This window comes from Fictibacillus sp. S7, assembly GCF_004127935.1.
In the GTDB taxonomy this organism is placed as follows: domain Bacteria; phylum Bacillota; class Bacilli; order Bacillales; family Fictibacillaceae; genus Fictibacillus_C; species Fictibacillus_C enclensis.
The window spans coordinates 57,672-115,342 of the sequence record NZ_QJKL01000001.1 but is presented as its reverse complement, the minus strand read 5'-3'; the positions used below and the strand labels follow the sequence as shown (position 1 = coordinate 115,342).

51 protein-coding genes, 2 tRNA genes and 1 other annotated feature (2 of these 54 cut by a window edge) are annotated in these 57,671 nt (G+C 45.2%); of the genes, 4 read left to right on the top strand and 49 right to left on the bottom strand.

The window, feature by feature from the left end:
* From minC to DMO16_RS00495, 9 genes are all read right to left on the bottom strand, one after another.
* Window positions 1-374, bottom strand: the 5' portion of a protein-coding gene (minC, locus tag DMO16_RS00535) for a septum site-determining protein MinC (protein WP_129474737.1). It extends 301 nt beyond the left edge of the window; the window shows 374 of its 675 coding nt (coding positions 1-374); it begins with the start codon at window positions 372-374; its stop codon lies off the left edge, out of view.
* Window positions 375-461: 87 nt separating this feature from the next.
* The gene (gene mreD / locus DMO16_RS00530) at window positions 462-965 is read right to left on the bottom strand and encodes a rod shape-determining protein MreD (RefSeq protein ID WP_129474735.1); all 504 of its coding nucleotides are present in this window, start codon (window positions 963-965) and stop codon (window positions 462-464) included.
* Window positions 965-1,840: a rod shape-determining protein MreC gene (mreC, locus tag DMO16_RS00525; protein WP_129474733.1), complete on the bottom strand. Its 876-nt coding sequence runs from the start codon at window positions 1,838-1,840 to the stop codon at window positions 965-967. The genes mreD and mreC overlap by 1 nt, the downstream gene beginning before the upstream one ends.
* Window positions 1,841-1,855: 15 nt before the next feature.
* Window positions 1,856-2,896 (bottom strand): rod shape-determining protein, encoded by a 1,041-nt coding sequence (locus DMO16_RS00520; RefSeq protein ID WP_061972607.1) that lies wholly within the window; start codon window positions 2,894-2,896, stop codon window positions 1,856-1,858.
* A 71-nt stretch (window positions 2,897-2,967) separates the two neighbouring features.
* Complete coding sequence (radC, locus tag DMO16_RS00515) at window positions 2,968-3,639, bottom strand: RadC family protein (RefSeq protein ID WP_074440576.1); 672 nt, start codon at window positions 3,637-3,639, stop codon at window positions 2,968-2,970.
* Between the two features lie 32 nt (window positions 3,640-3,671).
* Window positions 3,672-4,259, bottom strand: a complete 588-nt coding sequence (locus DMO16_RS00510; RefSeq protein WP_061972606.1) for a Maf family protein — start codon at window positions 4,257-4,259, stop codon at window positions 3,672-3,674.
* A gap of 229 nt (window positions 4,260-4,488) precedes the next feature.
* Window positions 4,489-5,508 (bottom strand): SPOR domain-containing protein, encoded by a 1,020-nt coding sequence (locus tag DMO16_RS00505; RefSeq protein ID WP_164988825.1) that lies wholly within the window; start codon window positions 5,506-5,508, stop codon window positions 4,489-4,491.
* 94 nt (window positions 5,509-5,602) lie between these two features.
* A complete protein-coding gene (locus tag DMO16_RS00500) occupies window positions 5,603-6,349 on the bottom strand; it encodes a prepilin peptidase (protein ID WP_129474729.1) in 747 nt (248 codons plus the stop codon).
* A gap of 83 nt (window positions 6,350-6,432) precedes the next feature.
* Window positions 6,433-7,728, bottom strand: coding sequence for a bifunctional folylpolyglutamate synthase/dihydrofolate synthase (locus tag DMO16_RS00495; RefSeq protein WP_129474727.1), 1,296 nt, complete (start codon window positions 7,726-7,728; stop codon window positions 6,433-6,435).
* Between the two features lie 101 nt (window positions 7,729-7,829).
* Between DMO16_RS00495 and DMO16_RS00490 the strand changes: the two genes are divergently transcribed.
* Together DMO16_RS00490 and DMO16_RS00485 are read left to right on the top strand one after the other, a co-directional pair.
* Complete coding sequence (locus DMO16_RS00490; protein WP_061972603.1) at window positions 7,830-8,723, top strand: ATP-grasp domain-containing protein; 894 nt, start codon at window positions 7,830-7,832, stop codon at window positions 8,721-8,723.
* Window positions 8,720-9,592 carry an ATP-grasp domain-containing protein gene (locus tag DMO16_RS00485; protein WP_061972602.1) on the top strand — a complete coding sequence of 291 codons (873 nt, stop codon included), beginning with the start codon at window positions 8,720-8,722 and terminating at the stop codon, window positions 9,590-9,592. The genes DMO16_RS00490 and DMO16_RS00485 overlap by 4 nt, the downstream gene beginning before the upstream one ends.
* 19 nt (window positions 9,593-9,611) lie before the next feature.
* Here DMO16_RS00485 and DMO16_RS00480 read toward each other — a convergent pair whose 3' ends face one another.
* A complete protein-coding gene (locus DMO16_RS00480; RefSeq protein ID WP_129474725.1) occupies window positions 9,612-12,260 on the bottom strand; it encodes a valine--tRNA ligase in 2,649 nt (882 codons plus the stop codon).
* A gap of 45 nt (window positions 12,261-12,305) precedes the next feature.
* Window positions 12,306-12,546, bottom strand: a binding site (T-box leader).
* 185 nt (window positions 12,547-12,731) lie between these two features.
* Between DMO16_RS00480 and DMO16_RS00475 the strand changes: the two genes are divergently transcribed.
* On the top strand, window positions 12,732-12,947 hold the full coding sequence (locus DMO16_RS00475) for a hypothetical protein (RefSeq protein ID WP_061972600.1): 216 nt from the start codon (window positions 12,732-12,734) through the stop codon (window positions 12,945-12,947).
* Between the two features lie 24 nt (window positions 12,948-12,971).
* Here DMO16_RS00475 and ysxE read toward each other — a convergent pair whose 3' ends face one another.
* From ysxE to hemA, 9 genes are all read right to left on the bottom strand, one after another.
* On the bottom strand, window positions 12,972-14,015 hold the full coding sequence (gene ysxE, locus DMO16_RS00470) for a spore coat protein YsxE (RefSeq protein WP_129474723.1): 1,044 nt from the start codon (window positions 14,013-14,015) through the stop codon (window positions 12,972-12,974).
* Entirely contained in the window at window positions 14,012-14,932 is a 921-nt protein-coding gene (locus tag DMO16_RS00465; protein WP_061972598.1) for a hypothetical protein, read from the bottom strand. The genes ysxE and DMO16_RS00465 overlap by 4 nt, the downstream gene beginning before the upstream one ends.
* 14 nt (window positions 14,933-14,946) lie before the next feature.
* On the bottom strand, window positions 14,947-16,368 hold the full coding sequence (locus DMO16_RS00460) for a LysM peptidoglycan-binding domain-containing protein (protein WP_129474721.1): 1,422 nt from the start codon (window positions 16,366-16,368) through the stop codon (window positions 14,947-14,949).
* A 376-nt stretch (window positions 16,369-16,744) separates the two neighbouring features.
* Window positions 16,745-18,034, bottom strand: coding sequence for a glutamate-1-semialdehyde 2,1-aminomutase (gene hemL / locus DMO16_RS00455; RefSeq protein WP_129474718.1), 1,290 nt, complete (start codon window positions 18,032-18,034; stop codon window positions 16,745-16,747).
* Window positions 18,035-18,052: 18 nt separating this feature from the next.
* Window positions 18,053-19,024: a porphobilinogen synthase gene (hemB, locus tag DMO16_RS00450; protein WP_129474716.1), complete on the bottom strand. Its 972-nt coding sequence runs from the start codon at window positions 19,022-19,024 to the stop codon at window positions 18,053-18,055.
* Window positions 19,021-19,782 carry a uroporphyrinogen-III synthase gene (locus DMO16_RS00445; RefSeq protein ID WP_129474714.1) on the bottom strand — a complete coding sequence of 254 codons (762 nt, stop codon included), beginning with the start codon at window positions 19,780-19,782 and terminating at the stop codon, window positions 19,021-19,023. Before DMO16_RS00445 ends, hemB begins: the two co-directional genes overlap by 4 nt.
* A complete protein-coding gene (gene hemC / locus DMO16_RS00440; protein WP_061972593.1) occupies window positions 19,779-20,711 on the bottom strand; it encodes a hydroxymethylbilane synthase in 933 nt (310 codons plus the stop codon). Before hemC ends, DMO16_RS00445 begins: the two co-directional genes overlap by 4 nt.
* Window positions 20,712-20,743: 32 nt before the next feature.
* The gene (locus DMO16_RS00435; RefSeq protein ID WP_061972592.1) at window positions 20,744-21,571 is read right to left on the bottom strand and encodes a cytochrome c biogenesis protein; all 828 of its coding nucleotides are present in this window, start codon (window positions 21,569-21,571) and stop codon (window positions 20,744-20,746) included.
* A gap of 38 nt (window positions 21,572-21,609) precedes the next feature.
* On the bottom strand, window positions 21,610-22,950 hold the full coding sequence (gene hemA, locus DMO16_RS00430; protein ID WP_129474712.1) for a glutamyl-tRNA reductase: 1,341 nt from the start codon (window positions 22,948-22,950) through the stop codon (window positions 21,610-21,612).
* 307 nt (window positions 22,951-23,257) lie between these two features.
* Between hemA and DMO16_RS00425 the strand changes: the two genes are divergently transcribed.
* A complete protein-coding gene (locus DMO16_RS00425) occupies window positions 23,258-23,734 on the top strand; it encodes a LiaF transmembrane domain-containing protein (RefSeq protein ID WP_082635825.1) in 477 nt (158 codons plus the stop codon).
* A 20-nt stretch (window positions 23,735-23,754) separates the two neighbouring features.
* Here DMO16_RS00425 and yihA read toward each other — a convergent pair whose 3' ends face one another.
* The 30 genes from yihA to DMO16_RS00275 all read right to left on the bottom strand — a co-directional run.
* Window positions 23,755-24,342, bottom strand: coding sequence for a ribosome biogenesis GTP-binding protein YihA/YsxC (gene yihA / locus DMO16_RS00420; RefSeq protein ID WP_061972589.1), 588 nt, complete (start codon window positions 24,340-24,342; stop codon window positions 23,755-23,757).
* Complete coding sequence (gene lon, locus DMO16_RS00415) at window positions 24,339-26,663, bottom strand: endopeptidase La (RefSeq protein ID WP_129474710.1); 2,325 nt, start codon at window positions 26,661-26,663, stop codon at window positions 24,339-24,341. The genes yihA and lon overlap by 4 nt, the downstream gene beginning before the upstream one ends.
* A 198-nt stretch (window positions 26,664-26,861) precedes the next feature.
* Window positions 26,862-28,535, bottom strand: a complete 1,674-nt coding sequence (gene lonB / locus DMO16_RS00410) for an ATP-dependent protease LonB (protein ID WP_061972587.1) — start codon at window positions 28,533-28,535, stop codon at window positions 26,862-26,864.
* Between the two features lie 164 nt (window positions 28,536-28,699).
* Window positions 28,700-29,974: an ATP-dependent protease ATP-binding subunit ClpX gene (gene clpX / locus DMO16_RS00405; protein WP_061972586.1), complete on the bottom strand. Its 1,275-nt coding sequence runs from the start codon at window positions 29,972-29,974 to the stop codon at window positions 28,700-28,702.
* A 390-nt stretch (window positions 29,975-30,364) separates the two neighbouring features.
* A complete protein-coding gene (gene tig, locus DMO16_RS00400) occupies window positions 30,365-31,660 on the bottom strand; it encodes a trigger factor (protein ID WP_129474708.1) in 1,296 nt (431 codons plus the stop codon).
* A 124-nt stretch (window positions 31,661-31,784) separates the two neighbouring features.
* Window positions 31,785-32,828, bottom strand: a complete 1,044-nt coding sequence (locus DMO16_RS00395) for a hypothetical protein (protein ID WP_061972584.1) — start codon at window positions 32,826-32,828, stop codon at window positions 31,785-31,787.
* 242 nt (window positions 32,829-33,070) lie between these two features.
* Window positions 33,071-33,676, bottom strand: coding sequence for a 3-isopropylmalate dehydratase small subunit (gene leuD, locus DMO16_RS00390; protein ID WP_061972583.1), 606 nt, complete (start codon window positions 33,674-33,676; stop codon window positions 33,071-33,073).
* Window positions 33,663-35,096: a 3-isopropylmalate dehydratase large subunit gene (gene leuC / locus DMO16_RS00385; protein WP_129474706.1), complete on the bottom strand. Its 1,434-nt coding sequence runs from the start codon at window positions 35,094-35,096 to the stop codon at window positions 33,663-33,665. Before leuC ends, leuD begins: the two co-directional genes overlap by 14 nt.
* Window positions 35,097-35,109: 13 nt before the next feature.
* The gene (gene leuB, locus DMO16_RS00380; RefSeq protein ID WP_061972581.1) at window positions 35,110-36,207 is read right to left on the bottom strand and encodes a 3-isopropylmalate dehydrogenase; all 1,098 of its coding nucleotides are present in this window, start codon (window positions 36,205-36,207) and stop codon (window positions 35,110-35,112) included.
* Between the two features lie 21 nt (window positions 36,208-36,228).
* A complete protein-coding gene (locus tag DMO16_RS00375; RefSeq protein WP_129474704.1) occupies window positions 36,229-37,770 on the bottom strand; it encodes a 2-isopropylmalate synthase in 1,542 nt (513 codons plus the stop codon).
* On the bottom strand, window positions 37,757-38,788 hold the full coding sequence (gene ilvC, locus DMO16_RS00370) for a ketol-acid reductoisomerase (protein ID WP_061972579.1): 1,032 nt from the start codon (window positions 38,786-38,788) through the stop codon (window positions 37,757-37,759). Before ilvC ends, DMO16_RS00375 begins: the two co-directional genes overlap by 14 nt.
* 53 nt (window positions 38,789-38,841) lie before the next feature.
* Complete coding sequence (gene ilvN, locus DMO16_RS00365) at window positions 38,842-39,360, bottom strand: acetolactate synthase small subunit (RefSeq protein ID WP_061972578.1); 519 nt, start codon at window positions 39,358-39,360, stop codon at window positions 38,842-38,844.
* Window positions 39,357-41,075, bottom strand: a complete 1,719-nt coding sequence (gene ilvB / locus DMO16_RS00360; RefSeq protein WP_061972577.1) for an acetolactate synthase large subunit — start codon at window positions 41,073-41,075, stop codon at window positions 39,357-39,359. Before ilvB ends, ilvN begins: the two co-directional genes overlap by 4 nt.
* 354 nt (window positions 41,076-41,429) lie before the next feature.
* Window positions 41,430-43,097 (bottom strand): dihydroxy-acid dehydratase, encoded by a 1,668-nt coding sequence (gene ilvD / locus DMO16_RS00355; RefSeq protein ID WP_129474702.1) that lies wholly within the window; start codon window positions 43,095-43,097, stop codon window positions 41,430-41,432.
* A gap of 26 nt (window positions 43,098-43,123) precedes the next feature.
* Window positions 43,124-44,029, bottom strand: coding sequence for a branched-chain-amino-acid transaminase (gene ilvE / locus DMO16_RS00350; RefSeq protein WP_129474700.1), 906 nt, complete (start codon window positions 44,027-44,029; stop codon window positions 43,124-43,126).
* Between the two features lie 298 nt (window positions 44,030-44,327).
* Window positions 44,328-44,404: transfer RNA gene (locus DMO16_RS00345), tRNA-Arg, on the bottom strand.
* A 178-nt stretch (window positions 44,405-44,582) separates the two neighbouring features.
* Window positions 44,583-44,656, bottom strand: a tRNA-Gly gene (locus DMO16_RS00340).
* Window positions 44,657-45,082: 426 nt separating this feature from the next.
* Window positions 45,083-45,598, bottom strand: coding sequence for a metallophosphoesterase family protein (locus tag DMO16_RS00335; protein ID WP_061972574.1), 516 nt, complete (start codon window positions 45,596-45,598; stop codon window positions 45,083-45,085).
* A 13-nt stretch (window positions 45,599-45,611) separates the two neighbouring features.
* On the bottom strand, window positions 45,612-46,202 hold the full coding sequence (locus tag DMO16_RS00330) for an XTP/dITP diphosphatase (RefSeq protein ID WP_129474698.1): 591 nt from the start codon (window positions 46,200-46,202) through the stop codon (window positions 45,612-45,614).
* Window positions 46,199-46,954: a ribonuclease PH gene (rph, locus tag DMO16_RS00325; protein WP_129474696.1), complete on the bottom strand. Its 756-nt coding sequence runs from the start codon at window positions 46,952-46,954 to the stop codon at window positions 46,199-46,201. The genes DMO16_RS00330 and rph overlap by 4 nt, the downstream gene beginning before the upstream one ends.
* A gap of 122 nt (window positions 46,955-47,076) precedes the next feature.
* Window positions 47,077-48,126: a GerMN domain-containing protein gene (locus DMO16_RS00320; protein ID WP_061972571.1), complete on the bottom strand. Its 1,050-nt coding sequence runs from the start codon at window positions 48,124-48,126 to the stop codon at window positions 47,077-47,079.
* Window positions 48,127-48,215: 89 nt separating this feature from the next.
* A complete protein-coding gene (racE, locus tag DMO16_RS00315) occupies window positions 48,216-49,022 on the bottom strand; it encodes a glutamate racemase (RefSeq protein WP_061973039.1) in 807 nt (268 codons plus the stop codon).
* A gap of 208 nt (window positions 49,023-49,230) precedes the next feature.
* Window positions 49,231-50,943: a phosphoenolpyruvate--protein phosphotransferase gene (gene ptsP, locus DMO16_RS00310; protein WP_061972570.1), complete on the bottom strand. Its 1,713-nt coding sequence runs from the start codon at window positions 50,941-50,943 to the stop codon at window positions 49,231-49,233.
* Window positions 50,943-51,209: a phosphocarrier protein HPr gene (locus DMO16_RS00305; protein WP_061972569.1), complete on the bottom strand. Its 267-nt coding sequence runs from the start codon at window positions 51,207-51,209 to the stop codon at window positions 50,943-50,945. Before DMO16_RS00305 ends, ptsP begins: the two co-directional genes overlap by 1 nt.
* A gap of 24 nt (window positions 51,210-51,233) precedes the next feature.
* Window positions 51,234-53,270, bottom strand: a complete 2,037-nt coding sequence (ptsG, locus tag DMO16_RS00300; protein WP_061972568.1) for a glucose-specific PTS transporter subunit IIBC — start codon at window positions 53,268-53,270, stop codon at window positions 51,234-51,236.
* Window positions 53,271-53,467: 197 nt separating this feature from the next.
* Window positions 53,468-54,301, bottom strand: a complete 834-nt coding sequence (glcT, locus tag DMO16_RS00295; RefSeq protein ID WP_129474694.1) for a glucose PTS transporter transcription antiterminator GlcT — start codon at window positions 54,299-54,301, stop codon at window positions 53,468-53,470.
* A gap of 142 nt (window positions 54,302-54,443) precedes the next feature.
* Window positions 54,444-54,668 carry a helix-turn-helix domain-containing protein gene (locus DMO16_RS00290; RefSeq protein ID WP_007202417.1) on the bottom strand — a complete coding sequence of 75 codons (225 nt, stop codon included), beginning with the start codon at window positions 54,666-54,668 and terminating at the stop codon, window positions 54,444-54,446.
* Window positions 54,669-54,882: 214 nt separating this feature from the next.
* Window positions 54,883-55,644, bottom strand: coding sequence for a succinate dehydrogenase iron-sulfur subunit (gene sdhB, locus DMO16_RS00285; RefSeq protein WP_129474692.1), 762 nt, complete (start codon window positions 55,642-55,644; stop codon window positions 54,883-54,885).
* Window positions 55,645-57,408: a succinate dehydrogenase flavoprotein subunit gene (gene sdhA / locus DMO16_RS00280; RefSeq protein ID WP_129474690.1), complete on the bottom strand. Its 1,764-nt coding sequence runs from the start codon at window positions 57,406-57,408 to the stop codon at window positions 55,645-55,647.
* A 16-nt stretch (window positions 57,409-57,424) separates the two neighbouring features.
* On the bottom strand, window positions 57,425-57,671 hold the 3' portion of the coding sequence (locus tag DMO16_RS00275) for a succinate dehydrogenase cytochrome b558 subunit (protein WP_061972564.1). Its footprint extends 362 nt past the window's final position; the window shows 247 of its 609 coding nt (coding positions 363-609); its start codon lies off the right edge, out of view — the gene reads right to left on this strand; it ends in the stop codon at window positions 57,425-57,427.

Genomic DNA, 57,671 nt, shown 5'->3' with positions numbered 1-57,671 from the left:
AAAAGATCCCCCTGCACACTAAGGACCTGACCCGAGCGAACCACCTTTGAAACACGCATGATTTGTGCTTCTTTTTTCATTTCTTCCGCTTCGGCAACCGTAATGACATTGGTTTCAAACCGCTTGATTTCGAGATTTTTCTTTTGCCCGATAATTTCGCGGATGAGCCCTGATTGCTGATCGGTCAGATATCTGTTACCTGTTTTGACAATGACTGAAATAAGCGGTCCATTCAGCAACTGCCCATGATCGTCGGATAATTTATCATTCAGCTCTTCGAGAAGGTGCTCAAAAGAACACAAGTCATCCAATAGCAGAACGAGACCGTCTTTTGTACCTTTAATGGTTACATTATGTTGGAGTTTTTGTGCCATTGCCATCGTTCACCTCAACATACTTTCATTCGACAACTTATTGTGGAATCCTTTTTTTCATTCCATCAGTTTTCAGAAAGCGTTTTTTTATCCTTCTATCTTTCTAAGAAGCTTAGCAAAGGGATAAAAAACGATAATCGTAAATACAGCATTTAATATCAACGTCGGCAAAAGCCGGTCGTAGAAAAAGTCAGCCATTTTCATATCGGCTATCCCGATCAGAGAGTTTAAACCGTATACCAGAAATTCCAAGCCGGCAACTCCCAAAACGCTCAATAAAATCGTAACAAAAAAGTTACTGAAAAGATAGCGGGACAGTACAGCTATGAAATAGGCAACCAACGCGGTTGAAAACATGTATACCCCAATGAGGTCGGTATAAATCAAATCCGCGAACAGCCCGAAAATCAAACCATACACAATACCAAACGATGGTTTCAAATAGCAGGACATCAAAATGATCAGCACCATCGCAAAATGGGGGATCATTAAAAAATCCCAGCCATAATGTTCCGGCGCCAGCACCTGCATCACTGTGCTTTCCGCTAAAAATGCAATATAGGTGATAAAAGGAAGAAGAATTCTGCTCATTATTCTTCCTCCTTTGCTTTAAATTCGTTTTTATCCAACTGCTGCATGGATCGTTCAAGAATTGTCACATGGCTGAGATCATACAAATCGGCAGCGGGTTTAACATAGGCGATTTTCGTATGATCGGTTTCATCCGCCTTAATATCAGTAACCGTTCCAATCAGCAAACCTCTTGGAAAAGCTTCACCCAGCCCGGATGAGATCACCTTCTGCCCCTTTTTAATGGCCGCGTTGATAGGTATCTCTTTAAACAACAAGGATTGTTTTTTGGAATCATAGCCCTCAATCGTACCAAAAATGCGTTTGTTTCCTTCTACGATTGCAGATATTTGGTTGTTCTGATCATTGTCGCTGATCAACTGAACCGTAGAATGGAAGGCAGCGACTCTGGTCACTTTTCCAATAAAGCCTTGCGGTGAAACGACAGCCATATCCGTTTTCACCCCATCTTTATAGCCTTGATTCACAAAAATAAATTTGTTCCAGCGGTCGGGGGATCTCCCAATCACGGTCGCTTCCTTCACTTGATATTCAGTAAGGTCCGCTTCCTTTTCCAACTGGCCTTTTAAGCTTCGATTCTTTTGTTTTAAATCTTGAACGCTGACAGAAAGCTCCGCATACTCGTCGAGCTTTGATTTCAGCTTCTTATTTTCGGAATACATATTTTTCATTTCAGATAAGTTCTCAAAGAAACCCGCTATAGAGTTAGCGGGTTTATAAAACAGCGACTGGCTTACGCCAACCGTATCTTTTAAAAATTGTTCCGGCCAGCTTAATTCCTTGCGATCTTTCATAGAAAAGCCGATCATTGCCACCAAAACTATGATACTCGCAAGAAGAATGATAAGCCGCTTGTTCGAGAAAAATTGTGGCACGATCCAAACACCTTCTTAAACCTTTGTTTTCGAACGGGAAGTAATTCCTGCCTTTGAACGGAAAAGGTGCAGATTTTCAAGCGCACGTCCGGTTCCAACAGCAACACAATCCAAAGCGTTTTCAGCAACGATTACAGGCATCTTAGTTTCTTCACTGATCACCTTGTCCAGGTTGCGAAGCAACGCTCCTCCTCCAGTCAACACGATTCCACGGTCCATAATATCGGCAGCCAGTTCAGGAGGGGTTTTTTCAAGTGTAACTTTAACAGCCTCCATGATGCTGTTTACCGTATCTCTCAGTGCGCTGGAAACTTCTTCAGCAGTAATCGTGATGGTTTTTGGTAAACCGGTCAAAAGGTCACGGCCACGGATATCCATGTTTTCAATACCATCAGCTGTGCCTGCAGAGCCAATTTCAAGCTTAAGGGTTTCAGCTGTACGCTCACCAATCATAAGATTATAGGTTTTCTTAATGTACTGAATGATCGCGTCATCCATTTCATCTCCGGCAATTCGGATGGATTGGCTTGTGACAATTCCGCCAAGGGAAATGATCGCCACTTCAGTTGTACCTCCACCAATATCCACTACCATGCTTCCTGTTGGTTCCCATACCGGAAGATCGGCACCAATTGCAGCCGCAAAAGGCTCTTCAATGGTGTAGGCTTCGCGGGCTCCTGCTTGCTTGGTCGCATCTTCTACTGCGCGTTTTTCAACGGCTGTGATCCCCGAAGGAACACATACCATGACATTCGGTTTTCTCGCAAAAACAGAACGGTTTTTCTGTGCCTGCTGGATAAAGTACTTCATCATGGTTGCAGTTGTTTCAAAATCAGCGATAACCCCATCCTTCATTGGACGAACCGCCACAATATTTCCTGGTGTACGGCCGATCATGTTCTTTGCAGCGTTACCTACCGCTTCAATTGACCCTGTATCTGTTCTCAATGCTACTACGGAAGGTTCACGCACAACAACACCCTTACCCTTCACGTAAACAAGAGTGTTTGCAGTCCCTAAATCAATCCCTAAATCTCTTGAAAATCCACCAAACATTTATGTAACTCCTTTCATCAAGCAAAACTCATAAATATGATTATACGCTAACAAAAGCGCAAATGACAATGTTAAACATAACCTTTTTCTTTTAAACTTACGTATTTTAAATCGCCAATAATAATATGGTCCAAAAGCTCTATACCAAGCATTTTGCCGCATTCTACTAATCTTTTGGTTACTTCGATGTCTTCCCTGCTTGGAGCAGGATCACCACTTGGATGATTGTGAAAACAAATAATGGAAGCCGCCGAACGTTTGAATCCTTCTTTAAATACTTCCCTTGGATGGACAATCGATGAATTCAGGCTTCCAATGAATATCGTTTTTTTGTAAATCACTTGGTTTTTCGTATTTAAATAAAGACAGACAAAATGCTCCTGCTGCAAAAAGCGGAGTTCATCCATCAAATATTGTGCGCCATCGTCAGGCGAACGGATCGCAAACCGTTCATCAAACGGCAGTCTGCTGATACGCCTTCCAAGTTCGATGGCTGCGAGAAGCTCCACGGCTTTCGCATCTCCAATGCCATGAATTTCTTTCAGTTCACTTATTGTTGCATCTTTTAACAAGCGCAGTCCTTCAAAATGCTGAATGATGCGGTTTGCCAGCTGAAGAACGGACTCCCTTCTGGATCCGGTCCTCAGTAAAATCGCCAAAAGTTCATGGTTCGCCAGGGTTCCCGGCCCGCTGGTCAGCATTCGCTCACGCGGGCGTTCTTCAACAGGATAATCACGAATCATAAGCGGTATTTCTGCCACTTACGTATTCCTCCTTATTTTTCGTCTTCCTGACTGACTGCGCTGATTCCAAAGCTTTCAAGCTCTCTTACCACTCTGGATACGGGCAATCCCACCACGCTGTAAAAATCTCCGGCGATCGACTGGACGAGCCTTGCGCCCAGCCCCTGAATCCCATAGCTGCCGGCTTTATCAAACGGTTCACCGCTGTTCACATAATTTTCAATCTCTGCATCTGACAGCTCCCAAAACGTAACGTCAGTAGAGACAAAAAATATCTGTTCCCTTTCTTTTGCAAGAATTGAAACCCCAGTATAGACAGTGTGTGTACGGCCCGACAGCGAACGAAGAACATCAATGGCTTCTTTTCTTCCCGCTGGTTTTCCCAAAACGGTACCATTGTTCACGACAATCGTATCTGCGCCGAGCACGACATGATCCGGGTACAGCCTGAATACATCTTCCGCTTTTTGCCTGGCAAGCGAACAAACAAGCTCTTCAGGTGAAAATGAGGGATCCATGACCTCTTGAATAGTACTTGGAATAACTTCGTACGAGAGAAGGTTCATTGAAAGAAGTTCTTTTCTTCGAGGTGAAGAAGAGGCTAATATGAGGCGTTTCATTTAATCACCCTTTTACATGAACGGCTATGTACCGTCTGTTGACAGGAGATTGAATTAAGCATATCAAAATCTCCACAGTTAGACAATAACCAATCCGTTTCATATTCGTTCCTTTAGTTTTTCGCCAATACTTTCCTGTTTATGTCTTCATTTTACAATATCTTTAAAAAAATGTCGGATTTATCCTCACAAAAAAAGCCCGAGAAATCATCTCTGGCTTTCCAGTGTTCTATTTAAGGGTATCGAGGAGCTTCGTATAGGAAATGAAACTGTCGAGCACTGCTTGCTGAAGCGGCCAGTCAACTTCCTTTGAATGCGTACCGGTCAGCTTACCCAGAGCTGTGGAGATTTGTATTTCATAAGCCTTTGCCGCTTTTCTCTGCTTCGACGGCCATTTTTCATCCTGCTTATCACCATACTGCTTCCAACCTTCATAATCCTGCTTAATGGATGCTTTTGCCTTTTTACTCAGTTCAGGCACCTGGGAAAGTGTGATCACATTTTGCAGCAGAATCTTGCCGTTAACGATAAAAGGCTCATCCATTTTTTGCGTGATTTTCAAGTTGGAATACGAGGCATCCAGTTTTTTCTGCCACACATCAACACCCAGTAATTGATACGCATCTGCAAGAGATTTTGCCTGTTCCTTCTTATTGCCGAGCCCGATCAGAACCGAATAATTTGCTCCTTGTTTATAAACAGCAGCAGCATATCCCTGTTCTTTAAGCTTTGAACTGACCTCCTCGGCTTTTTTTTCAGTGGAAAACAGTCCGTTCTGAACCGCATGAAAGTCCAAAGGAACGCTGGCAATGGTCGCCGGTGAGCTCACTGTGGAATTGAGTTTGGTCTGCCGGGCAGACACGATCTGAGCTTCAGTGGACGCCGACTCTCCCGTAAAAAGCATGAGAATAATCGCTCCGAACGTGCAGCCGGTTATGATCGCCGCTATGGCGGCTGTCATCCAGGGTTTCGAAAACGGGGTTGTGTTTCTTTTTCTTCTGAGCAGAAACATTCGTCGTTTATTTCCAAGCTTCTTCAGGGCAGAAGGACGGGGCACAGGTTTTAATACTTTTTTAAAATCCAGTACTTTTCCGGACTCTTCACCTTCAATGATCTCCCAGGCAGCCCTTTCCTCTGTATAAACAGCGGCTGCAATTTCCTTTGTGGTGGCTTCCTGTTCACTCTTCCCTTCTTTGCGGGAAGTGGCTTTGCCGTTTATCAGTACTGTAACCGGCTTTTGCTCCTTCATGTCTATCCGCTCCTTTGTTCTATCATCTAGTAAACAGGATATGCCCTGTGCCGATTTCATAGAACAAAAAGAAGGGTTAATAGAATAATCTTCTTTAATGCATCTGACTGAAATAAAAGCCTGCGATCTCTTCATAAAAAAAGTAGGAAAAAAGGATTCCTGCTGCCAGAAAAGGACCAAACGGGATACGCTGTTTCCTGTTCAGGCGTTTTAAAGCTATACCCGCAGTACCAAAGACCGCACCAAAAAAGAGAGCGAGCATAAAAGCAAGCAGGACGGCCTTCCATCCGAGAACAATACCGGCAACGCCCATCAGCTTTACATCTCCTCCTCCCATGCCTCCTCCTGATGCGGCGGCAATGAAATAGAGGAGCCCGAATCCGAGCAAAAAACCCAAAACGGGGTTCCATGCAGAGCCGATCTGCACCCATAAACGAAGAGTGATAAAGAAACTGCCGAAAACAAACAGAATACGATCAGGGATAATCATATACACCAAGTCGGAAACCGTGATGATGGCCAGCATGGCAATGAGTGACCATGAAATGCACAATTCAAAAGACCAGCCCAACAATAGCGGTGAAAGCATAAAAAGCAAACCCGTAAGCAGCTCCGTTACCGGGTAAAGAATCAAAATTTCCCCTTTGCACCCTCTGCACCTCCCCCGTTGAATCACCCAGGATACAACCGGAATCAGCTCACACCAGCCAAGCTTCCGGTCACAGGCGGAACAGCTGGAACCAGGATATACGATCGATTTCTTTAGCGGAACCCGGAGCCCCGCCACATTACAAAACGACCCGATAACCAGTCCAATAAAGAATAGAAAGGCATATTCCAATTGATCACTCCATCTCCAATCATCATTTGCAACCCATGTTTACTTTACTATCGGATGATTGTCGAGAGAGTTTATATTCACCTTTAACGGCTATTAAAAAAAGCTTTCACCTTTCCAATAAAATACAGAGAACCGGTAATGAGAAGCACTTCTTCCTCCTTTGTGGATTGCAGGAGGTGTTTCAATGCTTCCTGCCAATTTTCCGTATATGTTTTTTTAACCATTGCACTTTTCTCAAAAAGTGCTTTTCCGCAGTCTGCACGTGGGTGTTCAAAACCTGTAAAGGTAATGGAAGAACTGATTTTCTCCAACGGCTTCAGCATCTCTCCAGTATCTTTGTCCTTCAAAGCTGCAAAAAGAACATGAACGCTTCTGACGCCAAAGTGTCTTTTTAGTGTCTTACCCAACGCGCGAATGCCTTCAGGGTTATGTGCTCCATCGAGAATAATGGTAGGCACGCCCTCCATCACCTCGAATCTTCCCGGCCATCTCGCCTTTTTAATTCCGGAAATGACAGAATCCTCATCAATAACCCAGTTCATTTCATGTTTTAAAAGATCAACCGCCATTAACGCAAGGCCGGCATTTCTTACTTGATGCTCACCCGCCATCCCTATTTTGACTTCTCTTCTTTTGGAATAAAAAGAGCTGAATGAAAAAACTTCTTTCCCACCTCCACTTCTTTCAGAATGAACACTGAACTCATGGTCAAGCCGGAAGCATGGGGAGGAACATTGTGTGGCACGCCGTTTAATGACAGCTGCCGCCTCTGCCTGTCCAACGGCCGTGATGACAGGAACGCGCGTTTTAATGATCCCTGCCTTGTGGGACGCAATCTCTGAAAGGGTCGAACCGAGCAGATTCATATGATCATAACCGATACTGGTGATCACCGAAAGAATCGGCGTGATAACATTGGTTGCATCCGTTGTTCCCCCGAGCCCCGTCTCTATTAAACAAAGATCGGTGGAGCATTTATGAAAATACATAAATGCCGCCACTGTTACTGCTTCAAACTCGGACAGGCTGCCAAGACCTCCCCTTTCAAGTTCAGAAATCAACGGTTTCATCTGGTCAAGGATTTCTTTCAGTTCCCGGTCTGTAATCATAGTTCCATTGATTTGAACATGTTCCCTGACATTCACAAGGAACGGAGAAGTAAACGTACCGACCCTGTATCCCTGCTCTCTGAGGATGGAAGCCATCATTTGGATGGTGGATCCCTTGCCGTTTGTACCTGCAACATGAATGCAGGTAAACTTCCTTTCCGGATGGTCCAGTTTTTGAAGGATGGACCTCATTCGTTCAAGACCCATCTTCATTTCCCCGGCATTTTTGAGCTTCAGGTATTCATTGATATCCTTATAGGATGTAAACACATCTGATTCCTCCTTTTTATTGTGATATCTCTGCGAGAAGGATAAAATAAGATAGACTTTTACTTAGCTTTAGAATGGCTATGTATATACGGAGGAATACCATGTCACAAACTTCCTGCTGGATTATTTATAACGGCAACCTGCCGCAAAAGAAATTTATGGATTTTGCTCAATGGACGGCATCTGCTGCCCAGAAGAAAGGAATCAAACCTACTATTATCAAAAACAATGATTTGCTTGTTTCGTTTAAAAACGGAACATCTTTTCTTGCCGGGCGTTTAAAAGACGAACGGCCGGACTTTGTTCTTTTTGGCGATAAAGATATTTTTCTTGCAAGACAGCTCGAAAACATGGGAATACCAGTCTTTAACTCTGCAGACGCGATTGAAACCTGCGACAACAAGTCTAGGATGTATCAGACGCTTGCCCACCAAGGCATCCTGTTTCCCAAAACCATTATAGCACCTAAAGTATTCGGTGAACTTCACGATGACAGCCATTGCGACATGGTGATCAAAGAAATTGGATTTCCGATGGTGGTCAAGGAAGCATATGGATCATTTGGCATGCAGGTTCACCTTGTCCAAAATGAAGCGGAACTGCTTTCTTTGATGAAGACATTAAAAAATACAGAATACGTTTTTCAGGAAATGGTTGCCTCGAGCTACGGCCGCGATGTCCGGATTAATATTGTAGGCGGGAAAGCGGTGGCTTCCATGCTCAGAAAATCGGAAACGGATTTTCGCGCCAATGTCAGTTTCGGCGGAAAAACAGAGCCTTATACTCCGACGAAAGAGCAGGAAGACCTGGCTGCCGCCTGTGCCGAGGCTGCAGGCACAGCATTCGCTGGAGTGGACCTTCTTTTTGGTGAAGACGGCACCCCAATTGTCTGTGAAATCAATTCCAACGCACATATTCGAAGCATTTATGATTGTACTGGGATTGATGTTGCCGACCATATGATGGATCACATTTTAAGGACGATTCAATCATGAAAGCAGGCTGGTTAATATACAGTGAACCGGACGCTGTAAAAAACGCTTCCTTCATCGACTGGCTCAAAGCGGAAGCAGCCTTGGCCGGTCTTTCGCTTGAATTGATGTTTGCGGAGAGGTTTGCCTTTGGAGTTACGGATAACAAACTCTCGTTGTACTATGACTTAAAAGAAATGAGATTGCCGCACTTTGCCGTCGTCCGTACCATTCAGCCCCTTCTCTCCCGACAGCTCGAAAAAATGGGACTCAAGCTCTTTAATTCATCATCGGTCTCTGCTGTGGCCAATGACAAAGCACGGACACACCAGCTCCTTGCTGAAGCGGGCATCCCGATGATGGACACCCTTTTCATACGTCCCTCTTTTTTTCAGACGCAATCCATGCCTTTTGATTTTCCTCTGGTGGCTAAGCTTGCATCTGGAAGAGGGGGCCAACAGGTTTACCTTGTGAAAACAGAAAAAGAACTTCAAAATGCCTTGTCTACACATCCCGAGCAGGATTGGGTCCTCCAAAAAATGGCGCCAGATGCTGGGAAGGACGTCAGGGTATTCGTCGTCGGAAACAAAATTGCAGGTGCCGTACTTCGAAGTTCATCCAATGATTTCAGGGCAAATTATTCGCTCGGTGGCCATGCAGAACTTTATCATCTGCAGCACGAACAAACCGCCCTCGTTGAACGGATCATTTTTCATTTTGATATTGGAATGGCCGGCATCGATTTTCTTCTGAATGAAAAAGGAGCTTTTATCTTTAATGAGATGGAAGATGTGGTCGGGAGCAGGACACTCAGTGCTACCTCTGACATTAATATCGCTAGACTTTATATGGAGCATATCGCCGCGAAATTAAAAAAGCCTGAAAGTGACTAACCACCTTCAGGCTTTTTTCTTACGCTTTTAATTCCTGAATACGCTGAAGAACTTTCTCGCGTTTCTCGCTGTAGTCTTTTTCTTTCGCTCGTTCTTCTTCAATCACTTTCTCAGGCGCTTTTTTCATAAAGCCTTCGTTGCCCAATTTCTTTTGAACACGCTCGACTTCTTTGTTGTATTTTTCAACTTCTTTTTCAAGGCGCTGAATCTCTTCTTCAAGATTGATCAGTCCTTCAAGCGGAAGATACATTTCTACTCCGGTAAGAACCGCACTCATGGATTTATCCGGTGCTGAAAGTCCAGTTCCCAGCTTCAATGAACTTGGGTTACAGAACTTTTCAATGTACGCACGGTTGACTTCTAAAGCTTGCAGTACCTCTTCACTCTTCGCGTTGATCTGAAGTTCGATCGGTTTGCTTGGTGCGACGTTCATTTCAGAACGAATGTTGCGTACCGTTCGGATCATCTCTGTCACCAGGTTCATGTCCTGAGCGGCTTCAGGGAAGTGGAGATCTTCACGTTTCTTCGGCCATTGGGCAACTGTAATGGACTCGCCTTTGTGAGGAAGGTGCTGCCAAATTTCCTCGGTAATAAATGGCATAATCGGATGGAGGAGGCGCAGCGTGCGATCCAGAACATACGCCAGTACTGAACGGGTCGTCTGCTTAGCAGCCTCGTCCTCGCCGTACAGCGGCAATTTCGCCATTTCGATGTACCAGTCACACAAGTCATCCCAGATAAAGTTGTACAGGAGACGTCCAACTTCTCCGAATTCGTACGTATCAATCAGCCTTGTCACATTTTCTGCCGTTTCATTGAAACGTGTTAAAATCCATTTGTCCGCCAGGTTAAGGTCACCAGTCAAATCAATTTCTTCTTCTTTTAAACCGTTCATATTCATGAGGGCAAAACGGGAAGCGTTCCAGATTTTATTGGCAAAGTTCCAAGTGGATTCAACCTTTTCCCAATAGAACCGAAGATCGTTCCCCGGTGAGCTTCCGGTAGAAAGGAAGAAGCGAAGTGCATCTGCACCATACTTTTCAATAACATCCATCGGATCGACACCGTTTCCGAGTGACTTACTCATTTTGCGTCCTTCTGAGTCACGGATCAGGCCGTGGATAAGAACATCATTAAACGGACGTTTGCCAGTGAACTCCATACCTTGGAAAATCATGCGGGCAACCCAGAAATAGATGATATCATAGCCCGTTACAAGCGCATTGGTCGGGTAGTACCGTTTGAAATCAATTGCATCCTCATCCGGCCAGCCCATTGTGGAGAATGGCCAAAGTGCGGAAGAAAACCAGGTATCAAGAACATCGTTATCCTGCTCCCAGTTCTCCGCGTCTTGGGGTTCCTCATGACCAACGTACACTTCACCTGTTTCCTTATGATACCAGGCCGGGATTCGGTGCCCCCACCACAGCTGTCTTGAGATACACCAGTCGCGGATATTCTCAATCCAATGCAGGTAAGTTTTTTCAAAACGCTCCGGCACGAAGTTCACTTTTTCTTCTGTTTTTTGAAGCTCGATCGCTTTCTCCGCCAAAGGTTTCATTTTTACAAACCATTGTGTGGAAAGGTAAGGCTCAACAACGGCTCCGCTTCGTTCGGAATGCCCGACAGAATGCAAATGCTCTTCAATCTTGAACAATACACCTGCATCCTGAAGATCTTTCACGATTTGTTTTCGGCATTCGAACCGGTCCATTCCTTGATATACGCCTGCATTGTCGTTCATTTTTCCGGATTCATCCATAACGAGAACTCGTTCAAGGTTGTGGCGGTTTCCTATCTCAAAGTCATTCGGATCATGAGCCGGTGTTATTTTCACCGCACCTGAGCCAAATTCCATATCGACATAATCGTCGCCTACAATCTCAATCTCGCGGCCTACAATTGGCAAAATCGCTTTCTTGCCGATGAGGTGTTTGTAACGGTCATCTTCCGGGTGAACGGCGATTGCTGTATCTCCCAGCATGGTTTCCGGGCGTGTGGTTGCCACTTCGATATGGCCGGACCCATCCGCCAAAGGATATTTCATATGGTAGAACGCACCTTGAACATCCTTGTAGATAACTTCGATGTCAGAGAGCGCTGTTTTCGTCTCTGGATCCCAGTTAATGATATATTCCCCGCGATAAATTAAACCTTTTTTGTAAAGGGTGACAAATACTTCACGGACAGCATCGGACAATCCCTCGTCAAGTGTAAAGCGCTCGCGGGAGTAATCGAGGCCAAGACCCAGCTTTGCCCATTGATTTCGGATAAAGTCTGCGTACTCGCCCTTCCACTCCCACGCTTTCTCCAAGAACTTTTCCCGTCCCAAGTCATAACGGGAAGTACCCTGTTCGCGAAGCTTTGCCTCGACTTTCGCCTGAGTCGCAATTCCTGCATGGTCCATTCCGGGCAACCATAATACATCATAGCCCTGCATCCGTTTGGCACGGCTTAGGATATCCTGCAGGGTAGTGTCCCACGCATGCCCAAGGTGCAGCTTGCCGGTAACGTTTGGCGGCGGGATCACGATGGAGTATGGCGTTTTCTCCACATCGCCTGTTGCTTCAAAAAATTTGCCGTCCACCCAGTACTTGTACCAGGTTTCTTCGGTTGCCTTCGGATCATATTTCGTCGGCATAGAAAGTTCTTGTTTTTCAGTCGACATGAATGTCTCCTCCTTTATCTTTCCAATAAAAAAAGCCCCTCCGTCTCAAAGGACGAAAGAAGCATGTTCGCGGTACCACCTTTGTTTGCAAAAAGCAAAAGCATGGCTTTTTGCACACTCATTGACGGATAACGGTTTTTGCCGTCTTCTTCTAAAAAGAACAAACTTTTTTCAAAGAAGCTGCTCCAGGGCGACCTTCCAGCGCTGTTTCCTTAGAAAATCTCTCAGCTTTGATTTTCCTCTCTTTAAGGACAGTCGGTGTACTCTTCCCTTTCAACGCAATTCATATCATTTTATTGATCATATTCTATTTTAACTAGTGAATTGGGAAAACGTCAATAGCTTTCCCATTTGATGTAACAATTATTCTATTCAACCAAAACAAAATCGTGCATGCACGGTTTTATTCACACTGGAGCTCCCTCATGAATAACCTGGTTATTAACCCAGATGAACGAAGGAAGGATTATGATGCCCAGACGCTATTTTAAAAGAAACCGAAGACCGCCATTTCAATTCCAGGTACCTGATTGGCTGCGGGCCGCACGGGACGTGGTCAGCCAATTTACCATACCGCTTATTGTATTCCAAATTATCCGTACTATCCTTTTTCCCTCTGGCATTGATTTTATGATTATTCTTATTTTGGTCATTCTGCATTTTTGTTTTTCCTACGAAGTCCTGTAAATCAAATAGATCACATATAGAAACCTATATGTGATCGGTGTTTGTATTGGTATCCAGAGGCTGTGGAGGCGGCGGTGTCAGGATCAGGTCACAGAAGTCACGGATATGCCGCATCGCCGAAATCCGCTTTTCAAGTCTGTGGACAAACTCAATTTGGCTGTACCGCTCCCTTTGATGCCGATATAAATCAACGGAGTGAAAAAGGGGTTCAGGATAGCTGATATAGCTGACGAGCAGGCTTTTTTCCTCATCCAGGAGCGGGATATGCCTTTGATAAAGCGACAACAGCCGTCCCCCCTCTTCCTTCGTCCAGTTTGACAGGTGTACTGCTTTTCTAAAAAAGACCGCCAAATCTCTTACAGGCGTATCCAATACAGCTTTCTCAAAATTTAAAAGATGCGGCTCTCCGTGATGGGAATATAACAAATGATTACGCGAGAGTTTGCCGTGGCACAGCACACTTCGGTACCGTTTTTCGGAATGACAAGCATCATACCAGTCCTTCAGTCGCCGTTTAGCGTCTTCAGCCATTCTCATCATATGATGGAAATGGCTCAAATAGGTCAGTTCAAAAGGAGACATGTACGGCATGCGTTCGGATTCTTCCGCAAACCGTTCCATCTCAAGCTGCCGGGACTCCCAGCGCTGCATCAAATACTGAAACGAATGATCCACCACTTCAGGAGAGAAGTCCTGCTCTTTGAGCGTCAAGAAATGGATCTTGCCGATCTCTTCAATGATCACTTCTTCCCTTGTTAATCCAAACCGGTCTCCTCCCGCAAACCAGGGCATCAGGTAATAGGTTCTGTTGCCATATTGAACCGTATAATCTCCGTATTTTGTAGGATAGAGCGGGACAATCTGGTGATAGCCGATTTCGGACAACCTGTGGATCACATGAGTAAACCAGCTCGCTTCTTCCTCATTTAATGAGGTTTCTTTCAAAGCAAAGGTCCCTCTTCTGGAAATCACCTTTTTGACTTTGCCTACTTCCTCAATTTTTTCAGGATAGAGATCGTATTGAAACAGAATCGGGCCATAATTAACCGTTTCGCTTGAATGGCTCACAGGGCTACCCTCTTTCGTTTATCGTCCATCCAGTCGGTAAAACAGTGGAGAAGAATTCTGTTAAAATCCCAATCTTGTTCAAAAGATTCCACATAACTGACGATGTGAGCCAGCTCTTCATTTTTTAACTGATCCACGCAATCCTGAAGCTCCCACGGCGTTAAAATTTCTGCAAGTAGCAAATACCCCTGTTCCCTCTCAAGTGAAAAATGTTCGTTTATGCAGGTTAAGAGTTTTCTGAGCGAATACGGACCGCACTCTTTCAGCCACTCAGTCAACAGACTGCGCAACGGGCGGTATCCGTGCTCGGGATAGTCATCACTTCCCCGGTAAAACAGGATATTGAAAATCTGTCCGCCATTGTTCATGTGGGTGTCCGAATCAAACAGCGGCAGCGGTACATGGCTTGAAGCTTTTTTTAGTTCCATTGCCAGATTAAGCCGTTTATTTGCTTCCGGCAGTGAGTTTTTTACACTCACCAGTTCATTGTATTCTTTACTTAGCTTATGGATGGCAGCGAGGCATGTATCAAACGAATAATGATCTTCCTTGGTGACGGAGCTGAACTCCCCCTGAAGTTCAAGCCCTGCCTGCAGCATATTGCCGATCAATAAGCCCCACCTTTTTTCATGGCCGCTCCGTTCGTGTGTTCCTTCCACATAATCATGCAGCGTCAAATACTCGTTTTCCATAACCACCCACGGCTTGCCCTCTGCTGTCCGTATCATGCGGTCAGCAACAGCGAGACTGTTCTTGCCTACTTCATCTCTCCACCGGACATGCCAGTCAAGAAGCGCACGATCCTTCCACACCCGGATTTGTTTTACCCCGCAATCGGTATCCACAAGATGATCTTTTTCTTTCCAGGTTACCTTTTGAAGTTCATAATGTTTCTTAATCTCAAATAGTATGGTCATCTCTACCACCGCCCCTAACGGCTATGCGAGACTGGAATGTAAATAATCTGGCCTTCATTGACTTCTTCCTGGTTGATTCTGTTTACCCTGAGTAATGAATGGATGGACACATCATACCGCTCGCAAATACTGTCCAATGATTCTCCCCGCTGGATAATGTACATTTTTACTTTTGAAAACTTTTCTTCATTGCCGGAAAGCATTTTTGTCAGATACAGGGCGTTCTCTTCTTTTCTTGAAGGGGTAGTATGCTCCACTTCTTCTGGCTCTGGCTCTTCTTCATAAACTTGCTCTGCAGCTTCCCCGGTAACCACATCTTCGGTTTGTGCATACGCGAACGGAGAATAGGTGTCCGGCCGGTGTTCTTCCATCTGCGCATGATCATGAGAGTCGGTTTCAGCAAAGCTGTCCTCCACAGGATCAATTTCTTCCTGTTGAAACGCAGGCACTGGCGGTACAGGCGGTATATAGGAAGGCGTATAGTAGGATATCGATTTAAGCGCAGGAAACGCAGTTTCTTCTTCTTCCTCTTCACCTTGTTCTTCTTCCGTGTTCAAGGCCGGCTCTTCTTCAAGCGGTGAATATTCATCATTTTGCCGGTTGTAATAGATGGCTGGCTCTGAAAAATCATCCTCTTCGGCTTGATCCGGGACAGGCATTACAAAATGCTTTTTGGATTCAAAAGAGAAAGGCGCAAAGATTTCCTCTTCCCCGTCCCTTGGTTTCTCTTCCTCCTGTGCTTCTGGCTGCTGGTTTTCATACCTCGCCTCAAAAACAGGAATTTCAAAGGCTTCAACCGCCTCTTCTTCGTCATTGCTTGTAAAAGATTCAAATGCTTCTTCCTGGTCATTGCTTGTGAAAGATTCAAATGCTTCTTCCTGGTCATTGCTTGTGAAAGATTCAAACGCTTCTTCTTCGTTATTGCTTGTGAATGATTCAAAAGCTTCTTCAAGCGGTTGTTCGGAATACTCCTCTTCCTCACGCTCACCTTCATTGCTGTCGAGAATCCCTGATATGGAAACAGATGCCGTCAGTTCCAGGCATGTCGGATTAGGGAGCTCATAATCAAAGGCATCAACCAGTACAAAAACTTCTTCAAGCCTCGGCACACGCGACGAAGGAATCGTAATGTCTACCGGGAACCGATGATCAAGTTCTGCAATTCCTTCATCATTCATTTTCAATTGGGTCAATGAACGGTAGGATACCTGCTCTCTTAGAGAACCGGTTTCCAAATTAAGCGAACCGCCTTCATCCAGTACACATGGACGGTACTCACCATGCAGCTTCAGGGCTCCTTTAACACAAACCTGGCCATTTTCTTCTGTAACCTGAATTTCCGGCTCCATGGCCATCGATAAAACTTCCGCAACTTCCTGTCCTTTCTTTAACCAGACCGACTCCTCTATGGAGAAACGCAGTTTTGATGGATTCAACGCCTTTCTCCTCCTTTCAGCCAAATATCATACATTACAGGATTATGAACAGGTTAGGGAAAATATGATTGGAAAAGCAAGAAAGACGTTTACCGAGGAAAAACTGTACGCTTACGTCCAGGTTTTCAAAACGAAAAAAACTGCACCAGGCAGATACACCGGGTGCAGTTTTTACTAAAGGGATGTAACCCTTTGTTGCTCTATGAAGTAGTTGATTTCCGTTGCCGAATGCTGGCTTTTACCGGCGCAAGCGCCCTCTTTACCGGTGCTTGCACCTCACTGGTCTCACCTGGCCCGCATATCCTGCCGGAGTCTCGCATCCTTTCACTACAATCAACTTAACAACGAAGATGCTGCGCACAATCTTGCAATACAATTATTTTTTCAACTTGGAAAATGCTTTTTCGCAAGCGGCTATTGTTTTTTCGATATCCTCATCACTATGTGCGGTAGAAAGGAATAATCCTTCGAACTGGGATGGAGGAAGGGAGATGCCTTCTTCCAGCATCGTCTTGAAATAAGATGCAAAATAATCCAGGTTGGATGTTTTGGCACTTTCATAGTTCATAACATCCTGGTCTGTGAAGAAGAAACCAATCATTGAGCCGGCACGGTTCAGACTGTGCGGGATTCCGTATTTTTCAGCTGCCGCTGCAATTCCCTCGGCCAGACGGTCTCCTTTTCTCACAAATTCCTTGTAGGATTCAGGAGTCAGCTGGGACAGCGTTTCATATCCTGCCGCCATGGCGAGAGGATTTCCAGAAAGTGTTCCTGCCTGATAAATCGGTCCACTCGGCGCTACTTGCTCCATGATTTCCTTCTTCCCGCCATAAGCACCGACAGGAAGGCCGCCACCGATTACCTTGCCAAGACAGGTAAGGTCAGGTGTTACGCCAAAATAGCCTTGCGCACAGTTGTAATCGACGCGGAAGCCGGTCATGACCTCATCAAAAATCAGCAGTGAACCGTATTGCTTCGTTACTTCTCGAAGACCCTCAAGGAACCCTTTTTGCGGAGGGACAACACCCATATTTCCAGCGACTGGCTCCACAATGATACACGCGATGTCTTCACCAAACTGTTCAAAGGCATAACGGACACTTTCAAGGTCATTGTACGGAACGGTAATCGTGTTTTTGGCAATGGACTCAGGAACTCCCGGGCTGTCAGGCAGTCCCAGTGTGGCCACACCCGAGCCGGCTTTAATGAGAAGAGAATCCCCATGGCCGTGGTAGCAACCTTCAAATTTCAAAATCTTGTTTCTGCCGGTATAGCCTCGGGCCAGGCGCAGCGCACTCATTGTCGCTTCTGTTCCTGAGTTGACCATTCGGACAATTTCAATGGAAGGGACTCTTTCGACCACAAGCTCCGCAAGCTTTGTTTCCCACTCGGTAGGCGCCCCAAAGCTGGTGCCCAGTTCAGCGGTTTTCTTTAGGGAGTCTACGACTTTTTCATCAGCATGTCCCAAAATAAGCGGACCCCAGGACAGTACGTAGTCAATGTACTCATTCCCGTCAATATCATAGATTTTCGAGCCTTTTCCTCTTTCCATATATACCGGATCCATATTCACCGATTTAAAAGCACGAACCGGGCTGTTTACACCGCCTGGCATATACTTTTTGGCTTCCTGAAAAGCAGCACTGGATTTTTCAAAGCTTCTCATGTTTATATCCTCCTGTCCTTAACGGTTTAACCAGCGTGATACATCCTTTGCATGATAAGTGATGATCAAATCAGCGCCTGCGCGTTTCATTCCAGTCAGCGTCTCCATCACAATGCTTTCTTCATCAATCCAGCCGTTTTGGGCTGCCGCTTTGATCATGGAGTACTCCCCGCTTACATTATAGGCAACAAGAGGGAGTGGATAGCGGTCCTTCAGCTCACGAAGTACATCAAGGTAAGCCAAGGCCGGTTTTACCATAAGGAAGTCTGCACCCTCCTCAATGTCGGATTCAGCTTCGCGAAGAGCCTCCATGCGGTTGGCAGGATCCATTTGATACGACTTACGATCACCAAATTGCGGAGAGCTGTGAGCCGCTTCACGAAACGGACCGTAATAAGCAGATGAATATTTAACAGAATAGGACATGATCGGCACATTTAAAAATCCGGCTTCATCCAACCCTGCTCTAATGGCCGTTACAAATCCATCCATCATGTTGGATGGAGCAATAACATCGGCCCCGGCTTTTGCCTGAGAGACCGCTGTGTTCGCCAATGCCGCAAGCGATTCATCATTCAGCACTTCTCCGTCCCTGATGATGCCGCAGTGTCCGTGATCTGTGTACTGGCACAAACACGTATCAGCAATCACGGTAAGCTGCGGGAAGCTCTCCTTGATGATCTTGATCGCCCTTTGGACAATTCCGTTATGGTCATAAGCCGAGCTGCCGACTTCGTCTTTATGATCCGGCACGCCAAAAACCATAACAGAACGGATGTTAAGGTCCACAAGCTCCTGCATTTCCTCATGAAGAAAGTCAAGGGATACGTGGTAAACGCCTGGCATTGATGGCACTTCCTGCTTCACCTTTTCACCTTCTACAAAAAAGATCGGATAGATCAGATCATCTGTGTGCAAATGTGTTTCTCTGACTAGTGCGCGCATGCTTTCACTTGTGCGCAATCGTCGATGTCGTTTAAAGTTCATCATTGTTTCCCCTTTCCGAAAAAAATCCTCACCGCTTTTATTATACCTTCTTCCGTATAATCATTGGCAGTAATCAGCTTACGAAAGCCGGTTGCTTTTGCTTTTGCAGCAGTTACCGGTCCAACACAGGCAGCGGGAACATCTTGATAATCAGCCAGCCGGCTGCCGATTGTCTCACTGAAAAATGAGATACTCGAAGGGCTCATAAAGAGGAGCATGTCCACCTTGGCTGGAAGCTGCCGGGTATCGAGCACAGGGTTCTTTTTTGTCTCATAAACAATCATTTCCGTAACGTCCGCTTTACCGGCGAGCGTATTTTTTATAGTAGACTTCGCCAGGTTACCTTTAGGAACCAGCACCCTGCTGCCTGGTGTAACCTTGCGCTTTAAGAGAGCAGCGAGCTCCCATCCTTCAAATCGTTCAGGGATTAAATCCACATAAATCCCCTGTCGCTTCAGGCCTTCTGCTGTTTTTCGCCCAACGGCTGCAATCTTCATGTTATTTAGGGACAACTTCTCGGCTTGCAGCCACTCAAGAAAATAGCGGACGCCGTTGACGCTTGTAAAGACGACCCACTCATAGGCATCAAATTCCCGCCTTATCTCTTCTGCAGAAGCACCAGGATTTGCTTTTGAAATGTGCATCACCGGAAAACTGACCGCTTCTGCCCCTTCCTCCCTTAAACGGGATAAGAGCTTCCGGGATTGTTCAACTGCCCTCGTAACAACAATTGTTTTCCCCGTTAACAGACTGGCATTCATATGCCCAAATCTTTCTTTACCTTCTCTAGAATATCTGTTGCTCCTTTAGCCTGCAGAGTGCCTGCTAATTCAACACCAAGCTTTTGTGCATCATTTGAAACGGCATGTTCCTTGATGATGGTTTTTCCATCAGGAGTTCCCACAAGACCGGTTAAAGAAATTTCGCCTGTTTTTGTTTTTTTCGCATAAGCCGCAATCGGCACCTGGCAGCCGCCTTCAAGTCTGTAAAGAAAAGCACGCTCCGCCATTACCGTTTCAAACGTCTCTTTATCATTTATTTGCTGAAGATAATGATTGAGCTCTTGGTCGTCTTCTCTGCATTCGATGGACAATGCCCCCTGTCCCACCGCCGGAAGGCTTGTGGTGACAGACAGGTATTCTGTTACCGTGTCACTGGACCAGCCCATACGCTCGAGGCCTGCCGCAGCGAGTATGATTGCGTCAAATTCTCCTGAGCGCAATTTTCCAAGCCGTGTATCGATGTTACCCCTGATGGACTTGATGGTAAGGTCCGGCCTCGCGTTCAAAATTTGCGCAGCGCGGCGCAGCGAGCTTGTGCCGACGACTGCTCCGGACGGAAGATCTTTCAGAGAACTGTATTTCTCTGAAATAAACGCATCACGAGGATCTACACGCTTAGGCGTACACCCGATCATCAAGCCGTCTGGCAGCACTGAAGGCATATCTTTCATACTATGTACAGCCATATCAATCTCTTTGTTTAAAAGAGCCTGCTCGATCTCCTTTACAAACAGCCCTTTGCCCCCTACTTTGGAAAGCGTTACGTCAAGGATGACATCCCCTTTGGTAACGATTTCTTTTACCTCAAATTCAAAAGGGCAACCGAGGGCTTTTAACTGGTCAATAAACCAATTGGTCTGGGTTAGCGCCAATTTACTTCGTCTTGATCCTACTACAATTTTTCTCATCTATTTAAAACCTCCTACAAGATTGCCGTTTCCTACTGATACCAAAAATGAAATTCGGTCAGTGTCGATGCCAGAAAATAATTGATCAGGACAATCAGAAAGGCCGCCGTATTCCATATGGCAAGGGTTTTCCCCTGCAGTCCCCTGGCTACTTTTTGATACAAAAAGATACTATACACTGCAATAACCACAAAGGACGAAATCACCTTCGCATCAAGCAGAGAAAAGTCCTGTACTTTTAAGAATGCCCAGATGACACCCAATATTAAACTCAATAAAAGAATGGGCACTCCTGTTATATTTAAGCCGTAAGACAGCCGTTCCAGCGTGGAAAGGCTGCCCAGACGCTGAAGTCGCTTGTTCCACTTCTTCTGTTTCAGCAGCCTGTGCTGCAGCAGGTACATGATTGAAAAAATAAACGAAAGCGTAAACGTACCATACGAGATAAATGCCATAGTCACGTGTATAACCAAAAGCTCGGAAATGAGCCTGGTCGACATCTCGTCACTGACCCGTTCACCCGGAGCAAACAGATTAATAGACATGATCAGAAAACCGAGCACATTGGTAAAAAATACCAAAAAGTCGATTCTGAAAAACCAGTTTAACACCAAAGATAAGGTGACTAATATCCAGGCATAAAAAAACAAGCCCTCAAAAGGCGTTAAAATAGGCGGGCGCCCCATTTCCACCATACGCTGGACGAAAAAAACCGACTGCAGTACCCAGACAATAGAAAGCAACCAGAAGGCGATTCGGTTAGCCTTCCGGTTGTTTTGTAAAAAGTCGATAAAATAACCTATAATGCTCAGCGCATATAAAATAATGGTTGTATCGTATATCCAATTTGCGTTTTGCATATCAGAAACTCCCCTCTAGGAGCCCAGTGACATCTCCTTTACAGAGGCAGGGAAGGAGATGCTTCACGTAACTTTGATGTTTCTTTTTCCGTTTTCAGCTGTTGCTGTTTCACCTCTTCTTCAAGCGCAAAAATTTTGGTGAAAAATTCAAGCGCCTGATCTGCCCCAGGTTCCCCAGCCTGCTCTTTAATTCTTACGATCGGATCGCGGAGCAACTGGTTGACAATGCTTTTCGTATGCTTACTCAGCACCTTTTTCTCGCGATCACTCAAATGTGGCATTTTCCGTTCAATGCTTTGCATCGTTTCTGCCTGTACAGCGAGTGCTTTATCACGTAATGCTGTAATCACCGGCACCACCCCAAGCATATTGACCCACGATTGAAAGGCTACAATTTCGCCTTCAATCATAATCTCGATCTTTTCCGCCTCTTTTTTACGTTCAGCGAGGTTGGCTTCAACAATACCTTCGAGATCATCAATATCATAAAGGAAAACACTTTCCAACTCATTTAAACCTGGATCCAGGTCCCGAGGAACGGCGATATCCACCATAAACAGCGGACGGCCTTTTCTTTGCTTAAGCAGGGATTGAACCATTTCCTTTGTGATGACATAAGACTCTGATCCGGTTGAAGTTATGACAATGTCGGCGATGTTAAGGACGCTGCCCAATTCCTCCATAGGGTGTGCGGTTCCATTGAATCGTCCAGCCAGCTCAAGTGCTTTTTCGTACGTCCTGTTCACTACGTGGACACTGGCGACACCATTGCTGTGAAGATGCTTGGCCGTTAATTCACCCATTTTACCGGCACCAACAATTAGAATATCCTTCTTTTCAAGGCCGCCAAAGATCTTCTTTGCCAGCTCAACCGCGGCATAGCTTACTGACACGGCGTTTTCCCCGATTTCTGTTTCGGAGTGGGATCGCTTTGCGAGTGTTATTGCCTGTTTGAAAAGATGGTTAAAAATCGTACCTGTTGTTCCCTCCTGCTGTGCAAGAAGAAAACTGTCACGGACCTGTCCAAGAATTTGAGTCTCCCCCAATACCATTGAATCCAGCCCGGCAGCCACTCTGAATAAATGTTCTACAGAAATCTCTTCCTCACGAATAAATAGAAATGGATTCAAGTCATTCGTCTCAATGGAGAACCATTCTGCAAGAAAAGATTTCATGTAATAGCGGCCAGTATGTAACTGGTCGACGACCGCATACACTTCTGTACGGTTGCATGTGGAAACAATCGTGCATTCGAGAATACTTTTTCTCGCCCGCAATGCCTTATGTGCTTCCGCTAATTCAGTTGGTTGAAATGAAACTTTCTCTCGAATTTCAACAGGTGCGGTTTTGTAATTTAAACCGACAACAAGGATGTGCATCCCACTCACCCCCTTTTTCTCATCATAAAACTGCAGTAATTATCCTAAACCATTATAACATGTATAAGAAAGTAATCATTCTAAAAATGTGAACAGACTATGAAACGTATGCTATCATAAATAAAGTGCAAACGGTTGGATTTGTTCTTAACGATACGTACTTCCCTATTCTGTCCAACCTGTAACAAACTATAAAGTTTCTTGCGTTCACAAAAAAATTTATTTGTGATACCCATATAAAAATAACAAATTTCGACCTTTTTAGCAAAGGATTGATTTGTGTTTTTTAATTTGTTTGGAGGTAATGATGAAAAGTAAAGGAAGTTTTTCAGGTATTGTGCTGCTCGGGATTGGACTATTTTTCCTTGCTCAGCAAATGAAAGTTACATATGTTGCACCCTATTTAACATGGCCAACGTTTCTGATTATTATCGGATTGGCTTTTCTTGTTCAAAGTGGTGGAGGAAAAGATGGCGCAAGTTCATTTTCTGCCATACTCCTGCTTGGTTTGGGAATTCATTTCCACGCCATCCATCATATCGACAGCTGGCCCAATCAGCCGGCAACCATTATTCTGATTATTGGTCTTGCTTTTCTATATATGTACAAGCAAACGAAAGAAGGTCTGCTTGCAGGGATCGTGCTGATTGCTATCGCCGCGTGGAATTTCTTCAACAAATCACAGACACCGTCAATCACGGAATGGTTTTCTTCCGTGGAAGGGTTTTGGCCCTTTGTACTCATTGCTGTGGGTGCGTATTTTGTCTTTATCAAAAAAAAATAAACCAGAGCCTTGGCTCTGGTTTATTTTTGTATATAGTTCTGTATGGTGCTCCATGCCGCGTCTTTTCCGTATCCTGTTTCCGATGAAAACAGCAGCAACGGATCTTCCGGTTTCTTTTTTAACGTGTCGCGCACGACCTTCAAATGCTTTTCCCACTTCCCCTTTGGGATCTTGTCACATTTGGTTGCGACGACAATGACCGGGATATCATGATACTTCAGCCAATCATACATTATCACGTCATCCTTTGATGGAGCATGGCGCAAATCAACCAGCTGAATGACCGCCTTAAGCTGGGGTCTCTCCATGATATATCGTTCAATCATTCGTCCCCATGCTTCCCGTTCTGTTTTTGAAACCTTGGCAAAGCCATACCCCGGCACATCCACAAAATATAGCTCCTCATTAATAATGTAGAAGTTGAGCGTCTGGGTTTTCCCGGGACGCGAAGAGGTGCGTGCCAGGTTCTTCCGGGCAATCATCTTGTTAATGAAGGAGGATTTCCCGACATTTGAACGGCCAGCAAGACCGATCTCCGGAAGCTGGTCTTCTGGGTATTGCTCTGGTTTTACCGCTGATATTACAATGTCTGCTTTTGTTACTTTCATTTACTATCTCCTACTAATGCATGTTTTAGCACTTCATCCAGATGGGACACCGGAATAAAGGCAAGGCTGCTGCGGACACTTTCCGGGATATCATCGATATCTTTTTCATTTTCTTTTGGCATGATGACCGTCTGGATCCCCGCCCTGTGGGCACTGAGGGATTTTTCCTTTAAGCCGCCAATTGGCAGGACGCGTCCCCGTAACGTAATTTCACCAGTCATTCCCACGTCCTTGCGCACCGGTTTGCCTGACAGAGCTGAAACCAGTGCTGTGGCAATCGTAATGCCAGCTGAAGGCCCGTCCTTTGGTGTTGCTCCTTCTGGCACATGGATATGAATATCGGTTTTTTCATAAAAATCCGGATCGATATCAAACTCTATTGCTCTGGAACGGACATAACTGAGCGCCGCCTGTGCAGACTCCTTCATGACATCTCCAAGCTTTCCTGTCAAAATGAGTTTTCCTTTCCCCGGTGTTAGGGCCACTTCAATGGAAAGCGTATCTCCGCCTGCTGTGGTGTAGGCAAGCCCGGTGGCTGCTCCCACCTGGTCCTCCATCTCTGCCTGTCCATAGCGGAACCGGGGTTTCCCAATGTAATCCTCCAGGTTGCGCGCCGTAATCGTTACTCTTTTTTTCTCACCGGATACCAGCTGTTTGGCCGCTTTTCGGCAAAGACCGGCAATTTGTCTTTCCATGCTTCTTACTCCGGCTTCCCTTGTATAATTGCGGACCAGTTTAAGGATGGCGTCCTCTTTCAACTGGAACTGTGATTTTGCCAGACCATGATCTTTTAACTGTTTTGGAATGAGGTGATTCTTCGCGATATGCACCTTTTCCACTTCTGTATAACCCGCAATCGAAATAATCTCCATACGATCCAAGAGCGGGCCTGGAATGGTTGCCAGACTGTTAGCTGTTGTAATAAACATCACTTTTGACAAATCATACGGCTCTTCTATGAAATGATCGGAGAATGAATTGTTCTGTTCCGGATCAAGCACTTCCAACAAGGCAGAGGATGGATCACCCCTGAAATCGTTGGACATCTTGTCTATTTCATCCAGCAGGAAGACCGGATTGATGGTGCCAGCCTTTTTCATGCCCTGTATGAGACGGCCCGGCATCGCTCCCACATAGGTCCTGCGGTGGCCGCGGATTTCAGCTTCGTCACGAACACCGCCGAGCGAAATGCGGACAAAGTTTCTTCCGATGGCCTTTGCGATGGAACGGGCGAGAGATGTTTTACCTACTCCCGGAGGGCCTACCAGGCAAAGAATCGGTCCTTTGAGTGAATTGGTCAGCTGCTGGACAGCCAGGTACTCCAGAACCCGTTCCTTAACTTTCTCAAGCCCGTAATGATCTTCATTGAGAATTTTCTCGGTTCGCTTAATTTCCAGCTGATCTTTTGTCTCCTTGGTCCATGGCAGATTGATCAGCCAGTCAATATAGTTCCGGATCACAGCACTTTCTGCTGATGAACCCGGCATCTTCTCATAACGGTCCAGCTCTTTCAAAGCGATTTCCATGATATTTTCAGGCATATCCGATTCTTCAATACGGTCCCTCAGGCTTGAGATTTCTCCGGTTTTTCCTTCTTTATCGCCAAGCTCCTTCTGGATCGCTTTCATCTGCTCACGAAGGTAATATTCCTTCTGTGTTTTTTCCATTGCTTTTTTGACGCGCTGCCCGATTTTTTTCTCAAGGCCCAGCACTTCTTTTTCATTATTCAGAATCGAGATGAGATGATTCAACCGGTCCTTCACATCAGTGATTTCAAGGATATGCTGCTTTTCTTTGATTTTCAATGAAAGATGGGAGGAGATGACATCTGCCAGCCGGCCTGGTTCCTCGATATCCTGAACGGATGCAAGGGTTTCCGGAGTCACTTTTTTGGATAAGTTTATGTACTGCTCGAATTGCTGAAGAGCCGTCCTCATAAGAGCTTGTATTTCCAGATCCTTTTCGCCCTGATCTTCCATCAGTTCTACTTCAACTTCCAAATACTCTTCCCGGTCGATGAATTGCGTGATCTTACCGCGCTGAATGCCTTCTACGAGTACACGAATGGTCCCGTTCGGCAATTTCAGCATCTGATTGACTTTTGAAAGGGTACCAATTTCATATATTTGTTCTCCGCTCGGGTCTTCAACAGCGACTTCCTTTTGTGTGGATAGGAAGATATGCTGATCATCAAGCATCACTTGCTCTAATGCCTGTACTGATTTTTCCCTTCCTACATCAAGGTGAAGCACCATGGTGGGATACACCAGCAGGCCGCGAAGAGGAAGGAGGGGAAGGATGCGGGTAGTTTTTTCGTTCATTAAACACACCTCCGAATACTGCTTACTGTCTTGAATAATTTCAAATCGTGCAGCCCAGTTTTATATGATGGCAATTTTTTTGACAAATGCCAAAAGCGGCCGAAGAAATTTCTACAGCCTTTGTACAATTCTACCCATAAAGAACCGTTTTGTCTAATCACAGGTTGTTTTGGGGCCATCGAAAGTAAAGCCCCCTCTTTAAACGGATTTTGGAGGGGACTGTAAATACGCAGACGCTGGAATCGCCTGTTGATTATCTTTATCCAGTTCAGGAAATGCATGCTGAAATACTTGCGTTAGTTTTGTGACCGGAATGATCTCAATCCCGTCAATTTCCCTTAGAATGGCCTGATCATTGTCTTTTGGAATGATGACTTTTTTTACACCGGCAAGCTTTGCCGCCAGAACCTTCGCCATAACTCCCCCAACCGGTTTCACTTTTCCATGAACGCTAATTTCACCCGTCATTGCCAATTCGTTGTCGATCGGTATATCGTGCACGGCCGAATAAATGGAAGTGGCAATGGCTATTCCGGCTGATGGGCCGTCAACTGGCCCGCCTCCCGGGAAATTCACATGGATATCATACAATGAGGCATCAACATCCATTTTCCGTAAAACGGTGAGAACGTTTTCAACCGATCCTTTTGCCAGGCTTTTCCTTCTGATTGATTTTGCATTATTGCCAATCGATTCCTCTTCGACAATACCTGTTATAGTAACCGTACCCTGTTTTTTTGCAGGTAAAACAGTAACTTCAATTTCAAGAAGGGCTCCGCTGTTTGGCCCATAAACAGCCAGTCCGTTGACAAGCCCGACTTTTGGAGTTTCTGGAATCTTGTGTTCCGGACGGGGTGTCATCTGGCTGGAATGGATTACCCACTCCATATCCGATTTTTTAATATAATCCCTGTCCTCCGTGATAGCCAGCCCTGCTGAAATTTGCATCATATTAACCGCTTCCCGGCCATTTTTTGCATATTGCGCAAGAAGCTGCAATGTCTCATCATCAACTTTCACGCTGACCTTATCGGCTGCCTTCTTTGCGATTTGCTGAATTTCGGGTGACTGCAGTTCTCTAAAGAATACTTCAAGGCACCTGGAACGGATGGCGGGAGGAATTTCATCCGGGGTTCGTGTAGTCGCTCCGATCAGCCTGAAATCTGCTGGAAGCCCATTTTGAAAAATATCATGAATGTGTGTAGGGATCGTTGTATTTTCCTCGTTATAATAAGCACTCTCAAGAAATACTTTACGATCCTCCAGCACTTTCAGAAGCTTGTTCATTTGAATGGGATGCAGTTCTCCTATTTCATCAATAAAAAGAACCCCTCCATGCGCATTGGAGACCGCTCCCTGCTTGGGCTGCGGAATGCCGGCCTGTCCCATTGCTCCAGCTCCTTGATAAATAGGATCGTGGACAGAACCAATTAACGGATCGGCGATGCCTCGTTCATCAAATCTGGCAGTCGTGGCATCCAGCTCCACAAAAACAGCGGATGGTCGGAACGGTGAGTTACGGTTTCGTTTTGCTTCCTCAAGCACGAGTCTTGCTGCTGCGGTTTTTCCGACTCCCGGCGGTCCATAGACGATCACATGCTGGGGATTGGGGCCGCACAGTGCTGCGTGGAGCGCTTTGATTCCGTCCTTTTGGCCGACGATATCTGCAAACGTTCCTGGACGCACGCGCTCAGAAAGCGGTTCCGTCAATGAGACAGAACGCATTTTACGCAATTGATCCATTTCTTTTCTTGACTCTTTATCTATACTCACTTTTTGTGTACGCTGATTTTTCAACAAGTTCCAAAAGTAAAGTCCAATCACGATTCCAAAGAAAAGCTGAATGAGTAAAGCGATTCCTGTCCAGTTCATTTCTTCCTCCCAAAATTTTTTTATGATCCTAGTATCTCCGAGTGGCCAGAGGACTAAACAGAAAAAATAGAAATGAGGAAAAGTTGAACAAGACAGCAAAAAGACGGGCCATATTTTTCAGACAAAAACAAAAAAACCAGCCCTCAGGCTGGTTTTTTAAATGATTATGCACTTTCCTTTGGTGTTTCTTTTTTCGGTTCAACGATTGTTCCATCCTCAAGCTCGAGTTTCGGTGGAACTTTATCAGAAACGGTTTCTTTTGTAATAATGCACTTGGCCACATCTTCCCGAGATGGAAGCTCAAACATCACATCGAGCATCATTCCTTCAATGATGGAACGAAGTCCACGAGCTCCGGTTTTACGCTCAATCGCCTGGTTGGCAATTTCGGAGAGTGCTTCATCCGTGAATTCAAGTTCCACTCCATCAAGGTCAAGAAGCTTTTGATATTGTTTCACCAGTGCGTTTTTCGGCTTGGTAAGAATCTCAACCAATGCATCCTCATCAAGCGGCGTGAGACTTGCAGTTACAGGAAGACGTCCGATAAATTCCGGAATCAATCCGAAACGAAGCAAATCTTCCGGCAATACTTTTGCAAGATATTCTCCAGCTTTCAATTCAGCCTGTCTTGATTCGGAACTGAACCCAATTACTTTTTTGCCCAGACGGCGTTTAATTATCTGTTCAATTCCGTCAAACGCACCACCGCAAATAAAGAGAATATTGGTAGTGTCGATTTGGATAAACTCCTGATGCGGATGTTTTCTTCCGCCCTGAGGAGGAACACTTGCTACTGTACCTTCAAGAATTTTTAGAAGAGCCTGCTGAACGCCTTCCCCGGAAACATCTCGGGTAATGGACGGATTTTCAGACTTTCTGGCAATCTTATCAATTTCATCGATGTAGATAATGCCTTTTTCCGCTTTTTCCACATCGTAATCAGCAGCCTGAATCAATTTAAGCAAAATATTTTCTACATCTTCCCCTACATACCCTGCTTCTGTGAGGGATGTAGCATCGGCAATGGCAAACGGCACATTGAGAATTCGTGCCAGTGTTTGGGCCAATAATGTTTTACCGCTACCTGTCGGCCCGATCATGGCGATGTTACTTTTCGCCAATTCAACTTCATCCGATTTTTGGGAAGAGTTAATGCGTTTGTAATGGTTATACACCGCAACGGAAAGAGACTTTTTCGCCTGTTCCTGACCAATGACATACTCATCGAGTATCTTGCGGATCTCCATCGGTTTTGGAACTTCTTTAAGTTCTACATCCTCTTCAGTACCTAGTTCTTCTTCCACGATTTCGGTACAAAGCTCGATGCATTCGTCACAAATATATACACCTGGTCCTGCTACCAGTTTACGAACTTGATCCTGTGTTTTTCCACAAAAGGAACATTTAAGCTGCCCTTTTTCGTCATTGAATTTAAACAATGAAATCACCCCTAAACCTTAAATTGAATGAAACCATTTACCTGTTCATCATCCTGATGTATGGATGCTTGTTTCATTACTGTGTGAGCTTGAACTTGTGCTGCACGTTGATTTCATTTCCGCAAGTTTATGTATTGGATTGTATCATATTACCCCTTTGAAACGGAAATAAAAACTCTTCATTGGCATTTAAAAGTATGTATTGGCATAATGGACTGTTTTCGATGTGTTCTATAAGTATTAACCTTATGGCCTATTTTAAAACCTGATTCAGGAAAATAAAGCCTTTAAAAAAGTTTCCATAAAAAAGCCCTATTTCCTGCCGCCCATGCAAATAATTATATAAAACAAGGCACGAAAATTTCGTGCCTTGTCAGACCTTACTTAATATTATGCAACTGTTTTGCTGTTATCCACTAATAAATCAATTGCTTTTCTGATTTTTAAGTCAGCAGCTACTGCGTCATTTCCGCCTTGCATTGCAAGCATTTGAGTGATTTTCTCAACATCCATATTGTACATTTCAGCCATTTTCTTAAGCTCTTCATTGATTTCTTCTTCTGTAGCTTCAATGTTTTCTGCCTCAGAAATTGCTTCAAGTACCAGGTTTGTTTTCACGCGTTTTCCGGCATCTTCTTTCATTTGCTCACGAAGTGCTGCTTCGTCAGTGCCAGAGAACTGGAAGTACAAGTCAAGGTTCATGCCTTGCATTTGAAGACGCTGGCCAAACTCCTGAACCATGCGGTCCAATTCAGTGTTGATCATTGCTTCCGGTACGTCTACTTCTGCATTTTCAACGGCCTTGTCAACCACGGAATCACGTGTGTGATGCTCGCCTTCATGATTTTTGCTCTCTTCCAGCTTTTTGCGGATGCTGGCTTTAAGGTCTTCTACTGTTTCTACCTCAGAATCAGCCTCTTTGGCAAACTCATCATTTAACTCAGGTAGCTGTTTTGTTTTGATATCATGGATAGTTACTTTGAAAACAGCAGGCTTACCAGCAAGCTCGGCTGCATGGTACTCTTCTGGGAAAGTAATTTCTACTTCTTTTTCAGTACCCGCTTTTTCACCGATCAGCTGTTCTTCAAATCCAGGAATGAAAGAACCTGATCCGATTTCCAATGGATAGTTTTCAGCTTTACCGCCTTCAAATGGCTCTCCGTCGACAAATCCTTCAAAATCAATAACAGCAGTATCTCCGTTCTCTACTGTTCCTTCTTCTTTTACAACAAGCTCAGCCTGCTGTTCTTGAAGACGCTTGACTTCATTGTCAACATCCTCGTCAGTTACAGTTGTATCAAATTCAGTTACTTCAAGACCTTTGTAGTCGCCAAGCTTCACTTCCGGCTTCACTACAACTTTTGCTGTAAATACAAGGTTGCTGCCTTTTTCCATTGTTTCGATGTCCACTTCAGGACGATCAACCGGCTCAATTCCTGTTTCTTCTACAGCCTTGCTGTATGCTTGTGGCAGGATGATATCAAGCGCATCTTGATATAAAGATTCAACCCCAAAACGCTGTTCAAACATTTTACGTGGAATTTTCCCTTTACGGAAACCTGGTACGTTTACCTGTTTAACCACTTTTTTAAACGCCTGGTCAAGGGCTGTATCTACTTCAGAAGCCTCAACTTCAATCGTTAAGACACCTTGGTTGCCTTCTAACTTTTCCCACTTTGCACTCATTCAAAGTTCCCTCCAACATTACGTATTTCACCTGAAAATCTAACATTTTCATTGCAACCATTCCATTATATCATAACCGACTTGTATTTCAACAACGACCATTTCCCGTTTAGGACGAGTGGTCCTAAAATTTATTTGGCCCAAACGTAAACCGTTCAATATCAAGCAGCTGATCCACTGCTTTTTTTAACGTTTCCGGATGAATCTCAATGTCTGATTGAAGCTCTTCACACGCGTCCATACCGCTTAATTTGCCGGCTGCGCATTGCAGGGCCTGAGACCAGAAAAATTGGTCAGCGGGCTCGGGCACCTGTGGATAGATCGCAAGTATGTAATCCCACCAAATGGTAAGAGCAAATTGGGACAAGGTTGGATTTTCCTGTTCCAGCCTGTCCTCTACTTCCTTTTTTACTTCCAGATTAAACGGCTCTTCATAAACATCATGGAGCTCTTGTATGGAGATCGAATACATTTGTCCAAACTTATGTAAGGTAACGGTTTCTTCCACATTCTTTGATTTCAGATAATTAAGTGCCATCGTTTTTATGCCCGGATGGCCCTCTTCATTGGCCAAAAATTCACGATAGACAGAAAGTGTTTCTTCCGGATCCATGTAGCTCAGCTGCTGCATGGCAATCCATTGGTTATGTATTTCGCTGCTTGTCAACATACTTCTTAGCGTCTCAATTTCTTGTTTCCTGTCTTCAGCCGGCTCCGGAGTAAAATCAACGCCAGGTTCAGGGTCTTCTGCCATCTTCCGGCTGAAATGAAGCAGCTGGTAAAAAGATTCAGCCTGAGCAGCCGGCAGCTGGTGTTCCCCCAGCACAGCTTCCACCACAGAAACGACTGTTTCGTATTCTGAAAGCTGAATAAGAATGGAAAGATAAATCTGCAAAACGTCAAAGTATTCCCCTATACCCTGCTTAAGCATTCTCTCTGCTCTGGTCTTTGCCTCCTGAAGCTGGCCCAGTTCGATCAGGCTGAGCACCACCCCAAGATGGCCCTGCGGATGGCCGGGATCCAATTCCAACAGCTGAAGAAAGCAGGATAGAGATTCCTTATAATGTTTTGCTTTCAGGGAAGCCATTCCCTTTTCAAGCAAACGGGCAGGCAAATTAGGTAAAGGGACGACGTTGCTTGGTTTTTTTCCTTTTTTGTCATTAGCCATTAGGTTTATTCACTTCCAGTTTCTATTTGCATCAGTTTAACAGTTTAAAGACATAAACTCAAGACGCGGCACAGTTGGCCGAAGGAAACAACAAATCCTGCACACGGTTGTGCAGGATTACTGATATGGAACGATTAAATAGGAAACCTGCTAACACGTTCTGCTTTGCCACGTCTCCTCTTATTTTTCCCTTTTTTGACTTACTTCAAACCTCATCTGTCCAAAAACTTTAAAAACACATTTTATAATTGTGGTTGCTTAACGGCTTCCTGCTGCTTCTCAAAGCGGCTGATCTCATCCTCATATTTTAGGGTAATGGATATTTCATCCCAGCCATTCTGAATCATCTCTTTCCAATATGGATCGAATGAGAAAGAAGCCAGGACTTCCTCTCCGGATAAAATCTCCTGTTTGTTAAGGCTCACCGTAAGCCTTTGATCACCAGCTGCCACTCTGTCTTTCAGGCTATTAATGGTTTCGGCAGGAAGCTTGATCACCAATATTCCATTTTTCAATGAATTATTATAGAAGATATCCGCATAATCCGGAGCCACAATCACTTTAAATCCATAATCCTTCAATGCCCAAGGAGCATGTTCGCGTGAAGAACCGCATCCGAAATTATCTCCGGCAAGCAGGATCTCCGCTCCCTCAGCTTCAGGACGGTTCAATTCGAACTCAGGATTCGGGGAGCCGTCACGGTTAAACCGCCAGTCGAAAAATAAATACTTTCCAAACCCGCTTCGTTCAACACGCTTTAAAAACTGTTTTGGTATGATTTGATCCGTATCCACATTATCACGGTCCAGTACCGCTGCTGTTCCGGTAAATGTTTTAAATCCTGGCATACTGCTCACCTTCCCTAGAACCAGATTGAAACTTGCGAACGTCTGTAAACTTCCCTTCGATGGCAGCTGCCGCCGCCATTTCCGGGCTGACCAGATGCGTTCTTGCCCCTTTGCCCTGTCTGCCTTCAAAGTTCCGGTTGGAAGTAGAAGCACACCTTTCTCCTTCAGGCACGATATCCGGATTCATCCCAAGGCACATGGAACATCCTGAGTCACGCCAGTCAAAACCAGCTTCCTGAAAAACAAGATGTAAGCCTTCCTGCTCTGCTTTTGCCTTTACTTGCTGTGAGCCGGGAACCACAATGGCCTGAACTCCACCGTGAACTTTTCTTCCCTTAACCACTTTTGCAGCAGCCCGCAGATCACTGAGCCTCGAGTTGGTACATGAACCGATGAAGACATGCTGAACAGGTACCTCAGTCAATGACTGCCCAGGATTTAATCCCATATAATGAAGGGCTTTTTGCAAGGATTCTCTTTCCTGCTGTGTTTGTTCATCACTATAGGAGGGTACATTGCCAGAGATCCCCACACCCATGGATGGATTGGTTCCCCAGGTTACCATCGGCTCCACTTCTGCCGCATTGATTTCAATGACCTTGTCATATTTCGCATCTGCATCGGAACGAAGGGCCTTCCACTCGTTCACTTTTTCCTCAAACTGCTCACCCTGTGGAGCATATTTGCGGCCTTTAATATATTCATAGGTCTTCTCGTCAGGTGCAACCAATCCGGCTTTTGCTCCTGCTTCAATCGACATGTTGCATAACGTCATGCGTTCTTCCATGGTAAAGCTGCGCACCGTTTCACCAGTGAATTCAATGACATGTCCGGCGCCAACATTGGTACCGTATTGAGCAATTAAGGCAAGAATAATATCTTTGGCCGTTACTCCAAAACCGCGTTTTCCTTCTATATTTACTTTCAACTGTTTTGGTTTTTGCTGCCAGAGGGTCTGTGTGGCCAACACATGCTCCACTTCACTTGTTCCGATTCCAAAGGCAAGAGCACCAAAAGCTCCATGAGTGGATGTATGGCTGTCTCCGCAAACTATGGTTTTCCCAGGCAATGTTAACCCAAGTTCCGGTCCGATAACATGGACAATCCCTTGTTGGTCGGATTCAAGCCCTTCCAGATGGATGCCATACTCCTTACAATTTTCTTCAAGGGTCTGGATCTGTTTCAAGGCAATGCTGTCATCGATCACAAACCGGTTTTTTGTCGGAATATTATGATCCATTGTGGCAAAACAAAGGTCTGGTCTTCTTACTTTCCGGTTTTTTTTCCGCAGGCCGGCAAAGGCCTGCGGAGATGTTACTTCATGAAGAAGATGCAAATCAATGTACAAAAGACCGGGCTTATTTTCCTCTTGCATGACGGTATGTTTTTCCCAAACTTTATCAATAATGGTTTTTGTCATCTCATCTTCCTCCTTACACATACACTTCAAGCAGTGTGGTGGTTGCTGCATTTTCATCCAATCGATAGATCAGCTGGTCCACCATTTCATCTGTTGTGGATATTCTTCCTTTTTTGCTTTCAATATCTCTGGTTCGGTAATTGGCGTTCAATACTTCCTGAACGGCCATTTCTATTGCATCCGCTTCGTCATTCATATGGAAGGAATGACGAAGCATCATGGCAGTTGACAGGACCATCCCCAGTGGATTGGCCGCATTCTTCCCGGCAATGTCAGGCGCAGATCCATGGACCGGCTCATAAAGCCCTTGACCGTCCTCACTTACCGAAGCGGAAGCCAGCATACCCAAAGAGCCAGTGATCATTGATGCTTCGTCAGATAAAATGTCACCAAACATATTCTCTGTCACAATGACGTCAAATTGTACGGGGTTTCTGACAAGCTGCATCGCAGCATTGTCAACAAGCATGTGCTCTACTTCCACTTCCGGAAAGCTCTTGGCCATTTCGTTGACCACTTCCCTCCAAAGCTTGCTTGACTCAAGGACATTGGCTTTATCTACAGAAGTCAGTTTGCCGCTTCGCGAAGCGGCAATTTCAAAAGCCTTTTTTACCACTCGTTCGATTTCATTGCGGTGATAATACAGCGTATCTACCGCTTCTTCATTTCCAGTTCTTCCTTTTGGCTGGGCAAAGTACAGCCCGCCTGTAAGCTCCCGGACAAATATCAAGTCCACATTTTCGATGAGCTCCGGTTTGAGCGGTGAAATATCACCAAGAGGGGCGAATGCTTTTACCGGCCTAAGGTTGGCAAAAACATTCAATTCCTTGCGAATTTGAAGCAGGCCCTGCTCCGGCCGTTTTTCCATTCCGTCCCATTTCGGGCCGCCAACAGCTCCCAGCAAAACAGCATCACTTTTTTTGCATTGTTCCAGCGTTTCAGAGGGCAATGGAAATCCTGTCTCATCAATGGCTTTACCGCCGATCGGCATTTCTGTCACATTAAACTGATGGCCATAGCGGGCTTCAACTGCTTTGAGGACACGCAAAGCCCCTTTCATCACTTCCGGTCCGATTCCGTCACCCGGCAAGACTGTAATTGTTTTTTCCATCTTGACCCCTCCTCATTAGATTTATAGACTCACGTTCACCAATTCGTCTTTTTGAACGTTCATGATCGTTTTGTTTAGGGCGTGAACATACGCTTTGGCTGAAGCCTGCAGTACGTCCTGTGCCGTTCCGCTTCCATTGATCTCCTGATCCTCGTATTCGAGAAGAACGTATACCTGTGCCAGCGCATCTCTGCCGGATCCGACTGACTGGATGCGGTAATCTTTTAAATGAACCGGCAGCGGAAGCATTTTATCCAGCGTATTGTAGATGGCTTCCACACTTCCTGATCCGGTACCCGCTTCCTGAATCTCTGTTCCATCCGGTGCTTTTAATGTAATGGTCGCCGTCGGAATATTATTTGTTCCATAATTCACCTGAAGGTCGCCAAGCTGATACATCGGAACCGGCGGCTGGATCTTGTGCTCCAGAAGCAGCGCAAAAATGTCTTCCTCGGTAAGCTCCTTCTTTCTGTCGGCAAGGTCCTTAAATTCCTTGAACAGGATATTAAGTTGTTCCTCCCCCGGTTCAAAGCCAAGCTTCTGAATGTGTGACCGGAAGGCATGACGTCCTGAGTGTTTTCCCAAAACAAGCGAGTTGGAAGATACACCGACAAGTTCAGGTGTAATGATTTCATACGTTGATTTCTCTTTCAGCACGCCATCCTGATGAATGCCAGATTCATGCGCAAATGCATTCTTACCTACCACTGCTTTATTCGGAGGAACGCTGATTCCTGTCAGTCTGCTGACAAGCGAGCTCGTACGGCTGATTTCCTTTAATTCCAACCGGCTTTCCGCCTGATAAAAGGAGCTGCGGATGGCTAGAGCAACCGCAATCTCTTCCAGCGATGCATTACCTGCTCGTTCTCCGAGGCCGTTGATCGCGCACTCTATCTGGTCCGCTCCATTTTCAATAGCCGCCATCGAGTTGGCTACTGCCATGCCCAAATCGTCATGGCAGTGTGCTGATAATTTCGCCCTGTGGATATTTGGAACATGCTCTCTTACATATTGGAAGAGCTGCCCGTATTCAGCAGGACTGCGATAACCTACCGTATCTGGCAGATTGATGATAGATGCACCTGCCTCAATCACTTGTTCAATGATTTTTGCAAGGAATGGCAAATCTGAACGGCATGCATCTTCAGCAGACCATTGTACAACCGGAAACTTCTGTTTAGCATATTTAACCGACTGGACAGCCGTTTCAATAACTTCGTCCGGTGTTTTTTTCAGTTTGTATGTCATATGAATTGGAGACGTTGCCAGAAACACATGCAGACGGGGTTCGGCAGAGTTTTTTAGTGCTTCCCATGCGGCATCGATGTCCTTTTGGGTCGAACGCGCAAGGCCGGTGACAGTGCTGTTTTTAATTTCTTCAGCAATCTGTTTCACCGCAGCAAGATCCCCAGGTGAAGCTGCCGGAAATCCTGCCTCAATGACATCAACACCGAGCCGTTCAAGCTGTCTGGCTATTTCCAGTTTTTCATGGGCGTTTAAATTTACTCCAGCCGTCTGCTCGCCATCCCGTAATGTTGTGTCAAAGATATCAATTTTTCGCACTGCTTACTGCCTCCTTTTTCTTACTTTTCTGCTGTTTCACAAATGGCATCATTGCTCTCAACTCGCGGCCAACAACCTCGATTGGGTGATTCTTTTCGCTTTCATTCACAGCATGGAACACCGGGCGGTTCGCTTGGTTTTCGAGAATCCATCCTTTTGCAAATTCACCTGTTTGGATATCTTTCAATACCGCTCTCATTTTCTCTCTTGTATCTTCATCTACGACTCTAGGACCGGATTGGAAATCACCCCATTGGGCTGTATCAGAGATAGAGTATCTCATGCCTTCCAATCCGCCTTCATACATCAAATCTACAATTAATTTGAGTTCGTGCAAACATTCAAAGTAAGCAACTTCCGGCTGATAGCCTGCTTCAACAAGCGTTTCAAATCCTGTTTTTACAAGCGAAGTCAATCCGCCGCACAATACTGCCTGTTCACCGAACAAATCTGTTTCTGTTTCTTCTTTAAAGCTTGTTTCAAGAACGCCGGCTCTTGCCGCTCCAATTCCTTTTGCGTATTCCAACGCTGTTTCCTTCGCAGTTCCTGAAACGTCCTGATAAACGGCGATCAATGCAGGTACCCCGGCTCCTGCTTCATACGTACGGCGTACAAGATGTCCTGGCCCTTTAGGCGCAACAAGGAATACATCCACAAAGTCCGGCGGAACGATTTGATGGAAATGAACATTGAATCCGTGAGCAAAAACAAGTGATTTGCCTGGTGTCAATGCCGGCTCAATTTCCTTTTTGTATACCTGCGGCTGCAGTTCATCCGGCAGAAGGATCATGATAACATCCGCTTCATTGGAAGCTTCTTCAACAGATGCCACGCGTACTCCGTCTTCGACTGCCTGATCGTATGATTTACCTGGTCTTACTCCTACCACCACGTCATAACCGCTTTCCTTCAGGTTTAGCGCGTGTGCATGCCCCTGTGAACCATATCCAATAACTGCTACCTTTTTTCCGTTTAGATACTGATCCGCGATCTCTTTGTCATAAAATACTTTTGCCATTTTTCATCTCTCCTCAATAATAGTTGGTTTTGTTGGTTTTATTTTTTATAGATTTAAATAATAGAAAACTGATTCAGATTATAGACCGTTTTTTGTGTACCCCTCGGCATGGCGGTAAGGCCTGTTCTTGAGATTTCTTTAATGCCATATGGTCTCAGAAGCTCGATGATCGCTTCTACCTTGTCATTGTCGCCTGTCACTTCAATGGTCACGTTTTCCAGGCTGACATCGATGATACTTGCCCTGAACGGCTCGATGATCACTTTGATCTCACTGCGGGTTTCCGGAGTGGTCATCACTTTGATCAAGGCCAGCTCCCTCGCGACGAGTGCCATTTCCGTGAGATCCTTCACCTTTAGCACATCAATTTGCTTGTGAAGTTGTTTCAGGAGCTGTTCAAGCTTCCTGTCATCCTCCACCTGCACAACGATAGTGATTTTCGAGATCGATGGATCATCTGAATGCCCGACCGTGATGCTTTCGATGTTAAATTGCCGCTTGGTCATTAATCCCGTCAGCCGGTTGAGTACCCCGCTTCGATTTAATACTGTGGCGGTTATGATGCGCCTCATGGTTTCACCCCAATCATCTGATGGATTCCCTTGCCGGGTGCAATCATCGGATAAACATTTTCATCTGATGCGACTCTACAGTCCAGCAAGAATGGTCCTTTGGAATCAAGCGCTTCGGCAAATTTGGCCCGAGCTTCTTCTTCGGTCGTAACCGATGCGGCTTCAATTCCGTAAGCAGCAGCCAGTTTTACAAAGTCCGGCTGGACCGGAAGCAAGGATTCTGAATACCGTTCTTCATAGAAGATTTCCTGCCATTGCCTCACCATGCCCAACGATTGATTATTGACGATGACAATGACCACCGGAAGCTTCATTTCCTGTAAAACGGAAAGCTCCTGAAGGGTCATTTGGAACCCTGCATCCCCCGTTACTGCCACAACCGGAAGCTCTGGTTTGCCAATTTTGGCTCCAATTGCTGCCGGAAAACCAAATCCCATGGTTCCCAGTCCCCCTGAGGTTACCCAGCGGTTCGGTTTGGAAAATCCATAATATTGAGCCGTCCACATTTGGTGCTGACCTACATCTGTTGTAACAATGGCTTCACCTTTGGTTTCCTCATGAATGATTTCAAGCAGTCGCTGCGGCTTCAGTACATCCCCTTCATTTTTGTACCAAAGCGGATAACTGTTCTTAAGTTCCGCCAATTGGCAAACCCATTCCTCCGTGTCTCCTGACGTTGTGCTCTCGCGGAGCAAAGCTGCCGCTGTATGTTTTGCGCAGCCTACAATCGGAATAAGCGTTTCAACGTTTTTTCCGATTTCAGCCGGATCGATATCAATGTGGGCAACAGTTGCTTTTTGGGCAAAGTGTGCAAGGTTGCCTGTAAGCCGGTCATCAAAACGGGCTCCGATTCCAATCAAAAGGTCACATTCATGAAGAGCGGTATTCGCCGCATACGTACCATGCATTCCGGCCATTCCCAGGAAGAGCGGATGTTCCGACGGAAAACTTCCCAGTCCGAGAAGCGTATTCGTGACAGGAATCCTGTGCTGCTCGGCCAGTGCAAGGATCTCTTCCTCGGCTTTGGCAAACAGGACGCCGGCTCCAGCAAGAATGACTGGTTTCTTCGCTTGTGCGATGGCATCTGCCAGACGCTTGACTTGCAGGAGGTTCGGAATTGTCGTTGGCTGATATCCCGGAAGATCAACTTCGTTGGATGGTTTATACGAACCAATCGATGTAGAGATATCTTTAGGAATATCAACCAGTACCGGGCCTGGACGGCCGGTCTGTGCAAGGTGGAAGGCTTCTTTAATGATTCTTGGCAGCTCTTCCACTTTTCTCACCTGATAATTGTGCTTTGTGATCGGCATCGTGATTCCAACGATATCGGCTTCCTGAAAGGCATCTGTTCCGATAACCGATGTGGCAACCTGGCCTGTGAAAATAACAAGCGGGAGTGAATCGATCATGGCATCCGCTATTCCCGTTACCAGATTGGTCGCGCCTGGCCCTGAGGTGGCGATAACAACGCCGGGCTTTCCGGCCACTCTTGCAAACCCTTGAGCAGCGTGAATAGCGCCTTGTTCATGCCTTGTTAAAATGTGTTTGATGTTCCTTTTGTACAGCGCATCATAAATGGGAAGGACGGCACCCCCGGGATATCCGAATAATACGTCAACCCCTTCTTTTTCCAGTGCCTCCATCAGCATATCGGCCCCAGACATCTTCAGGACTTTGCTTTTCTCTTCCTCAGCCACCCAGCTGGCTTTCATTTCTGATTCCTCCCTTATTTGTTCAAAATAAAAAGCCTATTCACCCAAAATGACAGTGTTTATCCTGCCAAAGGGGTGAAAAGGCTTCTTTTCACGGTACCACCCTTTTTCGCGGCTCTTGCATTGCCGCCTCATGGATGAAAAGTTCATCCGGTTTGATAACAAGTTACCCATTGAAAAAAAACTGGCTAACTCGATCTGACCTACTGACACTTGAACCGTGCGTTCGAACAGACACTCAGGGGTGAGATCCTGACAGGGTTATTACCGGCTCACAGCAACCCGGCTCTCTGGAAATAACCTTCTGTCATTCTTCCCCTTCACAGATTTAATGATTTTTAATTTTAAAAGGTATTATACTTTCAGGACTCCGCCAGTATTGGCCGAAGTGACAAGTTTGGCATAACGGGCGAGATAGCCTTGTTTGATTTTAGGCTCTGGCTGCTGCCAATCCGCCTTTCTTTGATGCAATTCTTCTTCACTGACCATCAAATTGATTGTTCGGTTAGGGAGATCAATTAATATTTGGTCGCCATTTTCAATGAAAGCGATTGGTCCGCCTTCTGCTGCTTCCGGCGAGATATGGCCGATGGAAATTCCTCTGGAAGCACCTGAGAATCTTCCGTCGGTGATCAAAGCTACCTTTGTGCTTAAGCCCATTCCGGCAATAGCGGAAGTTGGAGACAGCATTTCCGGCATCCCCGGCCCGCCTTTTGGCCCTTCATAGCGGATTACAACTACATGGCCTTCCTTGACTTGACCGGTTTTTATTCCGTCAAGCGCCTCGTCCTGGGATTCAAAGACAATCGCTTCTCCTTCAAAATATTTGATGGATGGATCCACGCCGCCAACTTTGATAACACAGCCGTCCGGTGCAAGGTTTCCATACAGAATGGAAAGGCCTCCTACAGGACTGTAGGCGTTGTCAGGGTAGCGGATAACATCACTGTTTAAAATTTCAGCTTCTTCCACATTTTCATACAATGTTTTGCCAGTGACAGTGATCCTGTCCCGGTGAATGGCACCGTCCATTTGACCAAGTTGTTTGATAATGGCGCTGACCCCTCCGGCTTCATGAACATCCTGCATGGTATAGTCTGATGCAGGGCTTATCTTTGAGAGGTATGGCACTCTTTCCGCTACTTCATTAATTCGTTTAAGGTCATATTCAACACCCGCCTCATGTGCGATGGCAAGCATGTGAAGGACTGTGTTCGTCGAGCCTCCCATGGCCATGTCAAGAGCAAATGCATCATCAATTGCTTCTTTCGTGATAATGTCTCTCGGCCGGATATCGCGTTCAACAAGGTCCATCAGGTGGAAAGCCGCATCTTTATACAGCTTATCTCGTTCCTCCGAGGTTGCTACGAGTGTGCCGTTGCCCGGAAGTGTGATGCCGAGCATTTCCATGATGGAGTTCATGCTGTTTGCAGTGAACATTCCCGAACAGGATCCGCAGGTCGGACAGGCACTTGTCTCAAGCTCAAGCAGCTCTTCACGCGACATTTTGCCTGACAGGTGGGAACCGACTCCTTCAAAAACTGAAACGAGAGAAAGGGATTTACCGGAAGATGACTTACCGGCTTCCATCGGACCACCAGATACAAATACAGCAGGTACATTGGTTCTGGCCGCGGCCATCAGCATTCCTGGTGTAATCTTGTCACAGTTCGGGATATAAAACACTCCGTCAAACCAGTGAGCATTGATTACTGTCTCGGCGGAGTCAGCGATAATTTCCCGGCTTGGAAGGGAATAACGCATTCCGATGTGGCCCATGGCGATCCCGTCGTCAACACCGATTGTGTTGAACTCGAACGGTACACCGCCTGCTTCGCGAATGGCCTGTTTTACTTTCTCACCCACTTTATTTAGGTGCATGTGGCCCGGAATGATATCTACATAGGAATTACAGACCCCAATAAATGGTTTGTTCATATCTTCTGCTTTTACACCGGCCGCATGAAGCAAGCTTCGATGTGGCGCTCGGTCAATTCCGTTTTTTATCATGTTACTACGCATATACGACATCTCCTGTTACAAATTGATTATCCTGCCTGTACGTTGGTTGATTTGGAATAAACCTTGACTCCTTCTTCAACCACTCTTTTTCTGAAAGCTTCCAAAAGGATATTGGTGTGTTTTCCTGGAACGCCTTCTCCGATTACTCTTCCGTCCACCTTAATGACAGCAATGACTTCAGCAGCCGTCCCTGTAAGGAACACTTCATCAGCGACATAGACATCGTGCCGTGTAAACGGTTCTTCAGAGACGTTATAGCCGAGCTCGGCGGCAATTTCCACGATGGCATTTCTTGTGATACCTTCGAGAGCCCCCAGATAACCCGGAGGTGTTTTTATGCTGTTTCCTTTAACGATGAAAACATTATCTGCAGAGCCTTCAGCCACATAGCCTTGGTCATTCAGCATCAAGGCTTCGCTTACACCGGCCAAATTGGCTTCAATTTTCACGAGAATATTGTTCAAATAGTTCAGTGATTTTACTTTCGGGCTAAGCACGTCTGCTCTATTCCGCCGGCTCGCTACTGTCACAATTTCAATTCCCGTTTCATAAAGTTTTTTTGGGAAAAGAGCTAGCTGTTCTGCAATGACAATAACTCCCGGCTTTTCACAGGTAAACGGGTCAAGTCCAAGGTTTCCCCTTCCCCGTGATATCACTAAGCGAATGTAGGCATCACGATATTGGTTTTTTTGGAGCGTCTCAACAATAATTTGGGTCAGCTCCTCTTTCGTGTGTGGAATAGTTAACATGATGGACTGAGCCGATTCGTAAAGACGCTGCAGATGTTCATCTAGCCGATAAACATTTCCGTTGTAGACGCGAATGCCTTCGAACACCCCATCTCCATATAAAAAACCATGGTCATAAACAGAGATCTTGGCATCTTCTTTTAAGACAAATTCACCGTCTACATAAACCCATTGCTCTAACATCGTGATCCTCCTTTTCCTTTAGTGGTAATTGTTCGAATTTTTTAATTTAATCTGATAATTGTTGATTATGTTACGCCCCTTTTGGACGGAGGTCAACCACATTTTTTAAAAAAATGTAATTTTTCTGTTTATTCTAATTTTATGTATACGCTTACATTATTGCTGTACAAGAAATCGAGTCTTAAACGCCTCATTTGTAAACATTTTTGAAGCGCTTACAAATTGAGCCGATTAATTAGAAAATCACAAAAAAAAAGGCACCCTTTCAATAAAAGGTGTCTTGAATATGTAAGTAAAGTGGCGTCCCAGGAGAGATTCGAACTCCCGACCGTACGCTTAGAAGGCGTATGCTCTATCCGGCTGAGCTACTGGGACATATGTATTTTAGAGCCCTTTCCGCCTAGCAGTGCAACTTCATGCTACTGCAAAGCGCTGCGGGCACACAGGTTTGTTTTCCTCGGGGAAAACGTATGATCAATCACTAATTGACTTTTCCTGTTCCGTAAAAAAAGTCTTGCCTTTTCATTTCCATTGCAACGTGAGAAATAGCAAATGGAGCGGGTGATGAGAATCGAACTCACGACCAGAGCTTGGAAGGCTCTTGTTTTACCACTAAACTACACCCGCATGTTTGATTAGGATGCCACTGCATCAGCGACATAAGTAAATATACTATACCCTGTTAAATATGTCAACAAGTTTTCAGGGAAAAAAGCTATATCCATTTATTATACTATTTTCGAACACTGGAGCGGGAAGCAGTTGATTTCCGGTTCAGGACGCCCGCTATCGGCGGGGTGTGCGGTGAGACTTACCGGCGTAAACGCCTACTTTGCCGGCGTAAACGCCTACTTTGCCGGCGTAAACGCCTACTTTGCCGGCGTAAACGCCTAATTAGCCTCACCTGTCACGCTACTTCCGCAGGATAAGGAATGCTTCGTCAGCATTACATCGCAACAAGAAAATGTGTATTTTATTTTCGAGGATCTTGTACCTTTCACTACAATCAACTTCGCAATGGCGTTATCTAATCAAGTTTTTCAGAAAAGATTGTCAGCTTATTTGAAATTCTCTTCTAAGGTCTCTTACTTCTTGTCCTTCCAGATCCAGATATGAGACGGTGACTGAGCTTCCATGTACTTCGCAAATTGCATATGTTTTCTCAAAACGCTCCCTTGGCATTCTGATGCTGCCAGGGTTGATATAAACATGCCCGTTTTGCTCAAAGCAATGAGCAGTATGGGAATGCCCGAAACACGCGATTTTGGCACCGGTTTCTTCAGTGCGGTATGTCAGGGACACCAGCGACATTTTCACATCCATTAAATGACCATGTGTGACATAAAATACGGTATCACCGATCAATTCGATGACTTCTGTGGGAAGATCCGGTGCAGCATAATCCATATTCCCCTTCACAACGACAAAGTCTTTCAATTCTGGTGAATCAGACGTCAGTTCCGAATCTCCGCAATGTATCATACCCTCGACTTCATGACGGTGCCGTTCCTTTATCAGTTCGAGTTCTTTTTTGTATCCATGGCTGTCACTCACAATTAACACTTTCACGGTTGGCTACCTCCTAAAACAGCAGATGTATCTGGTCTTTCAGTTCGGCCAATGCTTTCGCACGATGGCTGATTTGATTTTTTTCCTCTTTTGTAAGCTCGGCCATCGTTTTGGATATTCCCTGAACGAGAAAAATCGGATCATAGCCGAACCCATGGCTTCCTGTTTTTTTATAAGCAATGCTGCCTTCACAATGACCTTCAACAATCACCGTTTCCTTACCCGGCCTAGCGATGGCCAATGTACAAACAAATCGAGCGGTCCGCTCCTCTTCCGGAACGCTGCGCATTTCATCCAGTACCTTGTCCATATTTTTTTCATCGTCTTTCTCTATTCCCGCATACCGGGCTGAAAAAACACCAGGTCTTCCACCGAGTGCATCAATAACAAGACCGGAATCATCCGAGATTACCGGCAAATGATATAAATTTGCAATTTCTTCTGCCTTCAGCCGGGCGTTTTCCGCAAAAGTGGTTCCTGTTTCCTCTACATCTGGCGCGTTTTCCACATCGAGTAAAGAGGAAACTTCAACACCCATTTCGGCAAACATGAATTGAAACTCTTTTACTTTCCCAGCATTTTTTGTAGCAATCAGAACTTTCATTTTTCATCCTCCGCTTCATTTATAAGTTTCGCCCATTCACCGAGGACTTCCTTCTGTAATTCAATCAACTCACCAACACCTTTTGATCCAAGCTTCAGCAGAGACTGAAGCTCTGCATAAGAGAATGTCGCTTCTTCTCCGGTTCCCTGAAGCTCGACAAACTCCCCGCTTCCTGTCATCACAATGTTCATATCCACATTTGCGTTGGCGTCTTCTGCATAATTTAAATCCAAAATAGGACCCTCCGTGTTGTCAATACCCACAGAAGTTGCAGCCAGAAAATCTTTCACTGGCATCTTTTTGATCGTCTTGGCTTCGATCAGCCCGACAAAAGCCAGAACCATGGCCACAAAGGCTCCTGTTATGGATGCCGTACGTGTGCCACCGTCTGCCTGAATGACATCACAATCGATCCAGAGTGTCCGCTCGCCCATTTTAGGTAAATCCACAACCGAACGAAGTGCCCTGCCGATTAAACGCTGGATTTCCATCGTCCTGCCTGTCACCTTTCCCCTGCTTGCTTCCCGCACTGTCCGTTGCTCTGTTGCCCTTGGAAGCATGGAGTATTCAGCCGTTATCCAGCCTTTGCCCTGGTTTCTCATAAAATGCGGGACCCTGTCTTCTATACTTGCTGTACAAATGACTTTTGTATCCCCAACGGTAACTAAAACTGATCCTTCCGCATGCTTTATGTAGTCTTTTTCCATTCTGACGAATCTGAGTTCATCGTTTGACCTGCCGTCATTTCTCATTATAATCCTCCCGATGTTCCTGCTCGCTTCCTGCTCTCTTAAAACGATTTCCGAAAATTTCGTGAACAAAAAAGAGAAGGCAAGAAGCCGTCTCTTTTATCCTACCACAAGTTTATCTTTCATTAAAATTCTCCGGTGTTCACCATTTCAGGACGGGAAACAGGAGCAGTAATGGATTTTCCCTCTTCATTTTTCAATTTTGCTTTGCCGTCTACCTGTATCGCTACTTTTTTCACTCCATTCAGCTCGGTCAATGATAAGACGATGGATTGGAGCACTGTGTCATCAATGGTATGTTCCGATTTGTTTTCAAGAATGGCTTTATTGAAGTTTAAGGTGGCGACTCCATGTTTCAATACTGGCGGATCCAGCAATTTTACATCATTTCTCATACCAGTTAGCAGTCTGCTCTGCTCACCCGGCCCCTGAACCAGTTCATGGATTGCTGCACTGATTGGGTCTGAGTCATTTTTGGCCACCCGGCGTGTCACCGGCACATAGTAGGTTTGAGAATCATTTTGGGCAACAAAGTAGAGTGTTGCCGTGTCACTGCCTGTCATATCCACAACATCCCCGTTTTCGATGTTGATTCCATCCGCCCGGCTGATTCCATCATTGATGGGGGTGTGATTAACCGGCATTACTTTTTGATCCTTGCCGTCTATTTGTATTTTTACGTTTTTGATATTGTCAAATTGTGTGAGAGTAAAGGTAATCGCTTGAAGAAGCTTTTGCTCATCCTGCCCTCTGTAATCCATAAACTCTTTCGAAAAATTGGCTGTCGCCGTGCCATCCTTGCTGACAGCGACATCCAGCACCTGGGTGTCAGGGGGAAGAACAGCTTGAAAACCGTTGGGCAGGATATTGGAGACCGGCCCGTCCTTAACCAGATATTCGAGCACCTGTTTCGCGGCGGTTCCTGTCTTTGGCAGATTCAGCATCTGAGGCACCACCAAACCATTGCTGTCGAGCAAAAACAGCTGGCGTTTTACAGCGTTTTTGTTCGCCTTTGCCGTTGTCTCTGCATCAAGAGATTTTCCTTCTTTCACATAATTCACTTTCGGAGGATCGACCTCATTATCTGCTTTATTTCCTCCCATTCCACATCCCGCCATCAATAAGGAAGCTGACAGCAGAAAAAGCGGCGCTCCTATTTTGAACCTTTTGTACATACTTTTCCCTCCCCAAGTGGTTGTACTACTATTTATACGGGCTGTCCCCCTGTTTAGACCACTATGTTGAGAAAAAAAAAGCAAAACGGTTATCCGTTTTGCCCAAGGGTAATAAAGTGTACTTGTTCGATTTTTTGTTCCATCCAATGGTTGGCGATCTCAAGAAAATGACCGTTATCGGAAGTGGAGAAAAATTCATGCTCAGGCATCCGGTCCCCCTTGTACAAAAGACCGCTGTGATCGAGGATTGCTGACACTTCCCTTGCTGTTTCAGCACCGGAGCAGATGAGTTTAATGCCATCTCCCATGACACGCTGAATGACAGGGCGCAGCAAAGGGTAGTGCGTGCAGCCGAGAATCACGGTGTCGATCGGTTTATCTTTTAATTCCTGAAGCACTTCGGATACGACATGTACCGTTTCTTCCCCGTCAAGCTCTCCCTTTTCAACCAATGGCACAAATGGGGGGCAAGCCAGACTGTGGACTGTAATGTCCCCTTTGATGCCTTTTAACGCATTTTCATAGGCGTGGCTTTTAATAGTCCCTAAGGTGCCAATAACGCCCACCTGACCATTTTTTGTCACTTTAAGGGCCGTGCGTGCGCCGGGATTAATCACCCCAATAACAGGGATGCTCAGCTTTTCTTTCACTTCTTCCAATATCGCTGCCGTTGCCGTATTGCAGGCAATAACCAGCATTTTTATCTCCTTGCTCAGAAGGAATTCAATCATTTCCAATGTATAGGTTCTGACTTCGTCCATTGGCCGCGGGCCATAAGGGCAGCGGGCTGTATCTCCCACGTAATAGATTTCTTCTTTTGGCAGCTGCCGCATGATCTCTCTTGCCACAGTCAATCCGCCGACACCCGAGTCAATTACACCTATTGGTTTATCCATTTTTTCCGCCTCTTCTTTCTTCCGGTGTCTATTCATGTTGTATGCTCCAGCTTCGAAAAATGGTTATCTCTTCCATCTTCACTGCTGCATCCAAACATCCACCAGTTCAACACAAAATCCTTAAAAAGGATAAAAGAAAAATTCATCGTTGTCAACAAAGAAAAGCCGATCCTTTACAAAAGGACCAGCTCTTATCATTCACTTGCCATTAAAAATTTTCATTCACAAACTTTACAACTTCTTCAGCAGTATCCATGTTTAAAATCGTATCTACATGTTTTGCAGCTTCTGATTTGGAAAGTTTGGAAAGCTGGCTTCTGGCAGGAAGCACAGACGTTGCGCTCATGGAGAATTCATCGAGTCCAAGACCGAGCAGAATCGGAATAGCGATTGGATCTCCTGCCATTTCTCCACACATTCCTACCCATTTACCTTCTTTGTGGGCAGCATTGATGACCATTTGAATCAAACGGAGAATAGCCGGATTGTATGGCTGATACAAATAGGAAACTCTCTCGTTCATTCTGTCTGCCGCCATCGTGTACTGAATAAGATCGTTTGTACCAATAGAGAAGAAATCTACTTCTTTGGCAAAACGGTCTGAAAGCACCGCAGTCGATGGAATTTCAACCATGATTCCAAGTTCAATGTTTTCAGAAACATCAATATTTTCCTTTGCGAGCTTTTCTTTTTCTTCAAGAAGAACATTCTTGGCTGCGCGGAATTCGACCAGCGTCGCAATCATCGGGAACATGATCTTCAAATTACCGTATGCACTTGCTCGAAGCAACGCTCTGAGCTGTGTTCTGAAGATATCCTGCTGTTCCAGGCAAAGTCGGATGGCACGGAAACCAAGAAACGGATTCATTTCTTTTGGAAGGTCCAAATAAGGCAGTTCTTTGTCACCGCCGATATCCAACGTACGGATAACAACAGGCTTTCCTTCCATTTTTTCGAGAACTTCTTTATACGCCTTAAACTGTTCTTCCTCGGTTGGAAGCTGGTCACGGCCCATATACAAGAACTCTGTTCGGTAAAGCCCAACACCTTCGGCACCATTCTCAAGCACACCCTGAACGTCCTTAGGTGTTCCAATGTTGGCAGCAAGTTCTACATGCTGGCCATCAGTCGTCGTTGTTGGCTCGTTAACAAGCTTCGCCCACTCTGCTTTTTGTTCTTTATATTGATCTTGTTTCTTCCTATAAAGTGCAAGTTCCTCTTCGGTTGGGTCAACAATAACTTCACCGTCAAGTCCGTCAATCACAAGAATCGTGCCGTTTTGAATTTTCTCGGTCACTACTTTAGTTCCAACAACTGCTGGAATTTCCATTGAACGGGACATGATAGCGGAATGAGAAGTTCTTCCGCCAATATCTGTTGCAAAACCGAGAACAAATTGACGGTTAAGCTGGGCGGTATCTGACGGTGTTAAATCTTCAGCAATAATAATAACTTCTTCAGAAATACTTGCAGGGGATGAGAATTGAACCCCCAGCAAATGAGCAAGAACACGTTTAGATACGTCTCGGATATCCGCCGCACGCTCTTTCATATATTCATTGTCCATTTGTTCAAACATGGTAATGAACATGCTGGAGATTTCATCCATGGCACTTTCTGCATTTACATTTTCGCTTTCAATTTTCGTTTTTACTGCATCAATAAGCTCTGGATCTTCAAGAACAAGAAGATGGGCAGCAAAAATTGCTGCCTTATCTTCTCCTAAATCTCTTAGTGCATTTTCTTTAATAACCTGAAGTTCGCCTTTCGCCTTTTCGACAGCGGCGGAAAAACGGTTAATCTCGGAAGCAGTATCTTCCACCCGCTTCTTTTCGATTGTCAATTCAGGATTCTCAAGGATGAATGCTTTGGCAATCGCTATGCCTGCTGATGCAGCAATACCTGAAATGTTTTCAGACATTACTCACCAAGTCCTTCCTTTTTCATTACATCTTCAATCGCTTTTAACGCTACTTCAGCATCGTTTCCTTCAGCTTTGATTGTGATTTCAGAACCGCTTTGGATTCCAAGGCTCATCACGCCCATAATGGACTTAAGGTTAACATTTTTCCCGTTGTACCCAAGAGTCATGTCTGAGCTGAATTGTCCTGCCTGGTTAACAAGAACAGTTGCCGGACGTGCGTGGATTCCTGAATCGCTAGTTACTTTAAATGTTTTTTCTGCCATGATTAAAAACTCCTTTGATATTTTTTAGTGGATTGCGATGATATTTTCTTCACCTTTAGACACATTTCCTGTTTTTTCGAGGTGAATGCTTTCTCCTTCAGCAAGGTTGGTAAACACGATTGGTGTTATAACTGATGGAGCGTTTCCTTTTACAAAATCAAGATTAACTTTCATTAATTCTTGCCCTTGCTCTATGATGTCACCCTCATTCACAAACAATTCGAATCCTTCTCCTTTAAGTTTGACCGTGTCGATTCCAAAATGGACCAGAATTTCGCGGCCGCCATCGGATTCAATTCCAATTGCGTGCTTTGTCGGGAATACGTTGATGATCTTACCATTTACTGGTGATACTACTGTTCCATCCGAAGGTTCCACAGCAAATCCATCACCCATCATTTTACCAGAAAACACTTGGTCAGGCACTTCTGTTATAGGCATGATTTTCCCTTCCAGCGGTGAAACGAAACGTTCAGCTACGGCTGGAGCAGGTACTTCCATTTCCTGCTTTTCGGTTAATGGTTCTTTCGGTGCTGCTACGACTTTACCGTCCATAATATCTTTGATTTCACTCTTAAGCGTATCTGAGCGTGTTCCGAAAATGGCCTGAATGTTGTTGCCCATTTCCAGTACACCGGAAGCTCCGAGTTTTTTCAAACGATCTTTATCAACATTTTTCGCATCATTAACCGCAACACGCAGACGTGTAATACAAGCATCAAGATCACGAATGTTTCCTTTTCCGCCAAGTCCTTCAAGAATGTTGGCCGCCAAAGAACCTTCGTTGCTCGCACTCACGTTTGTTTCTACTTCATCATCCACTACTTCGCGTCCCGGGGTCTTAAGATCCCATTTTCTGATCGCAAAGCGGAAACCGAAGTAATAAATCACGGCAAGAACCAAGCCTACCGGAATAACAAGCCACCAAGCGGTACGGCCCGGCAGAACTCCAAACAACAGATAATCGATAACCCCACCTGAGAAAGTCATACCGATTTTAACATTTAACAGCTGCATTGTCATAAATGACAACCCGGCAAAAATTGCATGAATTCCGAAAAGTACAGGAGCCACGAACAAGAATGTAAATTCAAGTGGTTCAGTAATCCCTGTAAGGAACGAAGTCAGGGCTGCAGAGCCCATGATGCCCGCTACGACTTTTTTGTGTTCAGGGCGCGCTTCATGATACATGGCAAGCGCTGCTGCCGGAAGACCAAACATCATGAACGGAAACTTACCTGTCATGAATGTACCGGCGGTTAGTGGCGCACCATCTTTAATTTGAGCAAAAAAGATTTTTTGGTCACCGCGTATGATGTCGCCGGCTTTGTCCGTATATTGCCCAAACTCAAACCAGAAAGGAGAGTAGAAAATGTGGTGAAGTCCGAAAGGGATTAACGAACGTTCAATCACACCGAAAACGAAGGCTGCTAGTGTACGGTTGGAATCAAGCATAAAATGCGAGAAAGAATTTAGCCCGTGCTGTGCATAAGGCCAAACACCGATCATAATGATCCCAAGTACCAGGGATGAAACCGCTGTAATAATCGGCACAAACCGTTTACCAGCAAAGAACCCTAAGTATGGAGGCAGTTCGATCTTGTAAAAACGCTTATATAGATACGAAGCAAGAATACCTACGATAATACCGCCGAAAACACCGGTTTGCAACGTTGGAATCCCAAGCACATTGGCAAACTCCGGGCTGTCTTTGATCATGTCCGGCGTGATGCCTTTTAATGTGCCCATCGTCACGTTCATGATCAAGTAACCAATGATGGCAGCAAGTCCTGCCACTCCTTCTCCGCCGGCCAGACCGACGGCTACCCCTACCGCAAAAAGCAGGGACAGGTTGGAAAACACAATGTTCCCCGAGTTTTCCATTACACTTGCCACAAGCTGGAACCAGCCAGCTTTTAATGCAGGGATCTTATCAAGCAATGCAGGGTTTTTGAATGCGTTACCAAAGGCTAAAAGCAAACCTGCCGCCGGCAAAATCGCAACCGGAAGCATCAACGCCTTACCTACCCGCTGAAGCACCCCAAAAATTTGTTTCCACATGGGTATGTTCCTCCTTATTTTTTTAAATATAGTTGTATTGGAAGTTGAATCAATATAAAAAAGGCATGAGTGCAAAAAAAGCGCATACAAAAGCCAGTCAGATATAGATTATCCGAATTAAGCTCTTACTACACTTTTTTCTTCACTCATGCCTGATCGAATCAGTAACACGTAAAGCAAAAGTACATTTATTAAGTTTAAGTAAGCCTTTGCAAATGCATCGTCAGATACACTGCTTCCGCTTCCGGAATGGGCTTGTTCAACGTATTCTGCATTACCTTAATTAACTTCCAAGCAAGATTGTAGCACAAAGGATATTCTTCTTTCAACACCTTTGCTAACTTTTCTTGTTTATCCACTTTTTCGCCGGCTTCCACCCGTTCGATTGTATGCCGCAAATGCCTGACAAGCCTCAGATAATTGATACTTTTCCGGTCAAGCTTAATCTCAAGAGACTCTTCAATTAATTCCGCCAGCCGGTTGATCAGTCGCGAATGCTGATTGATATCACTCAAACTTCTATTGGTCACTGCACTGTGGATATGAAGCGCCACAAAGCCGATCTCGCCATCAGGCAAATGAATGCCGAGAGCCTGATTGATCTCCTCGATTACTTCTTCGGCTACGGTGAATTCCTTTGGATAGAGGGTCTGGGTTTCCAAAAGAAACGGATTCCGAATATCCATTCCTTGTTCCAGACGTTTAACGGCAAAAGCCATATGGTCGGTAAGGGCCACATGAATATGTTCATTTAATGTGGTTTGCATCCGCTTCTCTATGTGGGTAATCACATCGTTGAGAAGTTCGATAAATGATTCATCAAGGGAACGGACTAGAGATACATACTGCTCCTGCTCTTTTTCGCTGGTCAGAATATAGAGTTTGTCAATGACATTCGCCTCTATGACATCACCCTTTACCTTTCCAAACCCGATACCCTTTCCGATCAGGATCAATTCCATGCTTGAAGCATCTGTCGCGACCACTGCATTATTGTTGAGTGTTTTTTTAATGTGGAAGGGTGCATTCATCCTGTTTCCATTCCTTTCGAGCAGTAAGCCTAGAATTTCGCAATGCCTACATCATAGCCCAAAAAAGGTTGTTTAGCAATTATCAAAATCAGGTTACCATTTCGAAAAAGAAAAACGGCTTTCAGCGAAAGCCGTTTTCTGACTAAATTTCTAGTTCTCCAAGCCTCAATAATTCTACAACGGCTTGAGAGCGCCCTTTCACCCCAAGCTTTTGCATTGTGTTGGAAATGTGGTTGCGAACGGTCTTCTCGCTAATAAAAAGCTGTTCTGCGATTTCTTTGGTTGTCTTGTCTTGGACCAGTAATTCAAAAACTTCTCTTTCTCGTTTTGTAAGTAGAGGCTTCGGTCGGTAGTGTTTCTCTTTCAATGATTTCACCCCTCCTTGCTAGGGTATAAGAACTGCCAATGCACATTTGCAAATTGGAAGTATTTAGTCAACATATACTATGTCAGAAGCTTTTTAGGAGTGACTTGATTCATTGAAAAAGTCTAAGATTTCCTTCCTGACCTTTCCTTACTATGCGCCCGTTTATAAAAATAGACATAAAGAAAGCCCCTCCGATTGTGAAGGGGCTTTTCCATTATACTCGGTCGCTTCCAAAAAAGTTTTTGAACGCCTGGAATGTAGTGGCACGATTCAGAGCAGCAATCGAAGTTGTCAACGGGATACCCTTTGGACAAGACTGCACGCAGTTTTGAGAATTACCGCATGATGCAAGACCACCGTCTTCCATCAATGCATTCAAACGTTCTTCCTTGTTCATCTCTCCTGTTGGATGCGCATTGAACAATCGAACCTGAGACAAAGGCGCGGGACCGATGAAATCAGATTTGCTGTTTACGTTCGGGCATGCTTCCAGACACACACCGCATGTCATGCACTTAGAAAGCTCATATGCCCACTGGCGTTTTGTTTCCGGCATGCGGGGTCCAGGACCTAAATCATAAGTACCATCGATTGGAATCCAGGCTTTCACACGCTTCAGGGCATCGAACATACGGCTTCGGTCGACAGCAAGGTCACGTACGACCGGGAATGTTTTCATTGGGGCCAGACGAATCGGCTGTTCAAGCTTGTCAATGAGAGCCGTACACGCCTGACGCGGCTTCCCATTAATGACCATGGAGCATGCTCCACATACTTCTTCAAGGCAATTCATTTCCCACGTAACAGGAGTAGTCGCTTCCCCTTTTGCGTTCACAGGGCTTCTGCGGATCTCCATCAGCGCGGAAATGACATTCATATTCGCACGATATTCAAGCTCGAACTCTTCTTCGTACGGGGCCGTTTCAGGAGTGTCTTGTCTCGTGATGAGAAACTTAATGGTCTTATCACTCATGATTTATTTCGCCTCCGCTTTCTTTTTGGAATAGTCACGCTTACGCGGCTTGATGTATTGAATGTCCACTTCTTCATAAGAAAAATCTGGACCGTTAGTTGCAGGGTTAAAGGTTGCTTTTGTTGTCTTTAGCCATTCATCATCATTACGATCCGGGAAGTCCGGCTTATAGTGCGCACCGCGGCTTTCATCACGGTTTAAGGCACCAAGCGTAATGACTCTTCCAAGCTGAAGCATATGCCACAGCTGGCGTGTAAAGGATGCACCCTGGTTGCTCCACTTGGCTGTATCATTGATGTTGACCTTTTTGTATCGCTCCATCAATTCCTGGATTTTTTCATCCGTTTGCTGAAGCTTGTCATTATAGCGTACAACTGTAACGTTATCCGTCATCCATTCACCAAGTTCTTTGTGAAGAACATACGCATTTTCATTACCGTCCATGCTAATAATGTTATCGTATTTTTCTTGCTCTTTGCGAACCTGCTGCTCAAATACAGAAGCAGAAACGTCATCCGAGCTTTTTTCAAGACCGTTTACATATGCAGCAGCTGCAGGGCCCGTCTGCATTCCACCGAAAATGGCAGAAAGAAGTGAGTTGGCACCCAAACGGTTGGCTCCGTGGTATTGATACTCACATTCACCCGCAGCGAAAAGACCAGGGATGGTGGTCATCTGGTTAAAGTCAACCCACATGCCTCCCATGGAATAATGGACAGCAGGGAAGATTTTCATCGGAACTTTACGAGGGTCATCCCCCATGAATTTTTCATAGATTTCTATAATTCCGCCAAGCTTGATGTCCAGCTCTTTCGGATCTTTATGAGAAAGGTCAAGATAGACCATGTTTTCGCCGTTGATTCCCAATTTTTCATCTACACACACATGGAAAATTTCACGTGTAGCAATATCACGAGGAACAAGGTTTCCATATGCAGGATACTTTTCTTCAAGGAAGTACCAAGGTTTACCATCTTTATAGGTCCAAACGCGACCACCTTCACCACGGGCTGATTCACTCATAAGACGAAGCTTGTCATCCCCCGGGATTGCTGTTGGGTGAATTTGAATGAACTCACCATTTGCATAATCAACACCTTGCTGGTATAGAGAAGCTGCTGCTGCACCAGTATTGATAACAGAGTTCGTAGATTTACCAAAGATAATTCCAGGTCCTCCGGTCGCCATGATAACAGCGTCCGCAGCAAAGCTGTGAATCTCCATGGATTTTAAGTTTTGGGAAGTAATACCACGGCAAACTCCTTCATCATCGACGATCGCGGACAAGAATTCCCAACCTTCATATTTGGTAACCAGGCCGGCTACTTCATGGCGTCTTACTTGCTCGTCCAACGCATACAGAAGCTGCTGTCCGGTTGTTGCTCCGGCAAATGCGGTTCGGTGATGCTGTGTTCCCCCGAAACGGCGGAAATCAAGCAATCCTTCCGGTGTACGGTTAAACATTACACCCATGCGGTCCATAAGATGGATAATTCCTGGTGCCGCTTCGCACATCGCCTTTACAGGAGTTTGGTTGGCAAGAAAGTCTCCCCCATAAATCGTATCATCGAAATGGACGTACGGAGAATCCCCTTCCCCTTTTGTATTTACAGCCCCGTTAATTCCGCCCTGTGCACATACAGAGTGGGAACGTTTAACAGGAACCAGCGAAAACAAGTCAACCTTCATACCGGCTTCAGCTGCCTTGATGGTAGCCATCAGCCCGGCAAGGCCTCCACCAACAATAATAATATTTCCTTTACTCAAGATGGTTCACCCCTTCTTAAATGAATGCAAAAATAGTTCGGACACTCACGATCGCAAGCGCAACAAAAACGCCCATCGTCACGTAAGTAGAAATTCTCTGTGATCGAGGCGAAACCGTAAGACCCCAGCTGACAAAAAATGACCATAAACCGTTTGAAAAGTGAAATACGGCGGAAAGAACACCGATTAAGTAAAATGCCACCATGAATGGTGAGCTTAAAATGTCTGCCATCATCTGATAGTTTACTTCTGCTCCAAAGGCT

Bases quoted from the DNA above. Each gene is read 5' to 3' on its own strand.
- rph (WP_129474696.1), bottom strand. From the start codon at position 46,954: ATGAGAAATGACGGCAGGTCAAACGATGAACTCAGATTCGTCAGAATG.
- DMO16_RS00425 (WP_082635825.1), top strand. From the start codon at position 23,258: ATGAAAAGTAAAGGAAGTTTTTCAGGTATTGTGCTGCTCGGGATTGGA.
- DMO16_RS00330 (WP_129474698.1), bottom strand. From the start codon at position 46,202: ATGAAAGTTCTGATTGCTACAAAAAATGCTGGGAAAGTAAAAGAGTTT.
- DMO16_RS00485 (WP_061972602.1), top strand. From the start codon at position 8,720: ATGAAAGCAGGCTGGTTAATATACAGTGAACCGGACGCTGTAAAAAAC.
- DMO16_RS00445 (WP_129474714.1), bottom strand. From the start codon at position 19,782: ATGAATGCCAGTCTGTTAACGGGGAAAACAATTGTTGTTACGAGGGCA.
- racE (WP_061973039.1), bottom strand. From the start codon at position 49,022: ATGGATAAACCAATAGGTGTAATTGACTCGGGTGTCGGCGGATTGACT.
- DMO16_RS00505 (WP_164988825.1), bottom strand. From the start codon at position 5,508: ATGAAGGAGCAAAAGCCGGTTACAGTACTGATAAACGGCAAAGCCACT.
- DMO16_RS00520 (WP_061972607.1), bottom strand. From the start codon at position 2,896: ATGTTTGGTGGATTTTCAAGAGATTTAGGGATTGATTTAGGGACTGCA.
- ptsP (WP_061972570.1), bottom strand. From the start codon at position 50,943: ATGTCTGAAAACATTTCAGGTATTGCTGCATCAGCAGGCATAGCGATT.
- glcT (WP_129474694.1), bottom strand. From the start codon at position 54,301: ATGAATGCACCCTTCCACATTAAAAAAACACTCAACAATAATGCAGTG.
- ilvD (WP_129474702.1), bottom strand. From the start codon at position 43,097: ATGCGTAGTAACATGATAAAAAACGGAATTGACCGAGCGCCACATCGA.
- radC (WP_074440576.1), bottom strand. From the start codon at position 3,639: ATGATTCGTGATTATCCTGTTGAAGAACGCCCGCGTGAGCGAATGCTG.
- mreD (WP_129474735.1), bottom strand. From the start codon at position 965: ATGAGCAGAATTCTTCTTCCTTTTATCACCTATATTGCATTTTTAGCG.
- hemL (WP_129474718.1), bottom strand. From the start codon at position 18,034: ATGAGAAGCTTTGAAAAATCCAGTGCTGCTTTTCAGGAAGCCAAAAAG.
- leuD (WP_061972583.1), bottom strand. From the start codon at position 33,676: ATGCCAGGATTTAAAACATTTACCGGAACAGCAGCGGTACTGGACCGT.
- DMO16_RS00320 (WP_061972571.1), bottom strand. From the start codon at position 48,126: ATGTACAAAAGGTTCAAAATAGGAGCGCCGCTTTTTCTGCTGTCAGCT.
- hemB (WP_129474716.1), bottom strand. From the start codon at position 19,024: ATGATGAACTTTAAACGACATCGACGATTGCGCACAAGTGAAAGCATG.
- DMO16_RS00480 (WP_129474725.1), bottom strand. From the start codon at position 12,260: ATGTCGACTGAAAAACAAGAACTTTCTATGCCGACGAAATATGATCCG.
- ilvB (WP_061972577.1), bottom strand. From the start codon at position 41,075: ATGAAAGCCAGCTGGGTGGCTGAGGAAGAGAAAAGCAAAGTCCTGAAG.
- DMO16_RS00395 (WP_061972584.1), bottom strand. From the start codon at position 32,828: ATGGCTAATGACAAAAAAGGAAAAAAACCAAGCAACGTCGTCCCTTTA.
- yihA (WP_061972589.1), bottom strand. From the start codon at position 24,342: ATGAAAGTAACAAAAGCAGACATTGTAATATCAGCGGTAAAACCAGAG.
- lon (WP_129474710.1), bottom strand. From the start codon at position 26,663: ATGAACGAAAAAACTACCCGCATCCTTCCCCTCCTTCCTCTTCGCGGC.
- leuB (WP_061972581.1), bottom strand. From the start codon at position 36,207: ATGGAAAAAACAATTACAGTCTTGCCGGGTGACGGAATCGGACCGGAA.
- DMO16_RS00510 (WP_061972606.1), bottom strand. From the start codon at position 4,259: ATGAAACGCCTCATATTAGCCTCTTCTTCACCTCGAAGAAAAGAACTT.
- tig (WP_129474708.1), bottom strand. From the start codon at position 31,660: ATGAGTGCAAAGTGGGAAAAGTTAGAAGGCAACCAAGGTGTCTTAACG.
- hemC (WP_061972593.1), bottom strand. From the start codon at position 20,711: ATGAGAAAAATTGTAGTAGGATCAAGACGAAGTAAATTGGCGCTAACC.
- lonB (WP_061972587.1), bottom strand. From the start codon at position 28,535: ATGAACTGGACAGGAATCGCTTTACTCATTCAGCTTTTCTTTGGAATC.
- ilvE (WP_129474700.1), bottom strand. From the start codon at position 44,029: ATGTTAGAGCAATGGGTTTATGTAGACGGTGAATTTGTCTTAAAAGAA.
- ilvC (WP_061972579.1), bottom strand. From the start codon at position 38,788: ATGGCAAAAGTATTTTATGACAAAGAGATCGCGGATCAGTATCTAAAC.
- hemA (WP_129474712.1), bottom strand. From the start codon at position 22,950: ATGCACATCCTTGTTGTCGGTTTAAATTACAAAACCGCACCTGTTGAA.
- ilvN (WP_061972578.1), bottom strand. From the start codon at position 39,360: ATGAGGCGCATCATAACCGCCACAGTATTAAATCGAAGCGGGGTACTC.
- DMO16_RS00490 (WP_061972603.1), top strand. From the start codon at position 7,830: ATGTCACAAACTTCCTGCTGGATTATTTATAACGGCAACCTGCCGCAA.
- DMO16_RS00475 (WP_061972600.1), top strand. From the start codon at position 12,732: ATGCCCAGACGCTATTTTAAAAGAAACCGAAGACCGCCATTTCAATTC.
- DMO16_RS00465 (WP_061972598.1), bottom strand. From the start codon at position 14,932: ATGACCATACTATTTGAGATTAAGAAACATTATGAACTTCAAAAGGTA.
- DMO16_RS00435 (WP_061972592.1), bottom strand. From the start codon at position 21,571: ATGCAAAACGCAAATTGGATATACGATACAACCATTATTTTATATGCG.
- DMO16_RS00305 (WP_061972569.1), bottom strand. From the start codon at position 51,209: ATGGCAGAAAAAACATTTAAAGTAACTAGCGATTCAGGAATCCACGCA.
- leuC (WP_129474706.1), bottom strand. From the start codon at position 35,096: ATGACAAAAACCATTATTGATAAAGTTTGGGAAAAACATACCGTCATG.
- ptsG (WP_061972568.1), bottom strand. From the start codon at position 53,270: ATGTGGAAACAAATTTTTGGGGTGCTTCAGCGGGTAGGTAAGGCGTTG.